General features: G+C 54.7%; 45 protein-coding genes (1 of these 45 running past the window's edge). 35 read left to right on the plus strand and 10 right to left on the minus strand.

The window, feature by feature from the left end; all coding sequences use genetic code 11:
- Positions 1-354: 354 nt before the first annotated feature.
- Positions 355-3,753 (minus strand): HAD-IC family P-type ATPase, encoded by a 3,399-nt coding sequence (locus CKO12_RS08830; protein WP_242466274.1) that lies wholly within the window; start codon positions 3,751-3,753, stop codon positions 355-357.
- Positions 3,754-4,084: 331 nt separating this feature from the next.
- Between CKO12_RS08830 and CKO12_RS08835 the strand changes: the two genes are divergently transcribed.
- The 7 genes from CKO12_RS08835 (at position 4,085) to CKO12_RS08865 (ending at position 11,217) form a co-directional block, all read left to right on the plus strand.
- Entirely contained in the window at positions 4,085-5,569 is a 1,485-nt protein-coding gene (locus CKO12_RS08835; RefSeq protein WP_200154376.1) for a dynamin family protein, read from the plus strand.
- A gap of 12 nt (positions 5,570-5,581) precedes the next feature.
- Positions 5,582-6,628, plus strand: a complete 1,047-nt coding sequence (gene mltB / locus CKO12_RS08840; protein ID WP_200154377.1) for a lytic murein transglycosylase B — start codon at positions 5,582-5,584, stop codon at positions 6,626-6,628.
- Position 6,629: 1 nt separating this feature from the next.
- Positions 6,630-8,744, plus strand: coding sequence for an ATP-dependent DNA helicase RecG (recG, locus tag CKO12_RS08845; RefSeq protein WP_200154378.1), 2,115 nt, complete (start codon positions 6,630-6,632; stop codon positions 8,742-8,744).
- Positions 8,745-9,064: 320 nt separating this feature from the next.
- Positions 9,065-9,256, plus strand: coding sequence for a sulfur relay protein DsrC (locus CKO12_RS08850; protein WP_200154379.1), 192 nt, complete (start codon positions 9,065-9,067; stop codon positions 9,254-9,256).
- 22 nt (positions 9,257-9,278) lie between these two features.
- Positions 9,279-9,995, plus strand: coding sequence for a hypothetical protein (locus CKO12_RS08855; protein ID WP_200154380.1), 717 nt, complete (start codon positions 9,279-9,281; stop codon positions 9,993-9,995).
- A 100-nt stretch (positions 9,996-10,095) separates the two neighbouring features.
- Entirely contained in the window at positions 10,096-10,794 is a 699-nt protein-coding gene (gene cas6 / locus CKO12_RS08860) for a type I-MYXAN CRISPR-associated protein Cas6/Cmx6 (protein ID WP_200154381.1), read from the plus strand.
- 84 nt (positions 10,795-10,878) lie between these two features.
- Positions 10,879-11,217 carry a TusE/DsrC/DsvC family sulfur relay protein gene (locus CKO12_RS08865; RefSeq protein ID WP_200154382.1) on the plus strand — a complete coding sequence of 113 codons (339 nt, stop codon included), beginning with the start codon at positions 10,879-10,881 and terminating at the stop codon, positions 11,215-11,217.
- A 108-nt stretch (positions 11,218-11,325) separates the two neighbouring features.
- On the opposite strand, the gene mfd is transcribed toward CKO12_RS08865, so the two are convergent.
- Positions 11,326-14,889, minus strand: coding sequence for a transcription-repair coupling factor (gene mfd, locus CKO12_RS08870; RefSeq protein ID WP_200154383.1), 3,564 nt, complete (start codon positions 14,887-14,889; stop codon positions 11,326-11,328).
- A 247-nt stretch (positions 14,890-15,136) separates the two neighbouring features.
- On the opposite strand from mfd, the gene CKO12_RS08875 reads away from it, so the two are divergent.
- The 12 genes from CKO12_RS08875 to CKO12_RS08930 all read left to right on the plus strand — a co-directional run bounded on the left by CKO12_RS08875 (position 15,137) and on the right by CKO12_RS08930 (position 29,594).
- Positions 15,137-15,502 (plus strand): response regulator, encoded by a 366-nt coding sequence (locus CKO12_RS08875; RefSeq protein WP_200154384.1) that lies wholly within the window; start codon positions 15,137-15,139, stop codon positions 15,500-15,502.
- Between the two features lie 28 nt (positions 15,503-15,530).
- The gene (locus CKO12_RS08880; protein WP_200154385.1) at positions 15,531-17,840 is read left to right on the plus strand and encodes a chemotaxis protein CheW; all 2,310 of its coding nucleotides are present in this window, start codon (positions 15,531-15,533) and stop codon (positions 17,838-17,840) included.
- 36 nt (positions 17,841-17,876) lie between these two features.
- Positions 17,877-18,380 (plus strand): chemotaxis protein CheW, encoded by a 504-nt coding sequence (locus tag CKO12_RS08885; RefSeq protein WP_200154386.1) that lies wholly within the window; start codon positions 17,877-17,879, stop codon positions 18,378-18,380.
- A gap of 56 nt (positions 18,381-18,436) precedes the next feature.
- A complete protein-coding gene (locus CKO12_RS15150) occupies positions 18,437-20,680 on the plus strand; it encodes a methyl-accepting chemotaxis protein (RefSeq protein ID WP_200154387.1) in 2,244 nt (747 codons plus the stop codon).
- Positions 20,658-21,497 (plus strand): CheR family methyltransferase, encoded by an 840-nt coding sequence (locus CKO12_RS08895; protein WP_200154418.1) that lies wholly within the window; start codon positions 20,658-20,660, stop codon positions 21,495-21,497. The genes CKO12_RS15150 and CKO12_RS08895 overlap by 23 nt, the downstream gene beginning before the upstream one ends.
- Before the next feature lie 86 nt (positions 21,498-21,583).
- Entirely contained in the window at positions 21,584-22,195 is a 612-nt protein-coding gene (cheD, locus tag CKO12_RS08900) for a chemoreceptor glutamine deamidase CheD (protein WP_200154419.1), read from the plus strand.
- Between the two features lie 52 nt (positions 22,196-22,247).
- Positions 22,248-23,447 (plus strand): methyl-accepting chemotaxis protein, encoded by a 1,200-nt coding sequence (locus tag CKO12_RS15155; protein ID WP_200154388.1) that lies wholly within the window; start codon positions 22,248-22,250, stop codon positions 23,445-23,447.
- 38 nt (positions 23,448-23,485) lie between these two features.
- On the plus strand, positions 23,486-24,565 hold the full coding sequence (locus CKO12_RS08910; RefSeq protein ID WP_338032725.1) for a protein-glutamate methylesterase/protein-glutamine glutaminase: 1,080 nt from the start codon (positions 23,486-23,488) through the stop codon (positions 24,563-24,565).
- Between the two features lie 151 nt (positions 24,566-24,716).
- Entirely contained in the window at positions 24,717-25,022 is a 306-nt protein-coding gene (locus CKO12_RS08915; RefSeq protein WP_200154390.1) for an STAS domain-containing protein, read from the plus strand.
- Positions 25,023-25,033: 11 nt separating this feature from the next.
- On the plus strand, positions 25,034-26,299 hold the full coding sequence (locus CKO12_RS08920; protein WP_200154391.1) for a fused response regulator/phosphatase: 1,266 nt from the start codon (positions 25,034-25,036) through the stop codon (positions 26,297-26,299).
- A gap of 23 nt (positions 26,300-26,322) precedes the next feature.
- Positions 26,323-28,440: an ATP-binding protein gene (locus CKO12_RS08925; protein ID WP_200154392.1), complete on the plus strand. Its 2,118-nt coding sequence runs from the start codon at positions 26,323-26,325 to the stop codon at positions 28,438-28,440.
- Positions 28,441-28,490: 50 nt separating this feature from the next.
- Positions 28,491-29,594: an HD domain-containing phosphohydrolase gene (locus tag CKO12_RS08930; RefSeq protein WP_200154420.1), complete on the plus strand. Its 1,104-nt coding sequence runs from the start codon at positions 28,491-28,493 to the stop codon at positions 29,592-29,594.
- On the opposite strand, the gene CKO12_RS08935 is transcribed toward CKO12_RS08930, so the two are convergent.
- On the minus strand, positions 29,591-31,762 hold the full coding sequence (locus CKO12_RS08935; RefSeq protein ID WP_242466275.1) for a hybrid sensor histidine kinase/response regulator: 2,172 nt from the start codon (positions 31,760-31,762) through the stop codon (positions 29,591-29,593). The genes CKO12_RS08930 and CKO12_RS08935 overlap by 4 nt on opposite strands.
- A 212-nt stretch (positions 31,763-31,974) precedes the next feature.
- On the opposite strand from CKO12_RS08935, the gene hslV reads away from it, so the two are divergent.
- From hslV to argC, 5 genes are all read left to right on the plus strand, one after another.
- Entirely contained in the window at positions 31,975-32,529 is a 555-nt protein-coding gene (hslV, locus tag CKO12_RS08940) for an ATP-dependent protease subunit HslV (RefSeq protein ID WP_200154394.1), read from the plus strand.
- Positions 32,530-32,579: 50 nt separating this feature from the next.
- Positions 32,580-33,914, plus strand: coding sequence for an ATP-dependent protease ATPase subunit HslU (gene hslU, locus CKO12_RS08945; protein ID WP_200154395.1), 1,335 nt, complete (start codon positions 32,580-32,582; stop codon positions 33,912-33,914).
- Between the two features lie 66 nt (positions 33,915-33,980).
- Entirely contained in the window at positions 33,981-34,685 is a 705-nt protein-coding gene (locus CKO12_RS08950) for an FHA domain-containing protein (RefSeq protein WP_200154396.1), read from the plus strand.
- An 80-nt stretch (positions 34,686-34,765) separates the two neighbouring features.
- Positions 34,766-35,131: a HesB/IscA family protein gene (locus CKO12_RS08955; RefSeq protein ID WP_200154397.1), complete on the plus strand. Its 366-nt coding sequence runs from the start codon at positions 34,766-34,768 to the stop codon at positions 35,129-35,131.
- Between the two features lie 119 nt (positions 35,132-35,250).
- Positions 35,251-36,291 carry an N-acetyl-gamma-glutamyl-phosphate reductase gene (gene argC, locus CKO12_RS08960; protein WP_200154398.1) on the plus strand — a complete coding sequence of 347 codons (1,041 nt, stop codon included), beginning with the start codon at positions 35,251-35,253 and terminating at the stop codon, positions 36,289-36,291.
- 31 nt (positions 36,292-36,322) lie between these two features.
- Here argC and CKO12_RS08965 read toward each other — a convergent pair whose 3' ends face one another.
- Positions 36,323-36,601: a hypothetical protein gene (locus tag CKO12_RS08965; protein ID WP_200154399.1), complete on the minus strand. Its 279-nt coding sequence runs from the start codon at positions 36,599-36,601 to the stop codon at positions 36,323-36,325.
- Positions 36,602-36,741: 140 nt separating this feature from the next.
- Here CKO12_RS08965 and tyrS point away from each other — a divergent pair, with 140 nt between their 5' ends.
- Together tyrS and rimI are read left to right on the plus strand one after the other, a co-directional pair.
- Positions 36,742-37,953: a tyrosine--tRNA ligase gene (gene tyrS, locus CKO12_RS08970; protein ID WP_200154400.1), complete on the plus strand. Its 1,212-nt coding sequence runs from the start codon at positions 36,742-36,744 to the stop codon at positions 37,951-37,953.
- A gap of 10 nt (positions 37,954-37,963) precedes the next feature.
- A complete protein-coding gene (rimI, locus tag CKO12_RS08975) occupies positions 37,964-38,440 on the plus strand; it encodes a ribosomal protein S18-alanine N-acetyltransferase (protein WP_200154401.1) in 477 nt (158 codons plus the stop codon).
- Here the strand turns inward: rimI and prmC are convergent.
- From prmC to prfB, 3 genes are all read right to left on the minus strand, one after another.
- Positions 38,347-39,273, minus strand: a complete 927-nt coding sequence (gene prmC / locus CKO12_RS08980; protein ID WP_200154402.1) for a peptide chain release factor N(5)-glutamine methyltransferase — start codon at positions 39,271-39,273, stop codon at positions 38,347-38,349. The two genes, rimI and prmC, sit on opposite strands and share 94 nt — an antisense overlap.
- A gap of 75 nt (positions 39,274-39,348) precedes the next feature.
- A complete protein-coding gene (lysS, locus tag CKO12_RS08985) occupies positions 39,349-40,866 on the minus strand; it encodes a lysine--tRNA ligase (RefSeq protein ID WP_200154403.1) in 1,518 nt (505 codons plus the stop codon).
- 20 nt (positions 40,867-40,886) lie between these two features.
- A protein-coding gene (prfB, locus tag CKO12_RS08990) for a peptide chain release factor 2 (protein ID WP_105074694.1) occupies positions 40,887-41,985 on the minus strand; the annotation gives its coding sequence in 2 pieces (ribosomal slippage) (positions 40,887-41,909 and positions 41,911-41,985; 1,098 coding nt in all).
- A gap of 23 nt (positions 41,986-42,008) precedes the next feature.
- Between prfB and CKO12_RS15240 the strand changes: the two genes are divergently transcribed.
- The 9 genes from CKO12_RS15240 (at position 42,009) to vapC (ending at position 52,552) form a co-directional block, all read left to right on the plus strand.
- The gene (locus tag CKO12_RS15240; protein ID WP_338032726.1) at positions 42,009-42,323 is read left to right on the plus strand and encodes a DUF2065 domain-containing protein; all 315 of its coding nucleotides are present in this window, start codon (positions 42,009-42,011) and stop codon (positions 42,321-42,323) included.
- A complete protein-coding gene (locus CKO12_RS09000; RefSeq protein WP_200154404.1) occupies positions 42,324-43,523 on the plus strand; it encodes an ATP phosphoribosyltransferase regulatory subunit in 1,200 nt (399 codons plus the stop codon).
- A gap of 33 nt (positions 43,524-43,556) precedes the next feature.
- The gene (locus CKO12_RS09005; protein ID WP_200154405.1) at positions 43,557-44,855 is read left to right on the plus strand and encodes an adenylosuccinate synthase; all 1,299 of its coding nucleotides are present in this window, start codon (positions 43,557-43,559) and stop codon (positions 44,853-44,855) included.
- A 50-nt stretch (positions 44,856-44,905) separates the two neighbouring features.
- Positions 44,906-46,558 (plus strand): methyl-accepting chemotaxis protein, encoded by a 1,653-nt coding sequence (locus CKO12_RS09010; protein WP_200154406.1) that lies wholly within the window; start codon positions 44,906-44,908, stop codon positions 46,556-46,558.
- 6 nt (positions 46,559-46,564) lie between these two features.
- On the plus strand, positions 46,565-48,961 hold the full coding sequence (locus CKO12_RS09015; protein ID WP_200154407.1) for a DUF2868 domain-containing protein: 2,397 nt from the start codon (positions 46,565-46,567) through the stop codon (positions 48,959-48,961).
- Positions 48,961-50,397 (plus strand): GTPase/DUF3482 domain-containing protein, encoded by a 1,437-nt coding sequence (locus CKO12_RS09020; RefSeq protein WP_200154408.1) that lies wholly within the window; start codon positions 48,961-48,963, stop codon positions 50,395-50,397. Before CKO12_RS09015 ends, CKO12_RS09020 begins: the two co-directional genes overlap by 1 nt.
- 8 nt (positions 50,398-50,405) lie before the next feature.
- The gene (gene mgtE, locus CKO12_RS09025; protein ID WP_200154409.1) at positions 50,406-51,848 is read left to right on the plus strand and encodes a magnesium transporter; all 1,443 of its coding nucleotides are present in this window, start codon (positions 50,406-50,408) and stop codon (positions 51,846-51,848) included.
- A gap of 72 nt (positions 51,849-51,920) precedes the next feature.
- Entirely contained in the window at positions 51,921-52,154 is a 234-nt protein-coding gene (locus CKO12_RS09030) for an antitoxin (protein ID WP_200154410.1), read from the plus strand.
- Positions 52,151-52,552 (plus strand): type II toxin-antitoxin system tRNA(fMet)-specific endonuclease VapC, encoded by a 402-nt coding sequence (vapC, locus tag CKO12_RS09035; RefSeq protein WP_200154411.1) that lies wholly within the window; start codon positions 52,151-52,153, stop codon positions 52,550-52,552. The genes CKO12_RS09030 and vapC overlap by 4 nt, the downstream gene beginning before the upstream one ends.
- A gap of 221 nt (positions 52,553-52,773) precedes the next feature.
- Here vapC and cysM read toward each other — a convergent pair whose 3' ends face one another.
- The 3 genes from cysM to cmoB all read right to left on the minus strand — a co-directional run.
- Positions 52,774-53,667 carry a cysteine synthase CysM gene (gene cysM, locus CKO12_RS09040; RefSeq protein WP_200154412.1) on the minus strand — a complete coding sequence of 298 codons (894 nt, stop codon included), beginning with the start codon at positions 53,665-53,667 and terminating at the stop codon, positions 52,774-52,776.
- Between the two features lie 42 nt (positions 53,668-53,709).
- Entirely contained in the window at positions 53,710-56,748 is a 3,039-nt protein-coding gene (locus CKO12_RS09045; protein ID WP_207146319.1) for a beta-propeller domain-containing protein, read from the minus strand.
- Between the two features lie 165 nt (positions 56,749-56,913).
- A protein-coding gene (gene cmoB / locus CKO12_RS09050) for a tRNA 5-methoxyuridine(34)/uridine 5-oxyacetic acid(34) synthase CmoB (protein ID WP_200154414.1) crosses the window boundary here: on the minus strand, positions 56,914-57,671 show its 3' portion. 226 nt of this gene lie beyond the right edge of the window; 758 of the gene's 984 nt are visible here — the last part of the coding sequence; the start codon falls outside the window, past its right edge — the gene reads right to left on this strand; the stop codon is at positions 56,914-56,916.

Raw genomic sequence — 57,671 nt, forward strand, 5'->3', positions numbered from 1 at the left:
GTTCCCAGCGTTGCAGGGTTTTGACGGAAATGCCGAGTAACGCGGCGGCTTTGCCTGTGCTGATTGTGTTTTCCATGTGGCTATAATGCACTAAAATGCACTTTATGCAATACTAGAGTTTAGCTCCAGTGATTGACAATCGAGGGTGGCTTCCGTGCCGCTCATTCCGTGCGCTGCTGGGTGGACGGAAAGTCCTTAGGAGTTACGCAGTTGGATTTCTAAATGTTTGATTTTATTGAAGTAAGTTTGTGCGCTGCACAATAACACTTCCATAAAAATCAACAACTTAACTTTCAACTGCGTAACTCCTAGTCCTGAAAAATTTGATTTAGAACAGTTTTGCGTTGCTTCCACTCACGTCCGCGTCAGAGACGCAAACCATCGTCCGCTTGCCTTCTCGATTTCGACCAGCAGGAAAATTCCCGCACCAAGCCCGACCGGTAGCAGCCACTCGCTGGCGGTCTGGGGCGTGGTGTGGAACCAAGCATTCATAAAGGGCGCATAAACGAATAAGGCTTGCAGCAGGGCGAGCACTCCGACCGCGATCCAAACTGCCGGATTGGTCAGCCACAGACGCGGCGTCAGGCTGGATGCGTGAAGTGAGCGGCAGTTGAAAAGGAAGAAAACCTGTCCGAGCACTAGGGTATTGACCGCCATCGTTTGCGCCGAAGCGATGGTGTTGCCCTGTTGTTGTTGGAAGAGAAAGACGGCGATGGTCGCCGCACCAATCAGTAATGAAACCAAGACCATGCGCCACAGCAGCCAGCCACCGAGAATCGGTGCATCTGGTCGGCGCGGCGGGCGCTGCATCAGCCCCGGCTCGGCAGGCTCAAAAGCGAGCGCCAGCGATAGCGTCACCGCGACGACCAGATTGACCCAGAGAATTTGCACCGGCGAGAGCGGCAGCGCGAAACCAAACAGAACTGCGATCAAGATGACCAGCGCCTGAGCGCCATTGGTCGGCAGCAGGAACAGGATGGACTTGCGCAGGTTGTCGTAAATGGTGCGACCTTGCGCCACCGCCTGTTCGATAGAAGCAAAATTGTCGTCAGCCAGCACGATAGCGGCCGCTTCCTTCGTCGCCTCAGTTCCCCTGATACCCATAGAGATGCCAACGTCGGCGCGTTTGAGCGCCGGGGCATCGTTGACGCCATCGCCGGTCATGGCCACCACCTCGCCATTGGCTTGGAGTGCCTGCACCAGCCGCAGCTTGTGCTCCGGGCTGGTGCGAGCGAAGACATCGTGATCCCGAACGATCCGGCGCAGTGCCGTCGCATCAGCAGTCTCCAGCTCGATTCCGGTGATCGCACGATGCCCATCGCCGATGCCCATCTCCCGCGCAATGGCGAGCGCGGTGCCGGGATGATCGCCAGTAATCATCTTGACCCGGATACCGGCCTGCCGAAAGGCAGCGATGGCGGCGACCGCCTCCGGGCGCGGCGGATCGAGGATGCCGACTAGCCCCAGAAATATCAGCCCTTCCTCAAGATCAGCGGGCGTGAGAGCGTTCTTGTCGTCTGCGGCAGCGCCAGCAGCGGCAGCCAACACGCGCAGCCCCTCGGCGCTGAGTGACGCGATCTGCTCTTCCCAATACGCCAACTCCAGCGGCTCGTGACCACCGTCAGCACTGCGCTGCTCGGTGCAAAGCCGCAGCACCGGACCGGGTGCGCCCTTCACCAGTAGCCGCCGCGCCTGTCCGGGCACGACATCAAGCGTTGCCATGAGTTTGCGGGTCGAATCAAACGGGATAACCGCCAGCCGCCGGGCTGCGCCAGCCGCGAACCCAGCTTTGTGCGCGAGGGTGCGCAGCGCCCCTTCGGTCGGTTCGCCGATCACCTTCCACTGCCCATCCTCGTCCGCAGCGATATTGGCATCATTGCAGCGAGCCATAACCTCAACCAAAGCAAAAAGGTCTGGCGTCTCCGCGAGCGCAACGGCTTGACCGTTCCACTGCACCTGACCGTGCGGGGCATAACCGATTCCCGTCACCTCGTACTGCGCCACGCGAGTGACCAGATGCCGCGCAGTCATCTCGTTGCGAGTGAGGGTGCCGGTCTTGTCGGTGCAGATAACAGTGACCGATCCCAGCGTTTCCACCGCCGGGAGCCGGCGGGTGATGGCATTCCGTCGCGCCATTCGCTGCACGCCGAGCGCCAGCGTAATCGTCAAAACTGCTGGCAACCCTTCCGGGATCGCGGCGACAGCAAAACCGATAGCCGCCATGACCAGCTCGCCCAGCGGGAAATCGTGCAGTTGCCAGCCGATCAGAAACATCACCGCTGCTAGGGCGAGAATCACGAAGGAGAGCAACCGCCCAAAAGCGGCCATCTGCCGAGTCAGCGGAGTTGCCAGCGTCTCCACTTCCGCGATCATGCGACCGATGCGCCCCAGCTCGGTGGTCGAGCCGGTGCCCGTGACGACTCCCAGCCCCGCGCCGCCAGCGACGAGAGTGCCGGAGTAAGCCATCCCCCGCCGGTCGCCGATCCCCGCCGTCTGATGCACCGGGTTAATTCCCTTATCGGCGGGCACCGACTCCCCGGTCAACGCGGATTCGTCAATGCGCAAACTCGCCGCCTCGCACAACCGCAGATCAGCGGGGACGCGGTCGCCGGCGCGTAGCCGCACCAAATCGCCCGGCACCAGCGTGGCCGAGTCGATTTCCGTCCACTGACCATCGCGCCGGCAATGGGCACTTGGCGCAAGCAGCTTGCGGATACCCGCCAGCGCCTGTTCAGCCTTGCCTTCTTGGATGAAGCCGATGATGGCATTGATGACCGTCACCGCCAGAATCACCCCGGTATCAACCCAATGCTCCAGCAGCGCCGTTGCTACCGCGCCAGCGAGCAGGATATAGATCAGGCTATCGTTGAAATGTTTGAGGAAACGTCTGAGCGGGCCGGCTCGCACCGGACTGGGAAGTTGATTGGAACCGACGAGCGCGAGGCGCTGGGCTGCCTCGTCAGTGGAAAGACCGTCGCGTTGGCTGCGCAGCGTTTGCAATACTTCATCGACCGCGAGCGCGTGCGGCATCCTGACGCTGAACCCGCTGGAAACTGCCGGTGCCGCAGGTGCCAGCGCCCGGTCGTCGTGAACATCGAAGCGATGGAGCAAGAGGACGGCGATCAGCACCCCGCCCAAAAACCAATCTGGCCCGATTAACCACAGCACGCCGGGCACCGCCAAGATGAAGACGCGAGTGCCTTGGTTGTAATAACGACCGGCGCGGTCGAGGGTGGCGGCGATGGGATCAAGCGCGGAGCCGTTGAAAAATGCGTCCGGCAGATTGATGACGAAACCGCCTTGGTTGTAATACCGCAGCGATAACAGAAAGGACATGAAGCCACCGAAGAACAGGGCGGCGAGCAGCAGCAGCTTGACGCGCACGACATCTGGATTGCTCGGTGCCGCACTGAGCGCCTGCGACAGATCGGCGAGATCAATCCCGCCGAAGGTCACGCCCATGATGCCCAAGCTAATCAACATGCAGGTTGAGGCAAACATGGTGGCGGACATCACCCAGTTGCGCAGAGTCTGGATCGCCAGATTGTCCTTGTCGCCGCTGCGTACCGTTTCAATCCACGCCCGCCGCAGCCGCTTGGAACGACCTTCGTGGGTGCGCTCAGGATGGCGGCGGGCGAGCCAGCTCATGGTGAGCTGATAGCCGATCAGCAGCGCCAGCCCTAAAGCGTCTGCGCCCCACGTCCATCCGATCAGTTCGGCGAGCAGGACATCGAAAGAATGAGAGATGATCAAGTGCCATCTGCCCTAATGGTGTACATAAGGATTTTCGCTCGCGCTGCCGGAGCAATGAATGCCACCAGGAATGAGCAAATCTATGCTGTCAGGACAACGCGCTTCTGTGCGCAAGCGCACTTAGCGGTTGCGGACGTTGTTTTGATACACTAACGATTGAACATTTAACCATTAAAGGCAGGGTTAAAATCAACAATTGCGTCGGACAATCCGCGATGCCCACTGTAATTATTAACGACACCTACGCGAATAAAGCGCCACACTTAAAACGTGCCTTGATACCACACTTTCAATTCCGCAACGGACAGCGCCAGCCTGAGACCACAACACCATGACTTCATCGTCTGATGCTATTGAACAACGCTTAAATGAATTAAAAATTCATTTGGGACAAGAAAACCCGGTGTTATTAAATACGGTGGACAGTTTTCGCGTCCTCGATCACCTCGCCTATCGCATTGGGCTTTTGGAAACCAATCAATCTTTTGCCACCCAGATTCCGTGGTGGCCATTGATTTCAATTCTGGGCACCTTTTCTGCCGGCAAATCGACCTTTATTAACGATTATTTAGGGCAAAAACTCCAACGCACTGGCAATCAAGCAGTCGATGATCGCTTTACTGTGGTTGTGTACAGCCCCGAACCGATTAGCCATTCCTTGCCCGGCGTGTCGCTCGATTCCGATCCGCGTTTTCCGTTCTATCGCATGTCGCAAGAGATCGACAGCGTTGCCGATGGCGAAGGGGGCCGCATCGACACCTATTTGCAGCTCAAAACCTGTCGCAGCGAGCGGCTGCGCGGCAAAATTCTGATTGACTCGCCCGGCTTTGACGCTGACGCCCAGCGCACGGCGGTGCTGCGCATCAGCAAGCACATGATTGATCTGTCGGATTTGGTGCTGGTGTTGTTTGATGCCCGTCATCCTGAACCCGGCGCGATGCGCGACACGCTCAAGCATCTGGTGCAAAACACCATCAATCGCGCTGATTCTGGCAAATTTTTATACATTCTCAATCAGTTAGATTCCGCTGCCAATGAGGATAATCCCGAAGATGTGGTGGCGGCGTGGTTGCGGGCGATGGGCGAGGCGGGGCTGACGGCGGGGCGCTTTTACACGATTTATAGCCCGGCGGCACCGACGCAAATTCCCGACGACCATCGTCGCGAACGCTTTGAAAAAAAGCGCGATGAAGACCTCGGCGAGATTTATCAGCGCATGGAACACGTTGAAATTGAACGCGCTTATCGCATCATCGCCACCTTGCGCAAAAGCGCCACCGATGTGGAGCAGTTGGCGCTGCCGCTGCTGACCACCGCGCTGCGGCGCTGGCGCACGCGCACGGTGTTGATTGACGCCGTTGCGCTGTTGGGGCTGGGCATCGGCTGGATGAGCTGGAGCATCAGCGCCGGGCATTGGCAAAACGCGACCTATCACGCGCCTTGGTTTGAGTTGCTCAGATCAATCGAGGGCGGAGTGGTGGGATTTGAAATCCTGCTGGCGCTGGCGCTGCTCGGCGGACATTTCGCAGCGCGGCATCTGGCGCTGCTGACGGTGTTGCCGGGTCTGCGCCAGCAGATTGAACAGCGGCAACCGCCGGGCAATGTGCTGGCGGTCTTTCAGCGCAACACGCGGTTTTGGCGCACCATTTGGCTGGGGCGTCCGGTCGGTTGGAATCGCGCCACCCGCGCAGAATTGGATGAAGTGTTGCAGGGCTGCGAGAGCTACATCCAAACGCTCAACGAGCGGCTGACGAATCCGCGTGGCGTCCGCGAATCGCTGACGACGGCAGCGCGGCAGTTTTTCAAATTTGGTTAAGGCAATTCATTCATGCGTACTGCGTCGTTTCTCAGCGTCATCCTCGTGTTGTTCTTTCTCGCTGGCTGCGCGTCCCGCACCGTGCGCGAGGAATCATTGCCTGCTGACGCGACTGTCAGCGGTGATTTCGCCGGCTTTGCTGGAATTGAGCCATTTATCAAACGGATGCGCAGCGAACACGGCTTTGCCCCGGCAGACACCGCCGCGATTTTGTCGACCGCGCAGCGCCAGCAAACGGTCATCAATTTGATGAACCATCAAGCGCCCAAAAAGAGCAGCGGCCCCAATGGCGCGTGGACGCGCTATCGGGCGAAATTCCTCACGGCGGACACGATCAACAAAGGTGCGGCGTTTTGGGAGCAACACGCCGCCGCGCTCGCTCGCGCCAGCAGTCGCTACGGCGTCCCGCCGGAATATGTGATCGCCATCATCGGCGTTGAAACCCACTTCGGCGGCTTTGTCGGCAAAACGCGCATTCTCGACGCGCTCACCACGCTGGCATTTGATTACCCGCGCCGTGCCGCTTATTTCACCGACGAGCTGGCAGCTTTTCTGGTGATGACCCGCGATGAACAGGTCGAACCGACGCGACCGCAAGGCTCGTTTGCGGGCGCGATGGGGCTGGGACAATTCATGCCGTCGAGCTTTCATCGCTACGCAGTTGATCTCAGCGGCGATGGCCACCGCGATCTGTGGCATCCCACTGACGCGATTGGCAGCGTCGCCAACTATTTCAAAGCGCACGGCTGGCGCAGTGGTGAGCTGGTCGCGGTGCGGGCAGATGCGCCGTCTGGCTTCCGCTTGGAAGGGTTGAAGACTGGCTTTGATAGCCGTCACAAGGTGGCGGAACTCGCCAAGCGCGGTCTCACTCCGCGCAGCACGCTCGGCGGCGCTCAACAGGTCAGCTTGCTGCAACTCGATGCTGCTGGTGGTTATGAATACTGGCTGGGCTTGACCAATTTTTACGTCATCACCCGTTATAACCACAACGTCCACTACGCGATGGCGATTCACCAGCTCGCGCAGGCGATTCGGGCGCGGCGCAAGGCGGGAGGTTGACATGACCACGCCCGCAGCGCCGCCGGTCGGCGATTCTCTCGCGCATCTTCCCGTCACGCAGCTCAAACGGGTCGGGCCAACGTTGGCGGCGCGACTGGAACGGCTCGGCATCCGCACGGTGCAGGATTTGCTGTTTCATCTGCCGCTGCGTTATCAGGATCGCACGCGGCTGTTGTGTTTTGCGGAGTTGATCGTGGGCGATGAGGCGTTGACGGTCGGCACGGTGCGGGATACGGCGATCACCGAGGGGCAGCGCCGGTCGTTAAAAGTCTGGTTAGCCGACGGCACTGGGCACGGGTTATTGCTGCGGTTTTTTCATTTTTCGCCGCAGCAAGTCGCCGCCTTCGCCAGCGGGACGCGGGTGCGCTGTTATGGCGAGGTGCGGCAGGGCTATCAGACGTTGGAAATGGTGCATCCAGAAGTGCAATTTGCGGCGGATGCGGCAGCGGATGAGGCGGCAGCAGAAGCGGTGTTGACGCCGATTTATCCGTCCACCGAAGGGCTGCAACAATTGACGTGGCGCAGCCTGATGGAGCAGGCATTGACATGGTTGGTGCGGCTGCCGCTGATCGATTATTTGCCTGCTGAAGTGTTGAGCGGATTGGCGCTGCCGAGTCTGCGCGAGGCGCTGATCACGCTGCATCGTCCACCGGCATCAGTCAGCCTCAGCGCGTTGATGGAGCGGCGGCATCCGGCTTTTGTGCGGTTGGCATTTGAGGAATTGACTGCGCATCAAGTCAGCCTGCGGCGCTTGCGGCTGCTGCAAAAAACCTACACGGCGCCGCAGCTCATCGGCGCAGGTCAGCTTTGTCCGCAGTTGCGGGCGGTGTTGCCGTTCCAATTGACGGCGGCGCAAGAGCGCGTGGTGGCGGAAATCAGCGCCGATTTAGCAGCTCCGCGCCCGATGCGGCGACTGTTGCAGGGCGATGTCGGTTCCGGCAAAACCATCGTCGCAGCATTGGCGGCAGTGCAGGCGATTGAAGCTGGCTATCAGGTGGCGCTGATGGCTCCGACTGAATTGCTCTCAGAACAGCATCATCGCAGCTTGAGTATTTGGCTGGCGCTGTTGGGCATTCAGCCGCTGTGGTTGGCGGGGCGACATAAAGGTAAAGAACGGGCGCTGGCGCTCGCCGCGATTGCGGATGGTTCGGCGCAGCTCGTGATTGGGACGCACGCGCTGTTTCAAGATGAGGTGACGTTTCACAACTTGGGGCTGGTGGTTGTGGACGAGCAGCAGCGGTTTGGCGTGGCGCAGCGGTTGAAATTGCGGGAAAAACGTGCGGCAACCGGCGATGCGGTTCATCAATTATTGATGACCGCGACGCCAATTCCGCGCTCGTTGGCGATGACGCTGTATGCCGATTTGGAGCTGTCGGTGCTCGACGAGTTGCCGCCCGGACGGACGCCGATCACGACGGTGGCGGTGCCAGATACGCGGCGGGCGGAGGTGATTGCGCGGGTGTATCACGCTTGCCAGCAGGGACGCCAAGCCTATTGGGTGTGTACCTTGATTGAGGAGTCCGAGCTGCTCGAAAGCCAAGCGGCGGAGGAGACGGCGCAGCAATTAACCGCGCAATTGGCGGGAGTGACTGTCGGGCTGGTACACGGGCGGATGAAAAGCACGGAGCGCGATGCGGTGATGGCAGGGTTTATCAGCGGCGCGGTGCGGGTGCTGGTGGCGACGACGGTGATTGAAGTCGGCGTGGATGTCGCCAACGCCAGCCTGATGATTATTGAAAATCCCGAACGGCTGGGTTTATCGCAACTGCACCAATTGCGCGGGCGGGTCGGACGCGGCGCGATTCAAAGTCACTGCGTATTGCTCTATCACGCGCCGCTGTCGCAGGTAGCGACGGAGCGTTTGGGCGTGATTCGCGCCACCGCCAGCGGGTTTGAAATCGCCGAGCGCGATCTGGCGCTGCGCGGGGCGGGCGAGGTGTTGGGCACTCGTCAAGCTGGCGCGATGCAGTTCCAATTAGCGGATCCGCTGCGCGATCAGGGGTTGATTGCGGCCGCGCAACGGACGGCTGACCAACTGCTGGCGCAGCATCCTGACGCGGTCGCGCCGTTGATTGCGCGGTGGCTGGGGCGGCGCGAGGCGTATGGGCAGGTCTGAATTGAGTTGTCAGTTGTCAGTTGAATTCAATAGCAATGCCGCGTGATGGTGATGATGATGTCATTGAAATGCGCGTTTTTTATTTTATTAAAAACAGAAATCGAATCGCGCCGAAATGCACAGGACAATGAGGACTAAAAACGCAATTGCTTGAAATCCGCCGCATTTGATTATAGCCACATCGCCACACCTGAAGACCGCAAGGATTGAAACTCACCAGCACCAGCCGCAGTTATCTTTTCGCTCGCCGTTCAGCCCGGCGTTGGTCACAGCAGTCACACGACCAACGGCGATTTTTCAATCAGTGCGGATGTATTGTTATGTTAAAACTCAGCGATATTTTGATTGCCAATCAAGAACTTGAACGCTTTCACGAACTGTTCCCGTTGATCCAAGAAGTCGCCCGCAGCGGCGAGCGATTTTTCCGCATGGATGTCAAACCACCCTACCCCGACACGCCCGACAATTGGGAAGATCAATTGGAGGCCGCATTTAGTGGGCGCATCCGTTAACACCACTGTCGAGCGTGCCACCATGACCCAACTTGACCATTTTGCTGCCCATTTTGTCGATCAAGCCGCTGATTCTGTTGGGAATTCAGTGCTTGCTGCCTCAGCGTTGGAGGCGCATTTACAAGCCCTCAGCGAACACATGGCGCAGCTTGAGTACACGCACGCTGCTCCGTTGCAACATGCTGATTTACAACTACAAATGGCGCGTACCCTCGTGAATTTGGAGCGCGGCGTGGAAGCCTGGCCGCTGGGACGAGCGGCTTTTGATACCTTTATTGCTGGCGATCAATTTGAATTGGCAGCCGATGTGTGTGATGTATTATTTCAAGCCGAGCAGCCAGCTTCATTAGCAGCACTTGGTCAAGGTATTTGGTTGGCAGTAACCTGTCCAATTGATCCAGAATTAACGATTGAATTGCTCAGTCATGTGATTGATGACACGCCAGATAATGCAGACGGCGCGGCGGTCGCGGCGACTACTGCGTTGTTTTTGGCGGATATTCGAGCGCAAGGGCGGCAGCGTGAAGATTTAATGTTTTTTGCAACGCAATTGCTCGGCAGTGTGGCGCGGCGACATAGTGGTATTGATGGACGTGACGCATTGGATGCGTGGATGGAGCGTTTGGAATTAAAAGAACCGGAGAAGTTTCTCATTCGGTTGCGTAATGTGGTCGATGTTTTGGTGCAGGATGAATGGTGGTTTAATCGGGAGGCATTGCAGGAGCGGTTGCCTTTTTAATGAGGTGTCAGTCTTTTTTATGCGCGGCTTTTTATAATCACTGCCGATTCTTAACGCACGTTACTGACTACTTTATTTTTTCACATCAGCGAGATAACTCATGTTTTGGCAGGAAGATAAAAATCCCGACGCGGTGCAGATTCCTGATGACATCGTTGATCTGCTGTTTGCCCTTGATTGCAAAAGTATTCCGGTCGATCACGCTTATTTTTTATCGACGGCATTGCACGCTGCGCTGCCTTGGTTGGGCAGTGAGCCGCAGTTGGCGGTGCATACGATTCACGGTGCCGGTTCGCAAAATGGGTGGCAGCGCCCGGCGCATGGCAGCGACACCGAGTTGCTGTTGTCGCGTCGCACTAAGTTGATGATTCGTACACCAAAAACGCGAGTGGCTGAGTTGTTGCAGCACTTGCCCGGCGTGACGCTTGATCTCGCTGGTCATCCGCTGACCGTCGGTGCGGGTAAAATCAAACTGCTGACCAAAGATGCGACCTTGTTTGCGCGGCAGGTGGTTATCTGCGATGTCACCAGCGATCTCATTGATGAATCAGTCTTTTTGCAAGGCGTGGCCACGCAGCTTGCCGCCCTAGACATCGTGTTGCGCAAGGCGCTGTGCGGAAAAACGATGGCGCTTGCCACGCCGCAGGGTTCAATTCAAACGCGCAGCTTGTTGTTGGCGGCGTTGACGGCGGAGGAATCTATCCGCTTGCAACAATACGGTCTCGGTGCGCACCGTTTGCTTGGCTGCGGTATTTTTATTCCGCATAAAGGGATTGATCCGGTGAATCCCGGTGGATGACGTTTTGCAAGCAGAACTATAGAATTAACGTGCTGTGCTCTTGCCCAATTGCGGGCGCAACTGATAACAACAACGAGGAACGATATGGCTATTGAAGTGAACGGGAAAACCATTGCCACAACGGCGGCTGGATATTTAGAGAATTACGCAGATTGGGATGAAGATGTCGCTCGCGCTTTGGCTGCGATTGAAAACATTGAACTGACCGAGACACATTGGGATGTGATTAAGTATCTGCGCAGTGAATACATTGATAACGGTCAGAATCAGCCAATGGAACGGGCGGTGCTCAAGGATATGGGCAAGCTGTGGGGCACCAAACCAACTAGCAAGGATTTGTATACTTTATTCCCGCTGGCTCCCACCAAACAGGGTACGAAAATTGCCGGTTTGCCGGCGGTGATGCGCAAAGGCGGTTATTAACCGCTGGCATGATGTGAATGAAAAAAGCCAGCGTTATGCTGGCTTTTTTTATTGCCCATTGCGCTGCGGCATTTCACACTGACACAGTGCAATTTATCAAGCACCACCTCACCCCGCCAATCGTTCTAAAATCATCATCACCTGTTGCAACCGCTGCGCCGCTTCCGGCATCTCGCAAAAGAACTTCAGTTTATCAGTGCCATCCAATTTGAATTCCTTGGGTTTAGCTTGCACCAAGCGAATGAGATTCAGCGGATCAAGCGTTGGCTGCTCATTAAAAATAATGCGCCCACTTGCTGCGCCCACTTCAATTTTGCGAATTCCCAGCGGTTGGGCGCGGAGTTTTAATGCTGTGATTTCTAATAAGCGTTTGGTTGGTTCTGGCAATAACCCAAACCGATCAATCATTTCCACGCGCAACTCCCGCAATGCTGCATCATCACTCGCGCTGGCAATGCGTTTGTATAACACCAGCCGCGCTTGTACATCCGGTAAATAATCACTCGGCAATAATGCCGAAACCCCCAAATCAATTTCCGTCCCGTGATCGAGCGGGCGATCTAATTCTGGGGCGCGTCCTGCTTTTAACGCATTCACTGCCCGCTCCAGCATGTCCATATACAACGTGAAACCAATTTCAGTAATTTGCCCAGATTGTTCATCGCCAAGCAATTCACCCGCGCCACGAATTTCTAAATCATGCGTCGCTAAAGTGAACCCTGCGCCCAAATCTTCCATTGCTGCAATCGCATCTAAGCGTTTTTTTGCATCGGCAGTCATTAGCGTGGGCGGTGGCGTGATTAAATACGCATAAGCGCGATGATGCGAGCGACCAACGCGCCCGCGCAATTGGTGCAATTGTGCCAGCCCTAATTTATCGGCGCGATTGATAATAATCGTATTGGCGCTCGGCACGTCAATGCCGCTTTCAATAATGGTGGTGCAGACGAGTAAATTAAAGCGTTGATGATAAAAATCGCGCATTACGCGCTCTAAATCACGCTCGCGCATTTGCCCATGTGCAACCTGTACTCGCGCTTCTGGAATTAAATCTTTTAACCTCTGCGCTTGGTTTTCAATCGTTTGCACTTCATTGTGTAAAAAGTACACCTGCCCACCACGTTTTAATTCACGCAACACCGCTTCTTGTAATAAACCATCGTGCCACGCATTCACAAAGGTTTTAATGGGATGTCGTGCAACCGGCGGCGTGGCAATAATGGATAAATCGCGCAAACCCGCCAGCGACATATTCAACGTGCGCGGAATTGGCGTCGCCGTCAGCGTCAAAATATCCACTTCTGCCCGCAGATTTTTGAGCTGTTCTTTGTGGCGCACGCCGAACCGATGTTCCTCATCAATAATCGCTAACCCTAAGTTTTTGAAGCGCATTCCGGGCTGGAGCAATTTGTGGGTGCCGACGACGATGTCGAGCGTGCCAGCCGCCAGCCCGTCCAAAATCCGCTGCTGTTCTTTGGCGGTGCGAAACCGCGACAGGCTGTCCACCCGCACCGGCCAATCCGCAAAGCGGTCGGAAAAATTCTCAAAATGCTGCTGCGCCAGCAGCGTCGTCGGCACCAACACGACCACTTGGCGACCGCCGTTGACCGCCATAAACGCCGCTCGCATCGCGACCTCAGTTTTGCCAAAACCGACATCGCCACACACCACGCGATCCATCGGTTTTGCGGTCGCCATATCCGCCAGCACGGCATCAATGGCGCGTTGCTGATCGGGCGTTTCTTCAAAAGGAAATGCGGCGGCAAAGGTCGCGTAATCCGCCCCCCCGTCGGGACAAGCAACCCCGCTGCGAATGGCGCGGCGAGCGTGAATATCGAGCAATTCAGCGGCAACATCGTGAATTTTACGCGCAGCTTTGCGTTTAATTTTGTCCCACTGATCGCTGCCGAGCCGATGCAGCGGCGCGTGGTCTGGCGCGGCACCGGTGTAGCGCGAAATCAGATGCAACGCGCTGACCGGCACATAAAGTTTGTCGTGATTGGCGTATTCGAGCGTGAGAAATTCGGTGGTCAGGCCGTCGCCGACGGTCAGCGTTTGCAAACCGAGATAGCGCCCGATGCCGTGCTGTTCATGCACCACCGGCGCTCCCACGCTCAATTCCGTGAGATTGCGGACGATGGCGTCATTATCGCGCTCACGACTGCGCCGCCGTTCCTGCCGCACCCGCTCGCCATACAACTGCGTTTCCGTGATGAGCGCGATGCCAAACATCTCGCTCACTCCGGTTGCAACGGGCGGAGCTTGGAAACTCTCTTCTGCAAACGGCAACGATAAAAGCCGTTCTTCGGCGCGGCAGTGCGGAGTCAACAACAACCCCCGCTCCAACGGCGCAACCGTCAACGCCAGCGCCAGCTCGCCGCTGACAAACGTCTGCCAATCCGCCACCAGCGTCGGGCGAATCCCAAAATGCGCCAACTGCTCGGCGAGCACCTCGCGCCGTCCCGCACTTTCCGCCACAAATAACGTTCGCTGCCCCGCGCCAGCCATAAACGCCAGCAATGCCTGCGCCGGCTGCGCTGTGCGGGCATCAATCGCCAACGGCGGCAGTGCGGCAGTCGCAAAATTGTGAATTGCGGCATAACCCTTGCGCCGTTCCGTCACCGCGTCTGCTTGATATTGCACGCCCGCGCAGCGATTGAGCGCCGCCGCCAATTCGTCTGGCGTGAGATACAACTGCGCGGGCGGCAACAACGGGCGCTCGCGGTCATAACGGCGCTGTTCATAACGCTGCTGCACTCCCGCAAAAAAACCAGCCGCCGTCTCGCGTCCATCCGCCGGTTCCAGCACCACCGTGCCCGCTGGCAAATAATCAAACAGCGTCGCCGTCTGCTCAAAAAACAGCGGCAGGTAATACTCCAAACCGTTCGGCGTATTCCCCGCCGACACCTCGCGGTAGATCAAACTGGTTTGCGGATCGCCCTCAAAGCTGGCGCGGTACCGCTGCCGAAATCCCGCCAGCGCCTCCTCCGTCAGCGGAAACTCCCGCGCTGGCAACAGCCGCACCTGCTCCAATTGCGCTTGTGACCGCTGCGTTTCCGGGTCAAAGGTGCGGATGCTGTCGATTTCACAGTCAAATAAATCAATCCGCAGCGGCGCGTCACTGCCCATCGGAAACACATCTAGCAACGCCCCGCGCACCGCAAATTCTCCGTGCGTGAGCACTTGCGACACGCAGGAATAGCCGCTGCGCTCCAGCCGCTGGCGCGTCGTCTCCAGCGCAAACCGATCACCGACCTTTAACACCAATGCCTGACTCTCGACATAGTCACGCGGCGGCAGCCGTTGCAGCAGCGTCGCCACTGGCACAATCAACACGCCTTGCGTTAATTCTGGCAGCCGATACAACGTCAACAGCCGCTCTGACACCAGCTCCGGCAGGGGTGAAAACACGTCATAAGGCAGCGTTTCCCAATCCGGGAAAGTCAGCAGCGGCACCGGAGTTGCAGCCAGAAAAAAGCGCAGTTCGTGGCGCAACATCGCTGCTGCCTGCGCATCCGCCACCAGCGCCAGCACCAAGCCCGGCTGGAGACGCGCTGCGTTGGCAATGGCGAGCGCGGCGCTGGCAGCGGTGAGTTGTCCCCACAGCAGACGTTCGCCAGCGCGGGTGGGAAGAGGTGGAGTGAGCGGAGAATGCAGAGCCGGTGACGGCATAATCAGATAAACCTCGGAGCAGCACAAAAGACATCAGCACGAGCGGCGCGATTTTCGCACACCACGCCCGCGCCTTTGCGATGAGATGTGCGCCATGTCTGGTTAATAAATAGAAAAGCGCGTTAAAGTGTGCCCGAGCTTGGTGTGGTTATCAATAACTGCTCAATGCACACTCCCGGCACGATTGAATAGCACGTTTTACGCAATTGTGTCATTTCACTTCAATATGATGTTTAAGGAAATTGTAATGGCTAAAACAATTCTGACTGTGGATGATTCCGCCTCCATTCGCCAAATGGTGACCTTTACTTTGAAAGATGCCGGTTATGCGGTGGTTGAGGCGGTCGATGGACAAGATGGTCTTGATAAAGCGAAATCTGGACGCTTTGATTTGATTTTTACGGATCAAAATATGCCGCGCATGGATGGACTGACGTTGATTAAGCAATTACGCAGTTTGCCGCAATACGCTTCGGTGCCCATTTTGATGCTGACGACTGAATCAAGCGATGGCATGAAAAGTCAGGGGCGGGCAGCGGGCGCAACCGGCTGGCTGGTCAAGCCGTTTGATCCACAAAAATTGTTGGAAGTGGTGCGCAAGGTCATCGGTTAATCGCCAGCACGCAACGGAGGCAGGGTTTATGACCATTGATATGACGCGCTTTTATCAGGTCTTTTTTGACGAGGCCGGTGAACACCTCGCGGCGATGGAAGATTTGCTGTTGGAATTGGATGTCAGCGCCCCTGATTTGGAAACGCTGAACGCCATTTTTCGTGCTGCGCATTCAATTAAAGGCGGCGCGGGCACCTTCGGGTTTAATGACATGGCGGAGGTGACGCATGTTTTGGAAACCCTGCTTGATTGTTTGCGCAAACAGGAATTGCAGCCAACGATAGAAATGGTGGACACCTTTCTCCGCGCTGGCGATGTGTTGAAAGCGCAGTTGGCGGCGCACCAAGAAGGGCGCGAATACGCAGATGATCGCATCGCCGAGGTGTGCGCTCATCTTGAGCAACTCTCCACACTGGCTCCCACGCCGCCAGCCAATCATCGTTTTGCGCTCGCGCCACAGGTACACACGCCGCCCCCCTCAGTGCGCTGGCACATCAGCTTTCGCGCCGATGCCATCGACTTTCAACCCGGCGCAGATCTTGCTGCGCTGCGCGACGTGCTGGCGGAATTAGGGCAGGTCGATTGGTTGAGCGCGGATGATGCCGAGCTGTGCGTGTGGCGCTTGACCACCAACGCCGGGCAAGAAGCCATCATCGAAACCTTCGCCTTTGTCTGCGATCCGGCCTGTTTAACGATCAGTTTTGATGATGGTGCGCTGCATCCGTCGGCGCACCAGACGGCGCAAGAAGATCCCGGCTTCGGCTTTTTTACTGACGCGCCGGGCAGCGACCATCTCAAGCAAGTGCTTGAAGATGAAGCGGGATTTGGCTTTTTTGCCGACGCGCCCGGCACTGCGTATTTAGCGCAGCACGCGGCAGATGCGGAAGAAGATGCGGCTGGCTTTGGCTTTTTTGCTGGCGCACCGGGCAGCGAGCAGGTGTCAGACCAAGAGCATCACGGCTACGGCTTATTTGGCGGCAGCCCCGGCATGGCAACGGTCGCAGCCATAGCGCAGCAGGAACGCACAGAAAACGCGCAAGGTTATGGCTTTTTTGAGCGCCGCCAGCCGCTCGTACCAACCGATGCAGTGCCGGCTGCTGCCCCGCCCGTTGCGCCAGCGCCGGTGCGTCCGGCAGCGACCGCAGCGGATGCGAAACGCGCTGCGCCCGCCGACACCTCAATTCGGGTCAGCGTCGAAAAGGTCGATCAACTCATCAATCTGGTCGGCGAGCTGGTGATCACGCACGCGATGCTGGCGGAGTCGGCGTCGGGCTTGGAACCGCTGGCGCATGAGCAGATTTTTGATGGGCTGGCGAATTTAGAGCGCAATTCCCGCGATTTGCAGCAGGCGGTGATGTCGATTCGGATGCTGCCGATCAGTTTTGTGTTTAACCGTTTTCCCCGCGTGGTGCGCGACACTGCCGCCAAGCTGGGCAAGCAGGTGACGTTGAAATTGCTCGGCGAAGATACCGAATTGGATAAAGGCTTGATTGAACGCCTCGCCGATCCGCTCAACCATCTGGTGCGCAACAGCATTGATCACGGAATTGAACAGCCGGAGCAGCGCGTGGCGAGCGGCAAGCCGGAAATGGGCGAAATCACGCTGCGGGCGAGTCATCAGGGCGGCAGCGTGGTGGTCGAAGTGCGCGACGACGGCGCGGGTTTGAATCGGGAGAAATTGCTGGCTAAAGCGGCGCAGCAAGGAATTGCGCTGCCGGACAATCCGGCTGACAAAGACGTTTGGCAATTGATTTTTCATGCTGGATTTTCCACTGCCGACAAGGTCACTGATATTTCTGGGCGCGGCGTCGGCATGGATGTGGTGCGGCGCAATATCGAAGCAATGAATGGGCGCGTCGATATTGATTCTGAACCGGGACACGGCACCCGCATTACAATTCGTTTGCCCTTAACGCTGGCCATTTTGGATGGATTATCGGTGCGAATGGGCAATGAAATGTTTATTTTGCCATTAACTGCGATTCAAGAATCCATTCAACCCACCCGCGATCAATTTATGACGGTTGCCGGTAAAGGACGGCTGGCGCGAGTGAATGGCGATTATTTACCGCTGGTGATTTTGCGCGAAGTGTTTGCGCTAGATGCGCCGCCAGTGCGCGATGAAGATGGCATTTTAGTGGTCGTCGATACCACAGAAGGGCGCATTGCGTTATTGATTGACGAATTAGTCGCCCAACACCAAGTGGTGATTAAAAGTTTAGAAACCAATTATCGCAAAGTGGAAGGCATCTCCGGCGCAACCATTATGGGTGATGGTCGTGTGGCATTGATTTTAGATGTTGATGCGCTGGCGCGTCTCAATCGCCGCGTTGAATAAAACCAACAGCTCTATTATTAACAAGAGGCAATTTTGATGAATTATGATCGCGCCGAGCGCACTGTCACCACTACCGAGGTGACAAAAGAATATCTCACCTTTACTTTAGGTGATGAAGAATATGGAATTGATATTTTGAAGGTGCAGGAAATTCGCGGTTATGATGCCGTGACGCGCATTGCGAACGCGCCCAGCTTTATTAAAGGTGTGATTAACATGCGCGGCATCATCGTGCCGATTCTCGATATGCGCCTAAAATTCAATCTTGGGCAAGTAGAATACAACGAGTTTACGGTGGTGATTATTCTCAACGTCGCCGAACGGGTGGTAGGAATCGTGGTTGATGGAGTATCAGATGTCATTGCCTTAAAACGTTCGCAAATCCGTCCCGCGCCTGAGTTTGGCGCGTTAATGGATACAGCATACATTGATGGTTTAACCACTTTGGAACAGCGCATGGTGATTATGGTGGATATTGAAAAACTCATTACCAGCAGCGAAATGGGTTTGGTTGAGCCGGCACGACTTGAAAACGCATAACTACAAAATAATAACAACATCAGATCACTGCTAACTTTACAGGAGAATGCGTCAAAATGGGTAAATTAACCGTTGGGTTACGATTGAGTATTGGCTTTGGGATGGTATTAACGTTGTTAATTATCATCTCAAGCATTGGTTGGGCAAGTATGCACTCCGTTAATCAAGATTTAGATATGATTGTCAATGATCGGCTGCCTAAGTTGTCGTGGACACACAACATTATTGATCGCGTTAATGAAGTCACGCGCATCATGCGCACCGCATTGTTAGTTGAAGATCAGGCTGAGGCGGTGCGAAAAGTGGATACTATTCCCGTCATCAATGCCGAAATTCTCGACAATGTGGACAAACTCAAACGCGCCATTAGCACTCCAGACGGTATTCAATTGATGACGGCGCTTAAAGCTGCCCGTGATCCCTTTGTAGCTGTGCGTGATCGCTTTATTGAACTGGTCAAAAATGGTCAACGCGCTGAAGCCAAAGTAGTGCTGTTGAATGAGTCAATTGTTTTGCAGAAAGCGTTTTTAGATGCGCTGGATAATTTGGTCAATTATCAGGAAGAGTTGGTCAATACATCTGGTGTTGCGGCGGCAGAAAATACCAATCTTGCGGAACAAATTATTATTTTACTGTCAGTGTTGGCAGTGCTTTTAGGTGCCGCGACCGCCTTTTGGATTATTCGTTCGCTCATGCGTCAACTTGGCGGCGAACCGGATTATACAGCAGCAATGGTGCAGGCAGTGGCAGCGGGTGATTTATCGCATACGCTGGTGGTGAAACCAAACGATACCAGCAGCTTATTGGTATCGTTAAAAACGATGCAAGAAGAATTAAAGCAGTTGGTCAATGAAATCACTCTCATTGTACACGCTGCCAATCAAGGCAATTTCAGTCAACGCTTGAACATCGCGGATAAAAAAGGCTTTGGTAAGGATATTTGCACCAGTTTAAATCAACTGGTTGATACGACTGACATCGGGCTAAAAAATGTCACGCGAGTTGCCAATGCGCTGGCAGTGGGCGATCTCTCACAAACCATCACCAGCGATTGCGCGGGCGTGTTTAATGAGACGAAAGTGGGTGTCAATGGTACGGTCACTGCGTTGACCAAAATTGTGAATGAGATTCGCGGCATCGTTGATGCGGCAAATCGTGGTGATTTCAGTTCTAAATTAGAGCTGAAGGGGAAAAAAGGCTTTGCGCTCGATATTGCGCAACTGCTCAATCAATTGTCTGATACTACCGAGGTAGGATTAAACGATGTGATGCGGGTGGCGAAAGCGTTGGCAAATAGTGATTTGACGCAAACAATTACCAAAGAGTATCCGGGTTTGTTTGGAGAAACAATCACGGCGGTGAATGGAACGGTGATGAATTTGAAAAGTTTAGTGTTTCAAATTCGAGAAGCAGTTGAAACGATTTCTACGGCATCCAGTGAAATTGCAACCGGCAATCAGGATTTAAGTCAGCGCACGGAAGAACAGGCGAGTTCATTAGAAGAAACCGCCAGTTCAATGGAGCAATTAACCAGTACCGTCAAACAAAACGCGGATAATGCGCGGCAGGCGAATCAATTGGCGATTGCGGCGTCGGAAGTGGCGGCGAAGGGCGGCGAGCGGGTCGGGGCGTCGGTGGAAACGATGACGGCGATTGCGGATTCCAGCAAAAAAATCGCAGATATTCTCAGCGTGATCGACGGAATTGCGTTTCAAACCAATATTTTGGCGCTCAATGCGGCGGTGGAAGCTGCCCGCGCTGGTGAGCAGGGACGCGGTTTTGCGGTGGTGGCGGCCGAGGTGCGCAATCTCGCGCAGCGCTCGGCAAATGCGGCCAAGGAAATCAAAACCATGATCGGTGACAGCGTGGCGAAGGTGGACGCCGGCACGATTCAGGTGAATGAAACTGGGCAGCGGATGCAGGATATTGTGCTTTCAATTCAGCGTGTTACTGATTTGGTGGCGGAAATTTCAGCGGCATCGTTGGAGCAATCCACCGGCATTGGGCAGGTCAATCAGGCCATTTTGCAGATGGATGATGTGACGCAACAAAATGCGGCGTTGGTGGAGCAGGCGGCGGCGGCAGCGGAGGCGTTGGCGGATCAAGCCCGCGAGTTGAATCGCATCGTGGCGGTGTTCAAAACGGGTCAGGACGGGCGCGGCGCTCCGGCGCGAGCGGCGGCAGTGCGTCCAAGTAGTGCGCCCAAACGACCGGCGACGAGCTTGGCTCCGGTCAAGGTTGCTAAATCCATTCCGCGCTCTGTGAAACCTGCCGATGATGATGACTGGTCCGAATTTTGAGCGTGAGTTTCAGTTTACGGCGCAAGATTTTGAGCGCATTCGCGGGCTGATTTATGAGCACGCAGGAATTGCGCTCAACGCCAATAAAACTGACATGGTTTACAGCCGGATTGCGCGGCGTTTGCGAGCGACCGGACTGGCGACTTTTGATGAATATCTTGCTTATTTGGCGCACGATTCCGACGAATGGCAGCAATTTACCAATTCGCTGACGACGAATCTCACTGCTTTTTTCCGCGAAGCGCATCATTTTCCCGTGCTGGCTGAACAGGTTCGCAGTGCCCGCCGCGCCGGGCGCAGCCCGCTGCGGCTGTGGTCGGCGGCCTGCTCCACTGGTGAGGAGCCGTATTCGATGGCGATGACGGTGATTGATGCGCTGGATTCGTGGACGCCGCCGGTGCGGATTTTGGCGACTGATTTGGACACCAACGTGCTGCGCCAAGCCGCCGAGGGCGTTTATCCGCTGGAACGGGTCGCTAAATTGTCGCAAATGCAGTTAAAACGCTTTTTTCAACGCGGCACCGGAACGCGAGAGGGCATGGTGCGGGTGCGCCCGGAAGTGCGGGCGTTGGTAACGTTTCGACCGTTGAATTTACTGGCGGAACAATGGCCGTTGCATGCGCAGTTTGAAGCGATTTTTTGTCGCAATGTGTTAATTTATTTCGATAAAAAAACGCAAACCAAATTGGTCGCTCGGTTTCATCCGCTGCTGCATCCTGAAGGGCGTTTATTTATCGGTCATTCTGAAAGTATGACGCATTTAGCAACGCTATTTCGGTTGCAGGAAAAAACCGTGTATGTACCGCAGACGCGCTAATTGTGGATGCCTTTGCGCAATGCGACTAGCAGGTGCTGTTGAATTGTCACGCATAAACATTTAGGACGCTGGGGCGTATGTCACAAATCCAACCGCGCTTTGAAGAAGTATTAGCTCCAACGCTGTATTTTGATCGCCAATTCGATACGGATGCGGTCAAAATTTTACCGGGCGAGTATTACGTTTCCGCCCGTGATTTGTTGATGGTGACAGTATTAGGTTCCTGTGTGGCAGCATGTTTGCGCGATTCCGTCAGCGGGATTGGTGGCATCAATCATTTTATGCTGCCTGATGATCGCCGTGAAGATGACAGTCGCTTGAGCCGTTCCATGCGTTATGGTGATTATGCGATGGAGATTTTAATTAACCAGTTGCTGAAACTGGGGGCGCGGCGGGCAAATTTAGAAGCGAAGGTGTTTGGTGCTGGCAATGTATTGCCGGGTTTCAAAAATCATATCGTGGGTGAACGCAACGCTGCTTTTGTGTTGTCCTACTTAAATACAGAAGGCATTCCGGTGATTGCGAAAGATTTGCTCGGCAATTATCCGCGTAAAGTATATTTTTTTGCTAACAGCGGACGAGTGCTGGTAAAAAAACTACGCGCCTTACATAACGACACCATCATTGAGCGAGAATTGAGTTATAGCGAAACCCTGCGCCAAGCAAAGGTTGAAGGTGACGTTGAATTATTTTCTTAAAAAGTGTCGGATGAGTGCTGTTATATCGAGATGAATAAGAGGCAAAGTGTCAATGATCGAACAATTAAAACCATATTGGCTGCTGTTGTTGATTGGAATGCTGGCAGTATTACAAACACTCTTGCTGCCAACGCTGCTGCCTGCGTGGGTGCTGGTGTTGCTATTGAGCGGGGCGTGGGCGCTCAGTTTGTGGTTACAGCAACCAAATAACGCAGCAGATACAGTTGCACAGCAGCCCTTTATATCCAACAATTCGCCGCGCCTTGCCGAGCGGGAATTGTGGGAATTGGTGGTCGAAACCGATCAATTGATTGGGCCGCAGATGTTGGAATTGCGCGAATTAGTGCAGCAGGCAACTGATTTAATTAAACATGCTGCGAATGATTTACAGCATAGCTTTGCGGGTTTATCGGATGAATCCCAACAGCAACATGCGCTAGTGTTGCGGTTGGTATCGCATGATGATAGCCATGATGGTAAAGATCATACTTTTATTGATGTCAACGCATTTCTTGATTCTAACAGCCAATTGTTATCTGAAAATATCAGTCGTTTGATTGAAATGGGAATGCACAGTGTCCGCGTGGCGCATCAAATTGATGATCTTTCGGCACAGATGAGTGATATTTTTAATCGTTTAGAAAGTGCGAAACGGATTGCGCGGCAAACGAATTTATTAGCCTTAAATGCGGCAATTGAGGCGGCGCGGGCGGGTGAAGCGGGACGGGGTTTTGCGGTGGTGGCGCAGGAGGTGCGTAAGTTATCGCAGGATGCGGCGGAATTTAACGATCAAATTCGCAATCAAATTCAACAAGCGCAAGATGTGTTTGCGGAAACCCGTAATATCGTGGGCAAGATGGCGTCACAAGATATGAATGCGTCCATTACTGCGAAAGGTGCGATGGATGACATGATTTATCGGGTGCAAAGTGTCAATAAAATGGTGGCGGAAGGTTTAGATGAATTAACGGTGGTGGTGGAACGCAATCAAAAAAATGTGGGGGCGGCGATTCGATTATTGCAGTTTGAAGATATTACGCGCCAAGTGTTAGGACAGGCGGAAATGCGGATTGATTTTATGGATCGCTTTGTTGCGGAATTGCGCCAAATTCCGCTCGGACAAGCGCGTACACCTGAAGATATTGCGCAGGCGCGGCAACGGTTATTGCAGTTGCGCGAACAATTAATTGCGGCGGCGCATCGTCCGGTCAGTCAAAAATCAATGCATGAAGGTGAGATTGAACTTTTTTAATCTGCATGTGTGCAGCACACAATGCAATTGAGGTGGGTGTGACGCGACCAATTCGAGTTTTAATCGTCGATGATTCGGCGCTGGTGCGGCAGATGTTGACGGCGATGTTGACGGCGGCACCGGACATTGAGGTGGTTGGGGTTGCTGCCGATCCGTACATTGCCCGCGATCAAATCAAGGCGCTGAATCCTGATGTGGTGACGCTGGATGTGGAGATGCCGCGCATGGATGGGCTGACGTTTTTGCGCAATTTGATGCGTTTGCGTCCGCTGCCGGTGGTGATGGTGTCGTCGCTGACTGCTCGCGGCGCGGAGGTGACGTTGCAGGCGCTGGCGCTCGGGGCGGTGGATTTTGTGTGCAAGCCGGAGTTGGGGGTGGCGACGACGTTGCAAAACTACGCTGGTGAGTTGGCGGAAAAAATCCGCATGGCAGCGCAGGTGCGCGTTGTGCCGTTGGTGGTAACGCCGCAACAGGCGGCGCCGCTGCCGCGTTTGGCGCAGTCCAAGCTGCGCACGACAGATCGGGTGATTGCGTTGGGGGCGTCAACGGGCGGCACGGAGGCGATTAAAGAAGTGTTGCTGCGTTTGCCGCCGGATACGCCGGGCGTGGTGATTGCGCAGCACATTCCGCCGGGGTTTAGTGCCGCTTTTGCGGAGCGCATGAATCGGCAAACGGGTTTGGTAGTGAAAGAAGCGGCGAATGGTGATCGGGTGATGCTGGGTCATGCGTATATCGCGCCGGGGAATCGTCATTTAGTGCTGGCGCGGGATGGCGCACATTATGTGTGCCATCTCAGCGATGCTGATCCGGTCAATCGCCATCGCCCCAGCGTGGATGTGTTATTTCGCTCGGTGGCGCTGGCGGCAGGTATCAATGCCTGCGCGGGTTTGCTGACCGGAATGGGCGCAGATGGTGCCCAAGGTCTGAAGGAACTGTATGATCTTGGGGTACACACGGTTGCCCAAGATGAGATGACGAGCGTGGTGTGGGGGATGCCGGGCGAAGCGGTGAAGCGAGGAGCGGCGACGGTGGTGTTGCCAATTGCGGAAATCGCGGCCGCGCTTTATGCGGCGGCATTGGCACCGCGCCAGCGTCGTCCGGTGACGCCGTTATCGTGAATGCGTTATCAGTTATCAGTTGTCAGCTATTAAAAACCGTATGCGTTTTTATCAACTGTTTTATTGAAAAAAATCACTGTATACTCATTCACTGAAAATCGACAACCGACAACGTTTTAACAAATAATTCAATAAAAAATAGGAACGACTGATGAGTGTGATGCGGCGCGTTGATGAACAAAAATCTCAAGTCACAATTGCCATTGATGGCCGTTTTGATTTTGCCCAACATAAGGCATTTCGTGATGCCTATCGGGAAGTGGACGCGAAACAAATGAAGTTCGTGGTGGATTTATCCGGCGCGTCTTATCTCGACAGCTCCGCGCTGGGAATGTTGCTGCTGCTGCGCGATTACGCCGGCGGCGATGCAACGCGAGTAACCATCACCGGCTGTAGTGAAGATGTGCGGCGCGTGTTGAAAATTGCCAATTTTGAAAAGCTCTTCCAACTCGACTAAACAGCAACGCCATGTCTAATCCCAACAGTTCTGCTAACCCAAACTCAGTACCAGCTACTTCCGCAGCGGCGAGCGGAACACGCGGGTGCGCACTGGTGGTGGATGACGAACCAAGCAATCGCCGTTTTTTATCGCTGATGCTGGGCAACGAGGGATTTCACACCATCGAAGCCGAAGACGGTGAACAGGCGGTGGAACTGTTTGCGCAGCGGCGACCCGATATCGTGTTTATGGACGTGATGATGTCGGGAATTGATGGTTTTGAAGCCACCCGCCAAATCAAAACGCTGGCGGGTTTAACCTTCGTGCCGGTCATTTTTTTAACGGCGCTGACCGAAGAACAATCGCTGATGCGCTGCATTCAAGCTGGCGGCGATGATTTTCTCTCTAAACCGTTCAGTTTTATGGTATTGAAAGCGCGGATTTTAGCGATGGAACGGGTGCGCGATTTACAACGCACGGTCGCCGCTAAACAACAGGCGCTCTCTCTGTTATTGGAACAGGAACATGAGGAGCAGGAACTCGCCGAACGGTTATTGAGCCGAGCGGTAATGAATCGCAATGTGGCGATGGAGCGGTTGTGCCGAATGCAGCGTCCCGCTTCGGTATTTAATGGCGATTTAGTATTGACGCAGCATTTGCCGGATGGCGGGCTGCGGCTGTTGGTGGGTGATTTCACCGGACACGGTTTAGCGGCAGCAATTGGTGCTTTGCCGGTCGCCGATGCGTTTCATGCCATGACGCGCAAAGGCGTCAATGATGCGCGAGTGCTCGCCGAAATTAATCACAAGCTCTATCAAATTTTACCGGCAGATCGGTTTTTGGCCGCCTGTTTGGTTTCACTCAGCGGCGATGGCGAAGAATTGCGGTGGTGGAATGGCGGAATGCCAAGTATGTGGATGCGCCGTGCTGATGGATTACATGAAATCTCTGCACACGCGCTGCCGCTGGGGATTTTGCCCGAATTGCCAGCCTGTGAAGCGCCGCGCCGAATTCGTTTACATTCCGGCGACCGTTTGTTGATGATGACTGATGGTTTATTGGAAGCGTCCAACGCGCAGGGTGAAATGTTTGTGAATGCTGGTTTTTATGACGTGTTGCGCCACTGGCAATTTGGCGAAGCGGTATTACCAACATTAGTCGCCGCCCTGAATGCCCACAGCGCCGACACGGAGCAAAATGATGATATTGGCGTGGTAGAAATTCCATTGGATACCACGCTCTGTACAGTGCCGGTATTAGATCAAGAATTTATTCCCCGCGATGGCTGGCATTAAAACGACGTCACCAAGAATGTTGAATGACTGTGACTGAAGTACAACCTCCAAACCATCCGCGCCCGGCGTTATTGGAACAAGAAACGCTGGTTGAAACGATGTTTAGCCAGACCACCGATGCAATTGTGTTAATTGATCCGACGAGCCAACGCTTTGTTCAATTCAATTCCGCAGCGCATCTGGGTTTGGGATATAGCCGCGAGGAATTCGCGCAATTATCAATTGCGGATATTCAGGCCGATCATTCTCGCGCTGACATCACCGCCAACCTTGCCGCCATTCTCGCCGGCACCCTGACGCAGCTTGATACCCGCCACCGCAATAAAGCTGGCATTGTTTGCGACGTTGCCATCACTTTCCGCCCACTTCAGCATCGTGGCCGCACCCTGATTTCAGTCGTGTGGCGCGATGTCACCGCGCAAAATGCCCGTGATCGTGACCATCTCGTGCGCACCGCTCGCCTGCAATTGCACACGCAATTGATGAGCGAAATCACCACCGCGCCAGCAGGAATCAATGGCGAATTGGAGTGTTTTGCTGCCGATTTAACGGCGCGCTTGGGCACCGCGTTGGCAATTGCTCGCGTCTCGGTGTGGCAAATCAACACCACAACCACCGATCTCGAATGCCTCGATTTATTTGAATGCGCCAGCACGCGCCACACCGCTGGCATGGTGCTGGCAGAAGCGACCTATCGCCGCGAATTCAGCCATCTTTATAGCGCCCGCTATATCAGCGCCGCCGACGCCTTCACCGATGCCCGCACTGCCGCCTATATCGACACCTATCTCAAACCGCTCGGCATCACCGCCCTGCTCATCTGCGGCATCATTTCCGCTGGACAATTGCGCGGCGCACTCTGTTTTGAGCAGGTCAGCGGCATCTATCACTGGCATGAAGATGAAGTGCGCTTTGGCTGTCAGGTCGCAGACCAAATTGGCATGGTGATGCTCACGCAAGAACGGCTGGCGCTGCTCAACGCGCTACGGCGCAGCGAAATTTGCTTGAATCGGGCGCAGGTCGTCTCGCAAACCGGACACTGGCGACTCGACATGACCACCACACAACTCACCTGTTCGGGCGAGCTGTATCGCATTTTTGGATTGCCACCCGCCACGCCGGTCACGCTAGAAACCTTCACATCGCGGTTGCATCCTAGCGATTGCCCGATGGTGATTGATGCGTGGAATCAGGCGCTGGCGGGCAAACCCTGTCAAATCACCCACCGCATCATTGTGAATAACGCCACTCGTTGGGTAGAAGAACGCGCTGAATTTGAATTTACAGATGATGGGCAACCGCTCAGTGGTTTAGGCATCGTTCAAGATATTACTGAGCGCGTGCAAACCACACAAAAACTGGAAGCCTATCGGTTACATTTAGAAGAATTAGTCAATTCCCGCACTGCCGAATTAGAAGCAGCTAAAGAAGCAGCCGACATTGCGAATTATGCAAAATCAGAATTTTTATCGCAGATGAGCCACGAATTGCGCACCCCAATGAATGCCATTCTTGGTTTTGCGCAATTGCTGGAATACGACAATCAGCTCAACGACTTGCAGCGAGAAAGTGTGAATGAAATTTTGCGCGGCGGCAAAAAGTTATTAAAACTGATTAACGAAATTCTTGATTTAGCAAGTTTAGAAGCGGGAAAAATTGAACTTTATTTTGAATCAGTAGCGTTAGATGATTTAATTACAGAATGCTTCGACATCGTGACTCCATTAGCACAAACACGCCAAGTCACACTGTGGCACGACATCACCCCCGAATTAGTATTATGGGCAGATCGGCGGCGCTTAAAACAAGTCATCATCAATCTCATCTCTAATGCCATTTTGTATAATCGTCCAGAAGGACGCGCCGGCTTAAAAGCACAACCCAAAGCAGACGCATCGCCTCGCGTGTGTTTACAGGTGTTAGACACCGGCCAAGGTATTCCGCCCGGACAAATTAGCGAATTATTTATGCCTTTTGTGCGCTTAAAACTAAATGATCCGCGTGTGGAAGGCATTGGAATTGGTTTAGCAGCGTGTCGGCGCTTAGTAGAAGCCATGAATGGTCAAATTGGCGTGACTAGCGTCTTACATGAAGGCAGCAGTTTCTGGCTTGAATTACCCGCTGCGCCACTTGAAGTGTAATGCCAATGCGTTGTGCATTTCACTTTTCCCCACGATGAGGAGCTGTAGTGATTAACAACCAGTATAAAATCCAAGATGCTGCCCGCATTCTGGTCGTGGATGATGAACGCGCTAATCTCATTTTAATGGATCGCTTGCTGCGTGCTGAAGGATATACCAATTTAACGTTAATAGATGATCCGCGCCAAGTAATGGAAGTGTATCTCCAAAATCCTCCAGATTTGATTTTGCTTGATATTCGGATGCCTTATCTCAGCGGCTTTGATTTAATTGAGAAAATCATGGCGCATAACGATCCCTGTACCCCGCCTATTTTAGTATTAACTGCGGAAAGCAGCCGCGATTATATGTTGCGAGCGTTACAAGCTGGTGCCCGCGATTTTATTGGTAAACCATTTGATCGCGCCGAAGTGGTGGCGCGAGTGCGCAATATGTTAGAAGTGCAATTAGCATTACGCATGGCGCACGATCAAAAAGATTTATTAGAACAGGTAGTGCATGAACGCACCCGTGAAATTCGGGAAACGCGCCTGCAAGTCGTGCAGCGTTTAGGACGCGCTGCGGAGTACCGCGATAATGAAACAGGTCGCCATATTTTGCGCATGAGTCACATGTCGGCGTTATTAGCGGCGCAATGTCCGGGTTGGAATGAAGATGATGCTGAAATCATGTTACACGCCAGCCCGATGCACGATATTGGCAAAATTGGTATTCCCGACGCGATTTTATTGAAGCCCGGTAAATTAACGCCGGATGAATGGACGATTATGCAAACGCATACCACCATTGGCGGCGATATTTTAAGTGGCGATACCTCTGATTTATTGCGCATGGCGCGGGAAATCGCTTTGAGTCATCACGAAAAATGGGATGGGAGCGGTTATCCCGCCGGATTAGCCGGGAATGCTATTCCCATTACCGGGCGGATCGTAGCATTGGCTGATGTGTTTGATGCCTTGACTTCTGAACGTCCATATAAAAAAGCCTGGTCAATTGACGATACGTTGCAATTGATTCGTGCGGAAGCGGGACGCCATTTTGATCCGCACTTGGTGGAGCGATTTTTAAGCGTGATTCCGGCGGTGCTTGATATTCGTGCGCGTTATGCAGAAACGGAAGTGGACGCTGAAACTGCATTTTTAGAGCGTTATTAGTATAACCACGCATCTAACGCTGTTTTTAACTCGGTAAATTCAGCCGTTAAGCTGGCGCTTAATGGCAATAACTCGCTGAATTCTTCTGCCATTTCTATTTGTGCGGCTAATGCGCGTAAGCGCGGAGCGGAGATATTAGCAGCCAATCCTTTAATGCTGTGCGCTTTGAATTGCACCTTAGCAAAATCACCCACTATGACCGCCTCTTGCAATTCTTGAATACGCACTGGCATATCTTCTAACGATTGTCGAATCACCGTTTGCACAATGCGCTGCTCGCCAATCCGCGTTAATAAATCAGCCGCATTAAAAACCATCTGCATATCTTCAGCGGGAGGAGTGGGCATTATCACTGCTGCCGGCATTGGGCGATGCAGATGCGCAGCAACCGCTCGCGCTAATTCCAGCGGCTGCACCGGTTTTGATAAATAACTATTCATTCCTGCATCTAAACAGCGTTGGCGGTCGCCTTTCATTGCCAGCGCCGTCATCGCAATAATTGGCACCAATTGATTAGCCGCGCCAACTTCGCCGTGCCGAATCCGCTGCGCCGCTTCAAAGCCATCCATTTCCGGCATTCGTCCGTCCATTAACACTAAATCATAAGAACGCCGCGCCAGCAGCATTAACGCTTCAACGCCATTATTGGCAATTTCAACCATGCCCACATAACCAAGTTTTTCTAACATTTCGCGGGCGACAATTTGATTGGTGCGATTATCTTCCACTAATAAAATATGTACCTGCTGCGCAATAGGATGATGCAGCACCTGACGGGCATCAGCGAGTGTATGGCGCACCACAATTGCGCTCGATAAACTGGCATCGCGCTTCAATACCTGCGCAAGACAATCGTGCAATAAATGTTGGCGCAACGGTTTAGTGAGATAGCCATCAAAACCCGCTTCTTCGGCATGAATTGCCGCGCTGCGCTGCACCAGCGATGCCAATAAAATCAACTTCGGCGCACCCCACGCCGCCGTCTGTTTGATCTGTTGTCCCAACTGTAAAACGTCACCGTCGGGCATTTTGAAGTCCAGCAACGCCACTTGAAACGGCGTTCCGGCTGCTGCTGCCAGCGCCAGCGCCTCCAGCGCGGCAGTCGCCGTCGCCGCCTCAACCACCTCACAACCCCAAGTCGTGAGCAAGGTCGTAATTAAATGACGATTGGTAGCGTGATCATCCATCACCAATGCTTTGACATGACTCAAATCAATAGGATGAAGCGGATGTGCCGGATGCACTTCAGAGGAACGCTCAAATTCAGCCGTAAACCAAAACGTCGAACCTTCCCCCAATTGACTATCTACGCCGATAGTGCCGTGCATCAATTCAACGAGTTGTTTAGACACCATTAACCCTAAACCCGTTCCACCTTGACGGCGCGTTGTCGCATTATCCAATTGTGAAAAAGCGAGAAATAAATTGCCCTGCTGTTCTTGAGGAATGCCAATGCCATTATCATGTACTTCAAAACGGAGCACGGCGTGCGCAGCGGTGAGCGTTGCAACACGCACATGAATTGCCACTTCACCTTGATCGGTAAATTTAATCGCATTGCCAGCAAGATTGATTAAAATTTGCCGCAAATAACGGGGATCGCCATAGACCGCCGCCGGAACTTCAGCATCAATTTGATAGGTTAATTCCAGCCCTTTTTCGAGCGCATGAAACGCCAGCATTTCGACCACATCTTCTAAAGCACTGCGCAAATCAAAATGCAGCGCATCCAATTCTAATTTGCCGGCCTCAATTTTAGAAAAATCGAGAATATCGTTAATTAACGACAAAAGACTTTCACCGCTGCTGCGCACGATTTCTGCAAAGCGATATTGCTCTTCAGTGAGACCCGTTTCTAATAACAACCGCGTCATGCCAATAATACCGTTGAGCGGCGTGCGAATTTCGTGGCTCATATTGGCGAGAAAGCGACTTTTCGCTTGCGTAGAGGCTTCGGCGCGGGCAAGCGCCTGATCTAACTCATAATTTTTGCGCTCCATCAGCTCCGCGTATTGCGTCGGTGAAATGGTTTTAGATGCTTCTACGTCCTGCGCTGCTGCCGCCGCCGCTCGCAGGTGCGCACAATGCGCGGATTGCAGATGCACGCAAATCTGCTCGGAATGACCGCTGATTTGGCGCAAAGATTCTGGTGACAATGACTCATCCATCACAACATCCTGAAATAAAAAACCCGCAATCTGTGGTTTTGATAGAAGATCATGCTGCACAAAACCACTCATTTTTCATGTGATTAAGCTGACCATGAAAAGATGACAACCGTGCGACGAGCGCCCCTGCGCTGCGCTCGCAGTTGAAAAGACGGTGCGGAATCAGGTTACCCGCCCTAAAATGACGACTTTGCAGATTGAGCGGGTGCGGTATGGAAAACTTTCGTGGAACAACCATTTTGTCAGTACGGCGCGGCGGCGTGGTCGTCATCGGCGGCGACGGTCAGGTCACGCTCGGCACGACGGTAATGAAAGGCAACGCTCGCAAAGTGCGACGCTTGTATAAAGGACAGGTATTGGCGGGATTTGCGGGCGCAACTGCGGATGCGTTTACTTTATTTGAACGCTTCGAGAGCAAATTGGAAAAACACCAAGGTCATCTCACGCGCTCGGCAGTGGAATTAGCAAAAGATTGGCGCACAGATCGAATGCTGCGCCGTTTAGAAGCGTTATTATGTATTGCGGATGCCAGCACTTCGTTAATGATTTCCGGCACTGGTGATGTGATTGAACCCGAACAGGATTTGATGGCAATTGGATCGGGTGGTTCCTTTGCACAAGCAGCAGCACTTGCATTATTGGAAAATACCGAATTGAGTGCGCGGGAGATTGTTGAAAAAGGATTGCATATTGCGGCTAACATTTGCATTTACACCAATCACAATTTAGTCATTGAAGAACTCGCTACTGCGTCCACCGCATTGTAATATGCTCGCGTCACTATACAATGCAAGATCACATCACAACGGATGTATTCATGTCAGAAATTACGCCACAACAGATCGTCGCCGAATTAAATAAACACATCGTCGGTCAGGATGATGCCAAGCGAGCGGTCGCCATCGCGTTGCGCAATCGCTGGCGTCGCGCCCAAATCGCCGAGCCGTTGCGTTCGGAAATCACGCCGAAGAACATCTTGATGATCGGTCCGACCGGCGTTGGCAAAACCGAGATTGCGCGGCGGCTGGCGCGGCTGGCAAATGCGCCATTCATCAAAGTTGAGGCGACGAAATTCACCGAAGTGGGTTATGTTGGGCGCGATGTGGAGTCGATCATCCGCGATCTTGCTGACATCGGCGTCAAGATGGCGCGAGAACAGGAAATGGCCAAGCTCGCCGATCAAGCCGAAGCTGCCGCCGAGGAACGCATTCTCGACGCGCTGCTGCCGCCAGCAGCGTCCGGTTTTGAGGAAGACAGTCGCGCCACCGTCAGCTCCGCCACCCGCGAAAAATTCCGCGACAAATTGCGCTCCGGTCTCTTGGATGAACGCGAAATTGAATTGCAAGTCGCGGTCGCGCCGGTTGGTGTTGAAATCATGGCACCGCCCGGCATGGAGGAAATGTCCAATCAACTCCAAGGCTTATTTCAAAATTTAGGGCAAGGACGCACAAAACGGCGCAAGTTGCGCATCAGCGATGCGCGGCAAGTGCTGAAAGATGAAGAGGCCGCCAAGCGCGTCAATGATGAGGAACTCAAGCTGCGGGCGCTGGAGAATGTTGAACAAAACGGCATTGTTTTCATTGATGAATTGGACAAAGTGACCAGACGCGGCGAGGGCATGGCGGGTGCAGATGTGTCACGCGAAGGCGTGCAGCGCGATTTATTGCCGATTGTTGAAGGCAGCACCGTTTCCACCAAACACGGCGCAGTGCGCACCGATCACATTTTATTTATTGCATCGGGCGCATTTCATTTATCAAAACCTTCAGATTTAATTCCAGAATTGCAGGGGCGGTTGCCAATTCGCGTAGAATTGAAAGCCTTAACAACTGAAGATTTTGTGCGCATTTTGACCGAGCCAGATGCGTCTTTAACCGATCAATATCAGGCATTGCTGGCTACCGAAGGCGTGCAATTAGAATTTACTGCGGATGGTATTCAACGGCTGGCAGAAATTGCGTGGCAAGTGAATGAACGCACTGAAAATATCGGCGCACGGCGCTTGCATACAGTGCTAGAGCGGTTATTAGAAGATGTGTCTTATAATGCTTCCGAATTAGATCGCGTCACCATCACCATAAATGCTGCGTATGTCGAGCACAATTTAGCAGGTTTGGCGGCAAATGAAGATTTATCGCGTTATATTTTGTGAGCGTACTCACTACTAACACCTTGCCTGTTCAAGCCCCAGTTTTATTGAATAGTGGAGTGATCAGCCATGCCGTTTTTACGCTTATATTCTGGTAATCATTTACAGAAGCAATGGACGCTCACCAATGAGCGTTTTACCATTGGTCGCGCTGAAGACAACGATATTGTGTTGCAAAATCCGCGAGTGTCAAAATATCATGCTGCGATTGAAAAAGATGGTGAAGGCTACATTTTAAGCGATCAAAATAGTGCGAATGGTGTTTTTGTCAACAGCGTACAAATTAAACAGCATTCGTTAGTGTTTTGGGATGAAATTCAAATACATCCCTATCGGTTAGTGTATATGGCACTATCAAAGCTGCCCGGTGAAGAAGAAGGTTTAGAAACCCAGATTGCGCCGCCATTACAAAAAGAAGCCACAATGGTTGTTGCTGCTGAAGATATCGCCCGTTCGTTGCGGCAGATGCAAGAGCAAAAAAAGAACATTGTCTATTTAATTTGTAAGCGCACCAATGTGCGTCACATTTTAGAGAATGCAATTGTTACCTTAGGGCGATCACGCAGTTGCGATATTCGTTGCGGCGGTTTATTTGCGCCGGGTCTTGCTGCCACAATTGAATTACGCACCGATGGTCACTATTTGCTGCCTAGCGTCAAAGGACGGGTGTTAATCAATGGTTTGCAAATTCAAGAACCGGTGCGTTTGGCTGAAAATGATCGACTTGAAATTCAGGGCATCACCTTTACCTATTACATGCGTCCGTTGCGTTGATGGTGGTGACACACTGGAATTAACGACTGCTTTTCTGTTAGAATTTTCTGCGAATTAACTTCCTATTAGAGGATTGCCTGATGTCTGCACTGTTAAATGAAATGACGCTGACGTTGACTTCGCCAGCCCAAGCCAAGATGAGTGAATTGTTTCAAGATATTGATGATAACGTGCAGGGCGTGCGTGTTTACGCAACTGCTGGCGGTTGTAGCGGGGTCAGCTTTGGCATGACCTTTACTGATGCCATTAACGATGATGATGGCGTGTTGGAATTCGATGGCTTTAAAGTCGTTGTCGATGAAGGTACCTTAGAATATCTGCGCGGCGTTGAAATTGATTTCGTTGATCGTGATGACGGCAATGCCACTTTCGTATTCAATAACCTGCCACAAGCTGGTGGTGGTTGCAGCAGTTGCGGTTCTTCTTCCGGTGGCGGCTGTTCTTAATTCGCAGCGCATGTGAACTTGGCATAAAGCGGCGTTTGCCGCTTTCATGTTTTTTAAGTCTTAAAAACGCAAATTCATTCTTTTCAGTTGGATTCATCGTGACCACGCAGTCTATTGATATGAACGCGCCTCCTATTCGAGTTGGCATTGTCGGCGGCACTGGCTATACCGGCGCGGAATTGTTGCGCATTTTGGCACGTCACCCCCGCGCCACACTCAGCGTGATTACTTCGCGGACAGAAGCGGGATTGCCAGTCGCCAAGCTGTTTCCGCACCTGCGCGGGCAGGTCGATTTGGCGTTCACCGCCCCGGATGAGGACGCGCTGGCGGCGTGTGATGTGGTGTTTTTTGCCACACCCAACGGCACCGCGATGCGGGCTGCGCCACAATTGTTGGCGGCTGGGGTGCGGGTGATTGATTTAGCAGCAGATTTTCGCCTAAAAGATGCGGCGATTTGGGAGCAATGGTATGGAATGCCGCACCAGTGCCCAGAATTGCTGGCTGAAGCGGTATATGGCTTGCCCGAAATCAATCGCGCCGCAATTCAACAGGCGCGGTTAATTGCAAATCCTGGCTGTTATCCCACTGCGGTGACGCTGGGTTTTTTACCGCTGCTGGATGCGCAAGTGATTGATCCGACGTGGTTAATTGCAGATGCGAAATCGGGTGCGAGTGGTGCGGGGCGTAAAGCGGAAACCGGTTTGTTATTAGCAGAAATTGGAGAAAGTTTTAAGGCTTACGCAGTGACGGGACATCGTCATGCCCCAGAAATTGCGCAAACGTTAAGTCAGCGGGCGAGTGGTGCGGTGCATTTAACTTTTGTGCCGCATTTATTGCCGATGATTCGCGGTATTGAAGCCACGTTATATGCGCGTTTAACGCAAGTGGATTGCGATGTGAATCGCCTGTTTACTGAGTATTATGCGAATGAATATTTTGTTGACGTGCTGACCGACGACAATCCAGATACGCGCTCGGTGCGCGGTTCAAATTGGTGTCGTTTGGCGGCAGTGCGACAGGGAAATGATCACATCGTGATTGTGCAAGCAGTCATTGATAATTTAGTGAAAGGTGCGGCCGGTCAAGCAATTCAAAATATGAATTTAATGTTTGGATTTAATGAAGCACTCGGATTGGATACTTTGGCGTTATTGCCATAACCGCTGCGCAATTGGCAGCGGCAGTGCTGAATTAACGCTCGCCGGGAACTAAATTCACCGGCGGCGCTATTGGTGGCGGTGGGGCAGTGGGTTTTAATGGCGGTAATTGCAGAGGAATAATCCGCGCTGCATTCACATCCACCTGCGGTGGCGTATTCTCAGTTGGCGTTGCAATCAACCATTGATAACCGAGATAACCAATTGCGCCAATGAGTACGACCGTTAATACGTTCGCAATGGTTCTTCTCATATCTTTACGCAGTGGTGGGTTTAGCCGTTCTTTGACGGTCGGTTGTTTATAGTCGCGCATAATGCTCTCTGCACAAGGAATAAAAAAGAAAAGACACCTGCTCTTTTTAGATGTAATCACAACATTCGTCAAGCGACAAGTGAATTGCGCTGGTTGACGCGATGCTTAGAACTTTCATTTTAGAGTGAACTCAGTTTGTTATGGACGCATTTGCACCTCTGTTAGCGCGGATTCAACGCGGCACTGATGAAATTCTATTAGTTGACGGGCTGCGCCAAAAGTTGGCGCTGGGGCGACCGTTGCGGATTAAAGCGGGCTTTGATCCTACTGCGCCAGATTTGCATCTTGGGCACACGGTGTTAATTGAAAAGCTGCGCCAATTGCAAGAACTCGGGCATGAGATTTTATTTTTAATTGGCGATTTTACTGCCATGATCGGTGATCCCACCGGCAAAAGTGCCACGCGCAAGCCATTGAGTCGTGAACAAATTCAAGATAATGCGGCGACATATCAGGCGCAGGTCTTTCGTATTCTTGATCCAGAAAAAACCCAAGTGGTATTTAATTCCACTTGGTTAGAACCGCTCGGCGCGGCGGGCATTATTCAATTAGCGGCGCAGCATACGGTAGCGCGGATGTTGGAACGCGATGATTTTTCTAAGCGGTATAAAGCAGGTCAACCGATTGCGCTGCATGAGTTTTTATATCCGTTAATTCAGGGCTATGATTCAGTCGCATTAAAAGCGGATATTGAACTCGGCGGCACCGATCAAAAGTTTAATTTGTTAGTGGGACGGCAATTGCAAGAAGTTTATGGACAACAGCCGCAGGTGGTCATCACGCTGCCCATTTTAGAAGGTTTGGATGGGGTGCAAAAGATGTCGAAATCGCTCGGCAATTATATTGCGATCACCGATTCACCCACGGAAATGTTTGGCAAAGTGATGTCAATTTCTGATGAATTGATGTGGCGCTATTTTGAATTGCTGAGTCACCGCGACTTGACGGAAATTCACACTTGGCAAGCGGAGGTGCGCGATGGTGCGAATCCGCGTGATATGAAATTTGAATTGGGTTTGGAATTGGTGACGCGCTTTCACAGTGCGACGTTGGCGCAGCAGGCGTTGCGCGATTTTATTGAGCGTTTTCAACGCGGTGCCGTGCCGGAAGAGATGGCGGAAATCCAATTGGCGAGCAGCAGCGATGGGCTGGCAATTGCGAATCTATTGAAGGAAGCGGGGCTGGTGAAAAGCACTTCGGAGGCGCTGCGGATGATCGCTCAGGGCGCGGTGCGCATCGACGGCGAGCGGGTGGAAGACCCGCAGTTGCGTTGTGCGAGCGGCAGCGTTCATGTGTATCAGGTGGGCAAGCGCAAATTTGCGCGGGTGCAGCTTGACTGCGGCGCGGAGTGAGCGGGTAGAGATGCGGCTGCGTCCGCTGCAAGCGGCTGATTTATCGGCAGTTCATGCGGTGGAAATGGCGGCCTACGCGCATCCTTGGTCGCTGGACATGTTGGCCGATTGTCTGCGCGTGAACTATTGCTGTTGGGTGGGCGAAATCGCGCCGGCGGTAATGGCACACGGCATCATGTCGGTGGCGGTCGGCGAATGTCACATTTTCAATCTCTGCATTCATCCGCACTGGCAGCGGCGCGGTCTGGGGCGCGTGCTGCTGCGTCACCTGTTGGCGCTGGCGCGAAAACGCCACGCGGAAACTGCATTTTTAGAAGTGCGAGCGTCCAATCAGGGCGCACGGGCGCTGTATGCGGCCGAAGGATTTTGTGAAATCGGGTTGCGTCGCGGCTATTACCCGGCTGCAAAAGGACGCGAAGATGCGGTGGTGCTGGCGCGGGAATTGGTGGCGCTGGCAGATGGATCGTTTGACAACGCAGCGCGATAACCCAGCGTCACCCGTTCCAATCCCGCTAAATCCCGTCGCGTTTCAATCACTTGCAGCCCCTGCGCTGCCAATAATTGCCGCACCGCCGCCCCTTGCTCGTAGCCATGTTCCAGCGCCAGCAGCCCGCCGGGGCGCAAACAGCGGCAGGCATCCGGCAGCAAAGCGCGGATCGCGCTCAATCCATCAGCGCCCGCCGCCAGCGCCGTCAGCGGTTCAAAACGCAAATCGCCGCGCTGCAAATGCGGATCGGCAGCGGCGAGGTACGGCGGATTGCTGACAATCGCGTCAAAACTCGCAGTCGCGCCCGCCGTCAGCCAATCACCGCGCAGCGTCGCCACGTTGTGCAGCGCATACGTCCGAAAATTGGCACGCGCCAACTGCAACGCTGCGGCTGAACGCTCCATCGCCAACAGCCACCACTGCGGGCGTTCCCTCGCCAACGCTGCCGCAATCGCGCCACTGCCGGTGCCGAGATCAGCGACTCGCAACGCCGTCGCTGGCAACTGCGCCAACGCCGTCTCCACCAGCAACTCCGTATCCGCACGCGGAATCAACGTCGCCGGCGACACCGCCAAATCCAACGTCCAAAATGCCTGCCGCCCGCGCAGATACGCCATCGGCGCACCGTTGACGCGCTGTTGCAGCAGCGCGGTGAACGCCGCCGCCACGCTCGCCGCCACTTCCCGCTCCGGCCACGCGAGAAAAGTGGTGCGCGACCAGCCGCTGACGTGCGCCAACAACAGCTCTGCCTCTAAACGCGGATTGACATCAGGAAGGACGGCGAGCGCAGCGGTGGCAGCGCGGAGCGTAGCGGCAATTGACAGCGATGACATTGAATTGCACTTTTAGAATGATGAAAAAGTCCAAAACCGCGCCAGCACACGCGGTTTTTTCTAGCAATGAGAACTCTATTCTGGGCGCATGTGCGGGAATAACAACACATCTCGAATTGATGGCGCATCCGTGAATAACATCACCAGCCGATCAATCCCAATTCCTTCTCCCGCAGTGGGCGGCAAACCGTGTTCCAAAGCGCGAATATAATCGGCATCAAAATACATTGCCTCTAAATCACCGGCATCTTTTTCTGCGACTTGTTGGCGAAACCGTTCCGCTTGATCTTCCGCATCATTCAATTCTGAAAAGCCATTGGCAATTTCCCGTCCGCCCACAAAAAACTCAAAGCGATCCGTTACCAGCGGATTGTCATCATTGCGCCGTGCTAATGGTGAGACTTCAGTGGGATATTCAGTGATAAACGTCGGATTCATTAAGCGACTTTCCACCGTGTGCTCGAATAATTCAATCTGCACCTTGCCTAAACCCCAATTCGGTTTGACGGCAATTTTTAAGCGCGTGGCGACCGCAGTGGCTCGCGCTAAATCATCAACATCCGCCGCGTTTAATTCGGGATTGAATTGCAAAATCGCTTCGCGCACCGTTAAACGCGCAAATGGTTGACCAAAATCGTAGCATTCACCTTGATAATCAATTGTCGTGCGTCCGAGCACTGCAATTGCCATCTTGCGCAATAAATCTTCCGTCAAATCCATTAAATCGCGGTAATCGGCATACGCCTCATAAAATTCAACCATCGTGAATTCAGGATTGTGGCGCGTGGATAACCCTTCATTGCGGAAATTGCGGTTAATTTCATAGACTTTTTCTAGCCCACCAACTACCAGCCGTTTCAAAAACAATTCTGGCGCAATGCGCAAAAACAACTGCATATCCAGCGCGTTGTGATGCGTCACAAATGGACGCGCTACTGCCCCGCCGGGAATGGTTTGCATCATCGGCGTTTCCACTTCGAGATAGCCGCGTTGATTCAAATAATCGCGCACGAATTGCACCACGGCGCTGCGAATCCGAAACGTCTCCCGCGTCGCGCTATTCATAATTAAATCGAGATAACGCTGGCGATAACAGCTCTCTAAATCGGTCAAACCGTGAAACTTTTCTGGCAGCGGACGCAGTGCTTTCGTTAATAAGCGCAGACTGTCGCAGCGAATGGATAACTCGCCGGTTTTGGTTTTGAATAACACGCCCGTTGCGCCCACGATGTCGCCCAAATCCAACTCATGTTTGAATTGTTCGTAATGCGCCTCACCAATCCCATCGCGTTGCAGAAAAATCTGCATTTTTCCCGACATATCCTGCACATGCGCAAAGCTGGCTTTACCCATCACGCGCCGCGTCATTAAGCGCCCGGCAATACTGACCTGATGCGCAGCGGTCGCCAATGTTTCCGCATCTAATTCAGCGTATTCATTCAGCAGATTGGCAGCTAAACTATCGCGGCGGAAATCATTCGGAAAGGCATTGCCGCGCTCGCGCAAATGCGCCAATTTATCACGCCGCTGCGCGATTAACTTATTCTCATCCTGCACCGATGCAGCGCCAGCCGTTAAATCTTGTTCATTCATTAGTTCACTCACTCCGGTCATCACAGACCACTCTTCAAACTCGCTTCAATAAAGGGATCAAGATTCCCATCTAATACTGCCTGCGTATTCGCAGTTTCTACGCCGGTGCGCAGGTCTTTAATCCGCGATTGATCGAGCACATAAGAACGAATCTGGCTGCCCCAACCAATATCTGATTTGGTCTCTTCCAGCGCCTGTTGCGTAGCTTGGCGCTTCTGCATTTCCAATTCATACAGCTTGGCTTTGAGCTGCTTCATTGCCTGATCTTTATTCTTGTGTTGTGAGCGATCATTCTGGCATTGCGTCACGGTATTGGTCGGTAAATGGGTGATCCGCACCGCCGATTCTGTACGATTGACGTGCTGCCCACCCGCGCCGCTGGCACGATACACATCAATCCGCAAATCTGCTGGATTGATGTCAATTTCAATGCTGTCGTCAATTTCCGGTGACACGAATACGGAAGCAAAAGACGTGTGGCGACGATTGCCAGAATCAAATGGCGATTTGCGCACTAAACGATGCACGCCAATTTCCGTGCGCAGCCAGCCAAAAGCGTAATCACCATCAAATTTAATGGTTGCCGATTTAATTCCCGCCACTTCGCCCGGTGACACTTCCATCAATTCGGTTTTGAAGCCGCGCCGCTCGCCCCAGCGTAAATACATCCGCAAGAGCATTTCTGCCCAATCTTGCGCTTCGGTGCCGCCAGAACCGGATTGAATATCAACAAACGCATTATTCGGGTCCATTTCACCCGCAAACATGCGCCGGAATTCTAAATCTGCCACTCGTGCTTCATGAATTTGTAAATCGGCAACTAATGAAACAACGGTGGTTTCATCATCTTCAGCCACTGCCAGCGCCAGCAATTCATCCGCATCCGTTAATGCCGCAGTTAATTCGTCAACGGTGAGGACAATCGCTTCTAATTGCGCCCGTTCTTTACCCAGCGCCTGCGCTCGCGGCGGATCATTCCAAATGCTGGGGTCTTCGAGTTCGCGCAGGACTTCGACGAGACGTTCTTGGCGGTTGACGTAGTCAAAGATACCCCCTGAGGGCAGTCACGCGACCCTGCAAATCATTGATTTGAGAAGTAATTGGATTGAGATCAAGCATGTTGCGGCTCCAGTGCGGAAAAGTTGCGCATTATAGACGCTGCGCTCCAGCGGCGAGCGCGGCACTGCACAGAGCGCAATCTGGTTTTGCGTTATTCTTACGCATCAATTTTGGCTGCCGGTCACGCCATCACCCGTTTGTGGATTGCAGATTCCATGCACGATTTTCTCGTCGCTTTTGCGCTGCTGTTAATTTTTGAAGGCATCTGGCCATTTCTCAATCCTGCGAGTTTTCAACGGGCGCTGGCTGCCATTGCAACCGAACCCGCAGCGGCGTTGCGCCTCGGCGGACTGCTGACGATGGCGTCCGGTCTCGTCCTTCTTTATCTGGTGAATTGAATGACTGCACGCAACGAAGAACGCTGGCTGCTGCCGGCTGGCATTGAGGAAGTGCTGCCCGCTGAGGCGCACATCGTCGAGGCGCTGCGGCGCGAATTACTCGATCTGTACGCCAGTTGGGGCTATGAGCTGGTGTTTCCGCCGTTTATTGATTATTTGGAATCGCTGCTGACCGGCACCGGGCAAGACCTTGATTTACAAACGTTTAAACTCACCGATCACCTCACCGGACGCTTGCTCGGCATTCGCGCCGACATGACGCCGCAAGTAGCGCGGATTGATGCCCATCATCTGCGCCGCGACACGCCGACCCGCCTTTGTTATCTCGGCACCGTGCTCCACACCCAAGCCGATGGTTTCGCCAGCACCCGCAGTCCGCTACAAATTGGTGCAGAGATTTATGGTCACGGCGGCATCGCCAGCGAGCTGGAGATTTTGCGGCTGATCGTGTTGACGCTGCGCACCGCCGGCATCGCCGACAGCTATCTTGATCTTGGGCATGTCGGCATTTATCGCGGGCTGGCGCGGCAGGCAGAATTGGACGCAGTGCAGGAACACGCGCTCTTTGACGCGCTGCAACGCAAAGCGATTCCAGAAATTACCCAGTTAATCAACACGTTTGGCGTGACCGGCGCAGTGGCGGATATGCTGCTGGCGCTGGCGGAATTGAACGGCGCTGCCGCGTTGACCGAAGCTGCAACGGTGCTACGCGCAGCAGCCGCGCCGGTTCGCGCTGCCGTCGATGAACTGCGCCAGCTCGCCGCTGAACTCAACCGCTGGCATCCTGAAATCTCAGTTCACTACGATCTCGCCGAGCTGCGCGGCTACCATTACAAAACCGGCGCAGTGTTTGCGGCCTTCGTGCCCGGCTGGGGCTTGGAAGTGGTGCGCGGCGGGCGCTATGACGACATCGGGCAAGTCTTCGGACGCGCACGGCCGGCAGTCGGCTTTAGCACTGATTTGAAAAGTTTGCTGCAACACGGGCACGGACTCGCCGCCCGTTATCAACTGCTGCCGCCAATCACCGCGCCTTGGTCACACGATCCGGCGCTCCACGCAGCGATTGACCAGTTACGCGCCAGCGGACGGCGCGTCATTCAGGCGCTGCCGGGCGCAGTGCCCGAGACGGCGCAGCACGAGATGCAGCAGTTGGTGCTGCGCGATGGGCGCTGGGAAATACAAGCAGTTTCAACGCTTTAATCATTCAACCGACATTTTAGGAAGGCGCAAGCGATGGGCAATAACGTGGTAGTCATTGGTGCTCAGTGGGGCGACGAGGGCAAGGGCAAGGTCGTTGACTTGCTCACAGATCGGGCAGCGGCGGTGGTGCGCTTTCAAGGCGGCCACAACGCCGGGCACACGCTGGTCATCAACGGCGTTAAAACTGTGCTGCATCTGGTGCCTTCCGGCGTGCTGCGCGAGAACGTGCGCTGCTTGATCGGCAACGGCGTGGTGCTCTCACCGGCGGCGCTGTTTGAAGAATTGGCGATGTTGGAAAAAGCCGGAGTGCCAGCGCGGGAGCGGCTCGGCATCAGCGCCGCCTGCGCCTTGATTTTGCCGTATCACATCGCGCTGGATCAGGCTCGCGAGCTGGCGCGGGGAGCTAAAGCGATTGGCACGACCGGACGCGGCATTGGGCCGGCGTATGAAGACAAAATCTCGCGGCGCGGCATTCGGCTGGGTGAATTGCTCAACGCCGCACATTTTGCCGAGCGGCTGCGCGAAGTGCTTGATTATCATAACTTTGCGCTGGAGCATTATTTCAAAGTCGCGCCAGTCGATTATCAAGCCGTGCTGGATGAAGCACTCGGTCACGCCGAGGCGCTGCGCCCGCTGGTGGTTGATGTGCCCGGCTTGCTGCACGAGCTGCGCCAGCACGGTCACGACATCTTGTTTGAAGGCGCACAGGGCGCACTGCTCGACATTGATCACGGCACTTATCCGTATGTCACCTCGTCCACCACCACCGCTGGCGGCGCGGCGAGCGGCAGCGGCGTCGGGCCGCGTGATTTGGATTACGTCCTCGGCATCGTCAAGGCCTACACCACTCGCGTCGGCGCGGGGCCATTTCCGACCGAATTATTCGACGCAGTTGGCGACCGGCTCGGCGAGCGCGGCAACGAGTTTGGCGCGACCACCGGACGCAAACGGCGCTGCGGCTGGCTGGACATGGTGGCGCTGCGCCGCTCGTTTGTGCTCAACAGCGTGACCGGAATTTGCATCACCAAATTGGACGTATTGGACGGTTTAGACACGGTGAAAATCTGCACCAGCTACGTCATGGACGACGGCACTGAATTGGCTGCACCGCCGGTCGGTGCCGATGATTTCGCCCGTTGCCAGCCGCGTTATTTGGAATGCCCGGGCTGGTCAGAATCGACCTTTGGCGTGACGACCTGGGCAGAGTTGCCAGCAAATGCGCGGGCATATTTAGACAAGATTGAAGAATTAAGCGGCGTCCCAATTGATATTATTTCAACCGGGCCTGATCGTAATGAGACGCTCATTCGGCGGCATCCATTTGATGTGTAACTGATGAATCGCATCAGCATCAGCTTTTAATTCAAGCGGCGGGGTTTCAAATGAAATGGTTTCATAATCTTGCTTTCCGTTATCAATTGATCCTGCCGCTGGCATTATTGGCGGTGCTATTTGCGCTGTTTGCGTGGAGCACTTGGCGGCAAGTGAATACGCTCGGCGCAGAGATTGCCGATTTAACAAAAACTGATATGCCGGTGATTGTCGATTTATTAGAAGCGGATCGGGATTTATATCAGGCGCTGGTGGCAGAACGGACGTTGCTATTTGCCGAGGCGAATTCGCCGCTGGCGAGCAAATTGGTCGCGCAAAATGATGAAAACATCGGGCAAGCGCGAGAACGCACCGGACGCGCTGCGGCAAAAATTGCTGCTAGTCATCTCGCCCAAGTGGAAGGAATTAGCAGCAAAATCAGCGTCTTTAATGACAATTTCCGGCGCTGGGAAACGTTGAGCCGTCAGGCGGTGGCGGCGCGAAATACGGGCAATCAGGCTGCGATCACGCTCACTTTGGGGCAGGCGCGAGAGGCGTTTGACCAAACGCGAGACGTGTTGGATCAGCTTGAAGGCATCGTGATTGAGATCGCGCAGACCGCTGCCGAGCGCACCGAGGCGGCGGTGAGCGCCAGCCGGATGCAAACCCTGACGTTGTTGGGCGTGGGCTTGGCGGTGCTGGTGTTGATGATGTTGGTTGTGCCGCCGTTGATTGTGCAGCCGCTGCGCCAGATTGTGTTGCGGATTCAAGATATTACTGAGGGTGAGGGTGATTTGACGGCGCGGTTGCCAGAAGAGCGCACCAACGAAATCGGACAATTGGCGCGAGTGTTTAATCGGTTTCTGGCGCATTTGCAGGAATCGGTCGTGCAAACGGTGCAGGCCGCCGAACAGGTCGATGCCGCTGCCGAACATCTGGCGCACATTGCGACCGATAGCGATCAGGCGGTCATGCAGCAAGTCGATCAAATTCAGTTGGTTGCAACGGCGATGCACGAAATGACGGCGACTGCCAACGAGGTCGCCAATAACACTGCGCAAGCGGCTGACAGTGCGCAGGCGGCGGATGAGGGTGTGCGCAGCGGGGCGCGAGTGGTGAGCGAAGCTGCGGCTGCAATTCAACAACTGGCTGAAATTGTTGAAAAAGCAGTGACGGCAATTGCGGCGCTGGAATCCGACACGACGCGCATCGGTGCAGTGTTGGAGGTGATTAAAAGCATCGCCGAGCAAACCAGTTTGCTGGCGCTCAATGCGGCGATTGAGGCGGCGCGAGCGGGTGAAAGTGGACGCGGTTTTGCGGTGGTGGCGGCGGAAGTGCGCAATCTGGCGTCGCGGACGCAGCAATCGACCGGCGAAATTGAGGCGATGATCGCGGCGTTGCAGACCAGCACGCGCACGGTGGTTGGCGTGATGCAGCATGGGCGCGGGATGGTGGAGACGACGTTGCAAAAATCGGCGCAAGCCAGCCAGTCGTTGACGGAGATCACGCAGGCAGTGGGACGGATTAACGCGATGACGACGCAAATTGCCACCGCGACCGATGAACAAATTGCGGTCACTGAGGAAATCAGCCGCAATACCACGCGCATTCAAACGCTTGCCGATCATGCGTCCGTCGCCAATCATAAAACTGCGCACGCACGGGCGGATTTGGTGTCGTATGCACAGGCGCTGCGTCATGGTTTGGCACATTTCAAGGTGTAAGCGTCGATGAAATTCCCCCGTTTTTCCGCGCTGCTACAGCGTTCCGAAGTGCGACGCGCTGACTGGACAAGCAGCGATCTCATTGATTTTGAAAACTATCTTGCTGAGGATGACGCGCAGTTGCGTGAGCAACCTGCCGCTCGTAAAACCTTGGCGCAACGTGATCGGGTGCTCTACATCGAGCACATCGCGCCGGAGTTGGCACCCGTCAAAGCGCAACCGCACACCACCGCCCATCGCCGCTTGAGTTTGCGACGCTGGCTGACGGCGCGGCGCAATGCGGAAGACCCGCAGTTGACGCCGCTGTTGCCGGGCGCTGCGTTTGACAGTGCGCAACGCTTGGGCACGGTGGCATTGGCGGGAGGTGGCTTGTTATTGGGCGTGGGGTTGGCGTCAGCACTGCTGAGTTATGACGGTCGGCTGCCGATTAGCGTGTCAAATTATGTGCTGGTGCTGGTGCTGGTGCAGTTGTTGTTCGTGGTGACGGCGATCTGGGCATGGCTGCGACAGTCACTGCGGCGGGATGCGGCGACAGCGCCCAGCAGTGGTTTATTGGCGCTGGTGTTGCAACCGCTGTTGACGCGAGCGGCGCAGTGGTTACAGCGCCAGCGTCTGACTGCGACAACGGCGGATGTGCGCGAGCGGGTGCTGGCGCGACACGGGCTGCTGCAAGCGCAGTTCACGATTTACGGCTCGGTGGCGTATTTCCCGCTGTTGATTCCGGCGCAGGTGTTTGGCGTGGCGTTCAATGTAGGCGTGATTGGGACGACCATTCTGTTGGAATGGTTCACTGATTTGGCGTTTGGTTGGAGCACGTCGCTGATCGCGCATCCGCAGACGATTCACGATCTGGCTCACGCGATTGCTTTACCTTGGAGCGGGATTTTTGGCGAGGGCGTGGGCTATCCGACGCTGGCGCAGATTGAAGGCTCGCGGATTTATTTGGAGCAGTGGGCGAACGCGACGCCGGCATTTCATCCGAATCCTGAGCATTTGCGCTCGTGGCGGTGGTTTTTGGTGCTGGCGGTATTCACTTACGGGCTGCTGCCGCGCTTGATTTTATTGGGTTTATCGGTGCTGATGCAGCGGCTGGCGCTGGCGCGGCTGACCTTCACGCACGGGCGCAGTCAGGCGTTATATGCGCGGATGCTGACGCCGTTGGTGGAGACGACGGCGGCGGTGATGGTGCCGGGCGTGGAGATGCCGATTCCGGCACCGCTGACGCCGCACAGTCGCCGCGCTGGTTTGATTGGGCCGCTGACTGGTGAGAAGCCGCCGCCGAGCGTGCGACCTTGGCGGGAAAAGGTGCCCGTAATTGTGCCGCAGCCGCCGATTGATCAATCGTCGCAACCTCTGCTTGCGCCCCCCTTGGAAAAAGGGGGGTTGGGGGGGATTGAGGCGGTACCTGCAATTGCACCGGAGCCAATTGTTGAATTAAAAGATGCGCCGCAACTGCCGATTGATAAATCCCCCCAACCCCCCTTTTCCAAAGGGGGGCTTTTAATTGCGCCAGAGCCAATTGTTGAATTGCCGACTGCGCCGGAGCCGGTCATTGAAATTGCACCGGAGCCAATTGTTGAATTGCCAACTGCGCCGGAACCGGTCATTGAAATTGCACCGGAGCCAATTGTTGAATTACCAACTGCGCCAGAACCGATAATTGAAATTGCGCCAGAGCCAGTTGTTGAATTGCCGACTGCGCCGGAACCGGTGATTGAAATTGCACCGGAACCAATTGTTGAATTACCAACTGCGCCGGAGCCGGTAATTGAAATTGCACCGCAGCCAATTGTTGAATTGCCGGCTGCGCCAGAACCGATAATTGAAATTGCGCCGGAGCCAATTGTTGAATTGCCCGCTGCGCCGGAGCCGGTGATTGAAATTGAACTTCCGCTTGCTCCTCCATTAGAAAAAGAGGAGCTGAGAGGGAGTGATGAAGCAACGCATTTTTCACCTGATGCTTGTTTGCTATTGGTACATGTTGACGTTGACGACGTATTGGAGCCGGAAGATCGCCCGCGTTTGGAACAACTGTTATTGCAATTGACTGGCTGGCGTATTGGCGCGTATGCGACCGTTGGCGCTGGCAGCGCGATGACGATGAAGGCGCTTGAATTATTAGATGGTGGCATTTGGGATGCGCCGCCGCCGCGTATCGCCTTAATTCAGGACGGTTCGCAGCCGCCAATCACGGAAAATCTGTTGCTGTTGCGCGATCTCCGCGCCGCCGCCGGGACGCAAGCGCAAATGCTGCTGGCGCTGGTCGGCGATCCGCAAGATGACGACCGTTTGCCGCCATTACGCGCTTTTGATTACACCGATTGGCAGCGCAAAGTCGATCAAATGGCTGACCCTTATTTGCGTTTGGAAATGCTGGCTCCGCCCAGCGATGGAGAAGATTGATGGCGGCGAAGATTCCACGTTTGGCAATCATGGGGCACCCGAACGCGGGTAAATCCTCGGTGGTGGCGACGTTGACGGAAAACGATCAAGTCAGCATTGATAAACGGGCGGGCACGACCACCGAGTCGGATGTGTATCCGGTCGTGATTGATGGTGAAACGGTGATTGAATTCATTGATACGCCGGGCTTTCAAAATCCCAACGCAATTCTGGAATGGTTCCAAGCGAATGATGGACAACGCGATCTGGCGCGGGCATTTGTTGCTGCACATCGCGCGAATCCGTTATTTGCGCACGATTGCGCGTTATTAGAACCGGTCGCCGAAGGTGCTGGCATTATTTTAGTAGTTGATGGCTCGAAACGGATTAAAGAAAAAGATCGGGTGGAAATTGAATTGCTGCGGCTGACCGGGCGTCCACGCATGGCAATTTTGAATAATTTAACCAATCAACATCGCTATATGATCGACTGGCAGAAGGCTTTGAACTTGGCGTTTAATTCGGTGCGCGAATTCAATGCACATCGGGCGACGTATTCGGAACGCATTAAATTACTGAATGCGTTGAAAAGTATTGATCAGCGTTGGGAGCTATTGGTGGAAGGTGCGGTGGATGCTTTTGTGCGCGATTGGGAGCGCCGCACTGAATTGGCAGCGGGGACGATTTTGGAATTATTGCGAATTGCGCTGTCGTATCGCGTGTCAAAGGCGGTAAGCGATCACAAACTCGTATTTCAAAGCGACCGCAATCGCGTTAAAGCAGAACTCACGGCGGAATTTGAAGAAGGATTGCGCCAGCTTGAAATCGCAGCGCAGGCGCAATTGCGGGTTCATTTTCGCCATAACGTTAAAACCTTCGCTTCGGATTCCATTCTTAATCAAGATTTGCTGTCGGAAGAAGTGGAGCAAACTTTGGGTTTGTCACGGCGGCAGTTGGCGTTGGTGGGCATGGCGGCGGGGGCGGCGTCGGGCGTGACCTTGGATTTAGCGACTGCCGGACATTCACTCGGCGCTGGTGCCTTTTTTGGCGCGGCAGCGGGCGGCGTGTTGGGCATGGTCGGCGGCAAGGCGTTGGCGAAGTTTGATATTGAACGTGCGCCGGGCACGCATCGCTTCACCATCGGCCCGGTGTCCAATCCGCGTTTTCCGTTTGTGTTGTTGGATCGCAGCATTTTGTACAGCGCCCGCGCCATGAATTGGGCGCACGGTCGTCAAGCGGCTGATGAAGATGCGGCAGATCGGGTGCCGGAGAAAGTCATCACGAAACAAGGTTTTACGGAAGAATTGACGAGTGCTCAACAGCGCGAGCTGGGACGGTTTTTTGCAGCAGCGCGGCGCGGACGCGAGGTGGAGAGTGCCGAGCTGTGTCGCAAGATCATCAAAGAGGTGTTGCGCGGCGTGGCGTTAAGTGAAATTGATAGCCGCAATGCGCTGTAGCACCGCCGATGACTGAACACAAAACCCACGATCCCGACGCGCTGCACCGCCATCTGCACGACATCCAAGAGCTGTTGTCGCGCCAGCAGGTGGTGGAAACGCTGGTGCATCGGCAGCAGATGCCGCAGCAGGCGCTGGTTGAGTCGATCACGCATAAACAAAACCTCGCCCGTCTGCGCCGTAAACTTGATCGGCTGCATCCTGCTGATATTGCGTGCATTTTAGAGGCGCTGCCGCTGCAAGAACGGCGCTTTGTGTGGGATTTGGTTCGCGCTGATAAAGACGGCGAGATTTTGCTGGAAGTGTCAGATGCGGTGCGGATGACGCTGCTGGAAAGCATGGATTCGGACGAAATCAAGGCGGCGATGGAGTCGCTTGACATCGACGAATTGGCGGATTTGGCAGCGGATGTGCCGCCGGAGGTGATGCGCGATGTGTTGGCGGCGCTTGATCAGGAGGAGCGCGAGCAGGTTCACGCGGCGATGTCGTATCCCGAAGACAGCGTGGGGGCGCTGATGGATTTCGACATGGTGACGGTGCGCGAGGATGTGACGCTAGAAGTGGTGCTCCGGTATCTGCGGCGTTTTGAGGCGCTGCCGGATCACACGGATAAATTGTTTGTGGTGGATCGGGAAGAGCGGCTGCGCGGCGTGTTGACGCTGGAAGCGTTGTTAATCAACGATTTAGAGCGGCTGGTGTCGGAAGTGATGAAGGTGAAATCGCTCGTGACCTTTGCGCCCGAAGATGACGCGGGCGGGGCGGCGAAAGTGTTTGAACGCTACGATCTGGTGTCGGTGCCGGTGTTGGATGCGGAGCGGCGGGTGGTGGGACGGGTGACGGTGGCGGATATGGTGGATCAGATTCGGGAGGAATCTGACGCGGAGATTTTGAGTCAGGCGGGGCTGCGCGAGGAGGAGGATATTTTTGCTTCGGTGGTGCAATCGCTCAAAAACCGCTGGGCGTGGCTGGCGCTCAATTTGGTGACGGCATTTGTGGCGTCGCGGGTGATTGATGTGTTTGAGGGGTCGATTGAAAAATTGGTGGCACTGGCGGCGTTGATGCCGATTGTGGCGGGAATCGGCGGCAATGCGGGTAATCAGACGTTGACGATGATTGTGCGGGCGATTGCGATGGGACAGGTGGAGCCGACGGCGCTGTGGCGGCTGCTGCGCAAAGAGTTGAGCGTAGCGTTGATTAACGGCGTGGTGTGGGGCGGCGTGGTGGGCGTGATTGCGTGGTGGCTATATCGCAATCCGGAGCTGGGAATGGTGATGACGGCGGCGATGACGCTCAATTTGCTGTTGGCGGCGAGCGCCGGGGTGTTGATTCCGTTATTGCGGCAACAGTTTGGGCGCGATCCGGCATTGGGTGGTTCGGTGTTAATGACGGCGCTCACTGATGCGGGTGGATTTTTCATTTTTCTAGGTTTGGCGACGCTGTTTTTATTGTGAGAGTTTTTTAGCAGTTGGCAGGATTTGTGTGGTGGTATCTATCATTGATCATCATCTACGTTGGAGTTTCGTATGGATACCGCACGTCTTTTTCAATCAGGTCGCAGTCAAGCTGTTCGACTCCCTAAAGCGTATCGTTTTGCCGGTACCGAGGTAGCGGTGCAGCGTTTTGGTAATGGTGTGCTCTTGCTACCGATAGATAATCCTTGGCAAACACTTGAAGCTGGTCTAGCGATCTTTGAACCCGGCTTTGTCTTGACGCGGGAACAACCCGATGCGCAGTGTCGCGCCGACATCGTTCCATGATCCTGCTTGATACCAACATCTGCATTTACATCATCAACGCCAAGCCACCAGCGGTACTGGCGCGTTTTCAGCAGTATCGGCTGGGCGACATTGGGCTGTGCAGCGTGGTGGCGGCGGAACTGGCGTTTGGGGTAGCTAAAAGCGGTTCGGTACGCAATCGACAAGCACTGGAGCTGTTTCTCGCGCCATTGACGATTTTGCCGTTCGATACGGCGGCGGTTTGGGTTTACGGTGATTTGCGCGCTGAACTGGAACGTTGTGGCACGCCCATTGGCGCACTGGACACCATGATTGCTGCGCACGCACTGAGTCAAAACTCCGTGCTGGTGACGAACAACACCCGCGAGTTTGCCAAGGTGCCGGGTTTGCAGCTCGATAACTGGGTCGCTGTCGGATAGTGCCATGCTCATCAAAACTAGTTTTCCATTGCCCGCTTATTGGCGAAATCTTATAGTTGATTCAGCATAAAACGATTACAAATGACAGGCAAACAAAGTATTCACTGAGCATAATTTCAAAAAACACCCAATCATTAAAAAATCAATTACGCATTTCTATAATTAACGCCAATAAAAAGCCGCCAATTCTGGCGGCTTTTTTTAATGTGCGGCACTCGCAATTATGTCGTTGAGAACAAGCCCGTTGATAAATAACGATCACCGCGATCACAAATAATCACCACAATCACCGCATGTTGCACTTCTGCTGACAAGCGCAGCGCCGCCGCCAGCGCTCCGCCCGACGACACTCCCGCAAAAATCCCTTCTTGCGCCGCCAATGCTCGCGTCATCTGCTCCGCCTCCGTTTGGCTAACGTCGAGAATGCGATTGACAACCGTCGGATCGTAAATGCGCGGCACATACGCCGCCGGCCAGCGCCGAATACCCGCAATTTGTGCGCCATCCTCTGGCTGCACCCCGATAATTTGCACACTCGGATTGTGCTCACGCAAATAACGACCAGTGCCCACGATGGTGCCAGTCGTGCCCATCGCGCTCACAAAATGCGTCACCCGCCCGCTGGTTGCCTGCCAAATCTCCGGTCCCGTCGTGGCGTAATGCGCCGCTGGATTATCGGGATTGGAAAATTGATCCAGCCGCACCCCCTCGCCCGCCGCTTCCATCTCCAGCGCCAGATCAATCGCCGCTTCCATGCCACCAGCTTTGGGCGTCAACACCAGCTCCGCCCCAAAACTCGCCATCACCCCGCGCCGTTCCGCGCTCATGTGCTCCGGCATAATCAGCCGCATCCGATACCCTTTGAGCGCCGCCGCCATCGCCAACGCAATGCCGGTATTGCCGCTGGTGGCTTCAATCAACAGCGCCCCGGGTTGAATCGTGCCGCGAGCCTCCGCGCCGCAAATCATGTTGAGCGCCGGGCGATCCTTCACCGACCCGGCCGGATTATTGCCTTCCAACTTGGCAAGCAGCAGGTTATCGGTGACGCCGGGCAAATGGCGCAATTGCACCAACGGCGTATTGCCAACGCATTGTTCAAGCGTAAGAAATGACATGGACGGCTGTTCCTAAAATGACATTGCCCAATAGTGTAACGCTCACTGACAACTGCCACCTGTCACCTGACAACTCACCACTCCATACGCCCCCGCCGGAAGATAAATCGACTCCGTCGTTAGCGCCGTCGGTGCGAGTTGGAACCAGACATTGGTCGGCGTGGTGTAGGTCGCAGTCGCCGTGAATTGACCCGTCGCCGTGACCGTCGCCTGCGCCAGCCAGCCCGAGCCACTCGCCAACAGCCGCGCATTCACCCACGCCAAACTGTACGGCGTCTCCGTCAACTTCCAACTGTCCGTCTTCACCAGCCGCCCAGTCAGCGCGTCATAACGCAGCGCCTGCGCACCCGTGTCAGTCGTCACCACCACCAGCGCCCCGTTGCTCGCCGTCAGCGCCCCCGTCACCGCCACTTGATCCAGCAAATACGCGCTGCTGCCGTCATACGCCACCGCCTGCACACTGCGCTTGCTTTGCCCGCTGGTTTCCACCCATTGCTCACTGTTGGTGATGAGAATTGCGCCCTGCGCGTCCACCTGATCGACGCCCACCAACGTGCCCGGAATCGACACTGGCGTCCGCACCACCGGGATCGAACCATTAAAATCAACTACTTGCAGCCACGAGTGCAGCGTTTCCGTCGGCTGCCAAATCGCATCCGCCACCAGCGGACGCGCCGGCATCGGCACCGGCACATCGCTCACCTCGGCGGTGTCAACGCTAAACAACAGCAGCCCGTTTTGTGCCACTGCTGGCGCCGCACTGCGGAAACTCTCGCTCGTCGTGAGCCGCAGCACCGCACCGGCCACCGGCGTGGTGGTGAGATTGCGCAGCGGGCACACCAGCGCCGCCAACGTCGCGCTCGTCGTCTCATCTGCCACATCGCGCTGCGCAGTTTTTGCGCCGTAAGCGATGCCCCAATCCCACCAGCCCCAGCGTTGCTGTGTCGGCACCTGCCAAGCCAGCGTCGCATCGTTAATCCACAGCAACTGCGCCGCCGCCAAGTTCAAATCCCATTCCGACACGTCCGCGAGCGCGTGTTCCACCGTCGTCAGCAGCGGCAGCTTTGGCAACGCCGTTAGATCAAAAATCGACGTGCGTAATCGCGCCGGCTGCGTGTCATCTGCGCTCACCAACTGCGCTAAATACAGGCGTTGATTGCGGCTGGCGCTGCCCACGATGCGACCTGCGCCCAGCTCAATCGTCGCCACCAAATCATCCAGATCGCTGGTGGGCGTGATCCGCGCCGTCGCCGCCGTGCTGCCGCAGCTCCAGCCGCGCCAATACAACCCGCCCGAATTGCAGCCGCCGTCCTCCAATTGCAGTAAATAATTGCCGACCGCCAGCACCCGATCCGTCGTCCACGCCAGCACCACTTCTGCCGCCATTGCGCCCGTCGTCCGATTCAAAATCTGCAATTCCTGCCCCGAAATCGACACGAAATACTCACCCACCACCGCGCCGCGCCGAGGTTCAAAATCGTGGACGAGCAGCGCCTCGGTCGTCAGCGCATCGCGCCCCACCGCAATTGCTTGAATAGCTTTGATTTCTGCGCCAGCAGCCGTGTAATTTTGAAACGGCACCAACACGATGCCAGCGTCGGGGAAATAGCCCACCGCCTTCTCGTCATAATTCGCCTCGCTCCAGCTCCAACTGCCTTCCTCGCCCAGCGCCAGCCGCGATAACAGCGTCGGCGCGGTCGCATCCGCCACATTGAACAGCGACACCGCTACGCGCCCATCCTCAACGCCGACCGTCAGCAAGCGGTCGCCGAGCGGCTCGATGTACGTTGACCAGCCGGGAATCTCCAACGCGCCCGATAACTGCGGTGCTGCTGGATCAGTCAAATCAACCACAAACAGCGGATCAGTATTAAAAAAAGTGACGACATACAAGCGGTTGCCATCATAGCGCGTGGCGTGTAATTGCTCACCGCGTGCTGCCACCAATTCCAACTGCGCCAGCGCAGCGGTCGTCGTCCCCGCCAACGGGAAGGTCTCAATCCACGTCTCCAGCCGCTCGTTTTGCCACACCAAACTGGTCGCCACCGCCGCGCTGCCGACCACGCTCAATTTGAATTTGTCCGTGACCTGCCCTTTCAGCGCCAAGGTTTTGCGCTCCAGCGGCGTCCCGTCAGCAGCGAGATCAAACAGATGCAACTGCGAGGTCGCCCGCCAACTGCTGTCGTCGTAGTGATCGGTCGTCAGCAGCAACTGACCGCCGGCCGCCTGCAACGCCATACCGGTGCCGTTCAAAGTCACGCTGGCGCGAGTCACTGGCGCAGTCGGGACGCTGAGATCAAGGGCATATAAACGGGTGACGGGCTGCCAATTGTCAGCAGTTTCAACGTATTCCGTCGCCATGACATACAGCATGGTGCCGATCAAACGGCTGTCGCTGACCGTGCCCGCCAACGGCACTTCCGTGACCACGCTCGGCACTCCGGCGGTGACTTTCAGCACAAAAATAGTAGCGGCACCGGCGCGATCAGCCGCGTTGGAACGTCCCAACAATGCCAACTGCGTGCCGGCAGCATCCAGCACATAAAACTGCTCGCCGCTGGCTGCCAGCCGCACGGTGCCGGTGCGACGTGGTGCGGCAGGATTGGTGAGATCAAACACCTGTAAGCCGCGATATTGATTGAAGAAAAAGAGTTGAGAGCCGACGATTTTCCAGATGTCGGATTCGACGACGGTGGTTTTATCGCCATCGCCCACCGGAGCCGGTTCTGGTGCTGCGCCATCTGCCACGGGAGCGAGCGTGTCCAGCGTGCTGACATCTTGACCCAAGCCGGGGCGCGAAAAATCACGGCTGGCGCTGGTAATGCGGCTGGGAAATTTAGCGGTGCGATAGCCGGTGCCGCGCAGTTGCGAGACTTTGGTGTCGGCGGGCACGACGAACTGCACGCTGCGCGTCACGCTGCTGGTGGTGAGATGGCGCACGGCGAGCGGCTGCCAAGTGCCGGTTTGGATGCGTTCGAGCGTGACTTGGCGAATGCCAGCGGGCACCTTGACGATGGCGATGGTGCCGCGCACGTCAACAGTTAAGCGTTGTGAATTGACATTCAAAACGGGCGCAGTCATCGCGATTTGGGGCGCAATGATTAAAAAGAATAAGAGAAAAAACCAGCGTAACAACGCGATCATCACAACCTCCGCTATAGAAAAAATGCTGAATAGCTCAATTAAACTGTGCGCCATATGCTGGCGGCGCATTTCACTGATAACTGACAACTGACAATTAAAAATTCAATTCACCCGCTCCGCAATTATAATCGCCCGCAGCGGCGCGGGTAATCCTTCACAAGTACGGCGTCCATCTGTCGGATCAAGCTGATCGGCGAGCGATTGAAAGCGCATCCACGCCGTCGTCCGTTGCTCATCAACAGTGGTGCGACTGACATCCACCACCTGCACCCGCTGAAAACCGCAGCGCGTCAACCATAAAATCAGGGCGGCCACGCTCGGAATAAACCAGACGTTGCGCATTCCAGCATAGCGCCCCGGCGGCACCAGCGCCTGTTGCGCATCGCCGTCAATCACCAACGTTTCCAGCACCAGCTCGCCGCCCGGACGCAACAGTCGGCGCAGCGCGTCGAGATGATCGAGTGGCGAACGGCGGTGATACAGCACGCCCATTGAAAAGACGGTATCAAAGCCAGTCAGCAGTGGCGGTAAATCCTCCAGCGCCAACGGCAACACCGCCAATTCATCGCGCTGAAGATAACGGTTAATCGCCAAAAATTGCATCACAAACAACAGCGTCGGATCAATTCCCAGCACCAGCGCCGCGTCTGCGCCGAGCATCCGCCAACCGTGATAACCATTGCCGCAGCCGACATCCAGCACCAGCCGCCCTGATAACGGCGCAATCGCGTTGGCGAGCCGCTCCCATTTCCAATCCGAGCGCCATTCGGTGTCGATGTCCACGCCGTGAATGGAAAACGGCCCTTTGCGCCAAGGATGCAGCCGCTGCAAGGTGTCGTGCAGGCGCTGCGCGAGGTCGG

This window comes from Chromatium okenii, from assembly GCF_016583745.1.
Classification (GTDB): Bacteria; Pseudomonadota; Gammaproteobacteria; order Chromatiales; family Chromatiaceae; genus Chromatium; species Chromatium okenii.

Coding starts and splice junctions, on each gene's coding strand:
- CKO12_RS08835 (WP_200154376.1), top strand. CDS start 4,085: ATGACTTCATCGTCTGATGCTATTGAACAACGCTTAAATGAATTAAAA.
- mltB (WP_200154377.1), top strand. CDS start 5,582: ATGCGTACTGCGTCGTTTCTCAGCGTCATCCTCGTGTTGTTCTTTCTC.
- recG (WP_200154378.1), top strand. CDS start 6,630: ATGACCACGCCCGCAGCGCCGCCGGTCGGCGATTCTCTCGCGCATCTT.
- CKO12_RS08850 (WP_200154379.1), top strand. CDS start 9,065: ATGTTAAAACTCAGCGATATTTTGATTGCCAATCAAGAACTTGAACGC.
- CKO12_RS08855 (WP_200154380.1), top strand. CDS start 9,279: ATGACCCAACTTGACCATTTTGCTGCCCATTTTGTCGATCAAGCCGCT.
- cas6 (WP_200154381.1), top strand. CDS start 10,096: ATGTTTTGGCAGGAAGATAAAAATCCCGACGCGGTGCAGATTCCTGAT.
- CKO12_RS08865 (WP_200154382.1), top strand. CDS start 10,879: ATGGCTATTGAAGTGAACGGGAAAACCATTGCCACAACGGCGGCTGGA.
- mfd (WP_200154383.1), bottom strand. CDS start 14,889: ATGCCGTCACCGGCTCTGCATTCTCCGCTCACTCCACCTCTTCCCACC.
- CKO12_RS08875 (WP_200154384.1), top strand. CDS start 15,137: ATGGCTAAAACAATTCTGACTGTGGATGATTCCGCCTCCATTCGCCAA.
- CKO12_RS08880 (WP_200154385.1), top strand. CDS start 15,531: ATGACCATTGATATGACGCGCTTTTATCAGGTCTTTTTTGACGAGGCC.
- CKO12_RS08885 (WP_200154386.1), top strand. CDS start 17,877: ATGAATTATGATCGCGCCGAGCGCACTGTCACCACTACCGAGGTGACA.
- CKO12_RS15150 (WP_200154387.1), top strand. CDS start 18,437: ATGGGTAAATTAACCGTTGGGTTACGATTGAGTATTGGCTTTGGGATG.
- CKO12_RS08895 (WP_200154418.1), top strand. CDS start 20,658: ATGATGACTGGTCCGAATTTTGAGCGTGAGTTTCAGTTTACGGCGCAA.
- CKO12_RS15155 (WP_200154388.1), top strand. CDS start 22,248: ATGATCGAACAATTAAAACCATATTGGCTGCTGTTGTTGATTGGAATG.
- CKO12_RS08915 (WP_200154390.1), top strand. CDS start 24,717: ATGAGTGTGATGCGGCGCGTTGATGAACAAAAATCTCAAGTCACAATT.
- CKO12_RS08920 (WP_200154391.1), top strand. CDS start 25,034: ATGTCTAATCCCAACAGTTCTGCTAACCCAAACTCAGTACCAGCTACT.
- CKO12_RS08925 (WP_200154392.1), top strand. CDS start 26,323: ATGACTGTGACTGAAGTACAACCTCCAAACCATCCGCGCCCGGCGTTA.
- CKO12_RS08935 (WP_242466275.1), bottom strand. CDS start 31,762: ATGGATGAGTCATTGTCACCAGAATCTTTGCGCCAAATCAGCGGTCAT.
- hslV (WP_200154394.1), top strand. CDS start 31,975: ATGGAAAACTTTCGTGGAACAACCATTTTGTCAGTACGGCGCGGCGGC.
- hslU (WP_200154395.1), top strand. CDS start 32,580: ATGTCAGAAATTACGCCACAACAGATCGTCGCCGAATTAAATAAACAC.
- CKO12_RS08950 (WP_200154396.1), top strand. CDS start 33,981: ATGCCGTTTTTACGCTTATATTCTGGTAATCATTTACAGAAGCAATGG.
- CKO12_RS08955 (WP_200154397.1), top strand. CDS start 34,766: ATGTCTGCACTGTTAAATGAAATGACGCTGACGTTGACTTCGCCAGCC.
- argC (WP_200154398.1), top strand. CDS start 35,251: ATGAACGCGCCTCCTATTCGAGTTGGCATTGTCGGCGGCACTGGCTAT.
- CKO12_RS08965 (WP_200154399.1), bottom strand. CDS start 36,601: ATGCGCGACTATAAACAACCGACCGTCAAAGAACGGCTAAACCCACCA.
- tyrS (WP_200154400.1), top strand. CDS start 36,742: ATGGACGCATTTGCACCTCTGTTAGCGCGGATTCAACGCGGCACTGAT.
- rimI (WP_200154401.1), top strand. CDS start 37,964: ATGCGGCTGCGTCCGCTGCAAGCGGCTGATTTATCGGCAGTTCATGCG.
- prmC (WP_200154402.1), bottom strand. CDS start 39,273: ATGTCATCGCTGTCAATTGCCGCTACGCTCCGCGCTGCCACCGCTGCG.
- lysS (WP_200154403.1), bottom strand. CDS start 40,866: ATGAATGAACAAGATTTAACGGCTGGCGCTGCATCGGTGCAGGATGAG.
- CKO12_RS09000 (WP_200154404.1), top strand. CDS start 42,324: ATGACTGCACGCAACGAAGAACGCTGGCTGCTGCCGGCTGGCATTGAG.
- CKO12_RS09005 (WP_200154405.1), top strand. CDS start 43,557: ATGGGCAATAACGTGGTAGTCATTGGTGCTCAGTGGGGCGACGAGGGC.
- CKO12_RS09010 (WP_200154406.1), top strand. CDS start 44,906: ATGAAATGGTTTCATAATCTTGCTTTCCGTTATCAATTGATCCTGCCG.
- CKO12_RS09015 (WP_200154407.1), top strand. CDS start 46,565: ATGAAATTCCCCCGTTTTTCCGCGCTGCTACAGCGTTCCGAAGTGCGA.
- CKO12_RS09020 (WP_200154408.1), top strand. CDS start 48,961: ATGGCGGCGAAGATTCCACGTTTGGCAATCATGGGGCACCCGAACGCG.
- mgtE (WP_200154409.1), top strand. CDS start 50,406: ATGACTGAACACAAAACCCACGATCCCGACGCGCTGCACCGCCATCTG.
- CKO12_RS09030 (WP_200154410.1), top strand. CDS start 51,921: ATGGATACCGCACGTCTTTTTCAATCAGGTCGCAGTCAAGCTGTTCGA.
- vapC (WP_200154411.1), top strand. CDS start 52,151: ATGATCCTGCTTGATACCAACATCTGCATTTACATCATCAACGCCAAG.
- cysM (WP_200154412.1), bottom strand. CDS start 53,667: ATGTCATTTCTTACGCTTGAACAATGCGTTGGCAATACGCCGTTGGTG.
- CKO12_RS09045 (WP_207146319.1), bottom strand. CDS start 56,748: ATGACTGCGCCCGTTTTGAATGTCAATTCACAACGCTTAACTGTTGAC.